Annotated in this window: 49 protein-coding genes (2 of these 49 cut by a window edge); 27 read left to right on the top strand and 22 right to left on the bottom strand. The window is 39.2% G+C overall.

The features are described from left to right. The 4 genes from GVK91_RS10385 to GVK91_RS10370 form a co-directional block, all read left to right on the top strand. A protein-coding gene (locus GVK91_RS10385) for a beta-ketoacyl synthase (protein ID WP_159728556.1) crosses the window boundary here: on the top strand, window positions 1–1,192 show its 3' portion. 80 nt of this gene lie to the left of the window's left edge; the window shows 1,192 of its 1,272 coding nt (coding positions 81–1,272); its start codon lies off the left edge, out of view; its stop codon occupies window positions 1,190–1,192. A gap of 4 nt (window positions 1,193–1,196) precedes the next feature. Then, window positions 1,197–1,451 (top strand): acyl carrier protein, encoded by a 255-nt coding sequence (locus tag GVK91_RS10380; RefSeq protein WP_075992081.1) that lies wholly within the window; start codon window positions 1,197–1,199, stop codon window positions 1,449–1,451. Then, the gene (locus tag GVK91_RS10375; protein WP_159728554.1) at window positions 1,448–1,948 is read left to right on the top strand and encodes a 4'-phosphopantetheinyl transferase superfamily protein; all 501 of its coding nucleotides are present in this window, start codon (window positions 1,448–1,450) and stop codon (window positions 1,946–1,948) included. The genes GVK91_RS10380 and GVK91_RS10375 overlap by 4 nt, the downstream gene beginning before the upstream one ends. Window positions 1,949–2,139: 191 nt before the next feature. Next, complete coding sequence (locus tag GVK91_RS10370) at window positions 2,140–2,529, top strand: DUF2255 family protein (RefSeq protein WP_159728552.1); 390 nt, start codon at window positions 2,140–2,142, stop codon at window positions 2,527–2,529. Between the two features lie 135 nt (window positions 2,530–2,664). Here the strand turns inward: GVK91_RS10370 and GVK91_RS10365 are convergent, their stop codons facing one another. From GVK91_RS10365 to GVK91_RS10350, 4 genes are all read right to left on the bottom strand, one after another. Next, on the bottom strand, window positions 2,665–3,723 hold the full coding sequence (locus tag GVK91_RS10365) for an alpha/beta hydrolase (protein ID WP_159728550.1): 1,059 nt from the start codon (window positions 3,721–3,723) through the stop codon (window positions 2,665–2,667). A gap of 182 nt (window positions 3,724–3,905) precedes the next feature. Further along, a complete protein-coding gene (locus GVK91_RS10360; RefSeq protein WP_159728548.1) occupies window positions 3,906–5,129 on the bottom strand; it encodes a hypothetical protein in 1,224 nt (407 codons plus the stop codon). A gap of 207 nt (window positions 5,130–5,336) precedes the next feature. Beyond that, window positions 5,337–6,641 (bottom strand): serine hydrolase, encoded by a 1,305-nt coding sequence (locus GVK91_RS10355; protein WP_159728546.1) that lies wholly within the window; start codon window positions 6,639–6,641, stop codon window positions 5,337–5,339. 74 nt (window positions 6,642–6,715) lie between these two features. After that, complete coding sequence (locus GVK91_RS10350) at window positions 6,716–7,540, bottom strand: AraC family transcriptional regulator (protein WP_159728544.1); 825 nt, start codon at window positions 7,538–7,540, stop codon at window positions 6,716–6,718. A 213-nt stretch (window positions 7,541–7,753) separates the two neighbouring features. Between GVK91_RS10350 and GVK91_RS10345 the strand changes: the two genes are divergently transcribed. Next, entirely contained in the window at window positions 7,754–8,566 is an 813-nt protein-coding gene (locus GVK91_RS10345) for a class I SAM-dependent methyltransferase (protein WP_235032877.1), read from the top strand. Between the two features lie 27 nt (window positions 8,567–8,593). Here the strand turns inward: GVK91_RS10345 and GVK91_RS10340 are convergent, their stop codons facing one another. Further along, window positions 8,594–9,010, bottom strand: a complete 417-nt coding sequence (locus tag GVK91_RS10340; protein WP_075992087.1) for a DUF1801 domain-containing protein — start codon at window positions 9,008–9,010, stop codon at window positions 8,594–8,596. Window positions 9,011–9,305: 295 nt separating this feature from the next. Between GVK91_RS10340 and GVK91_RS10335 the strand changes: the two genes are divergently transcribed. The 7 genes from GVK91_RS10335 (at window position 9,306) to GVK91_RS10305 (ending at window position 21,594) form a co-directional block, all read left to right on the top strand. Further along, window positions 9,306–9,857, top strand: a complete 552-nt coding sequence (locus tag GVK91_RS10335) for an RNA polymerase sigma factor (RefSeq protein WP_159728542.1) — start codon at window positions 9,306–9,308, stop codon at window positions 9,855–9,857. Window positions 9,858–9,923: 66 nt separating this feature from the next. Next, window positions 9,924–11,051, top strand: a complete 1,128-nt coding sequence (locus tag GVK91_RS10330; protein WP_159728540.1) for a FecR family protein — start codon at window positions 9,924–9,926, stop codon at window positions 11,049–11,051. Window positions 11,052–11,128: 77 nt separating this feature from the next. Next, window positions 11,129–14,479, top strand: a complete 3,351-nt coding sequence (locus GVK91_RS10325; protein WP_200845589.1) for a SusC/RagA family TonB-linked outer membrane protein — start codon at window positions 11,129–11,131, stop codon at window positions 14,477–14,479. Between the two features lie 14 nt (window positions 14,480–14,493). Further along, a complete protein-coding gene (locus GVK91_RS10320; RefSeq protein ID WP_159728538.1) occupies window positions 14,494–16,371 on the top strand; it encodes a RagB/SusD family nutrient uptake outer membrane protein in 1,878 nt (625 codons plus the stop codon). A 267-nt stretch (window positions 16,372–16,638) separates the two neighbouring features. Then, window positions 16,639–18,726, top strand: a complete 2,088-nt coding sequence (locus GVK91_RS10315) for a DNRLRE domain-containing protein (RefSeq protein WP_159728536.1) — start codon at window positions 16,639–16,641, stop codon at window positions 18,724–18,726. 273 nt (window positions 18,727–18,999) lie between these two features. Further along, complete coding sequence (locus GVK91_RS10310; RefSeq protein ID WP_159728534.1) at window positions 19,000–20,121, top strand: VWA domain-containing protein; 1,122 nt, start codon at window positions 19,000–19,002, stop codon at window positions 20,119–20,121. A 6-nt stretch (window positions 20,122–20,127) separates the two neighbouring features. Next, window positions 20,128–21,594 carry a sigma 54-interacting transcriptional regulator gene (locus GVK91_RS10305; RefSeq protein WP_159728532.1) on the top strand — a complete coding sequence of 489 codons (1,467 nt, stop codon included), beginning with the start codon at window positions 20,128–20,130 and terminating at the stop codon, window positions 21,592–21,594. 90 nt (window positions 21,595–21,684) lie between these two features. Here GVK91_RS10305 and GVK91_RS10300 read toward each other — a convergent pair whose 3' ends face one another. Beyond that, window positions 21,685–22,407 (bottom strand): DUF3667 domain-containing protein, encoded by a 723-nt coding sequence (locus tag GVK91_RS10300; RefSeq protein WP_159728530.1) that lies wholly within the window; start codon window positions 22,405–22,407, stop codon window positions 21,685–21,687. Between the two features lie 311 nt (window positions 22,408–22,718). Between GVK91_RS10300 and GVK91_RS10295 the strand changes: the two genes are divergently transcribed. The 3 genes from GVK91_RS10295 to GVK91_RS10285 are packed head-to-tail and all read left to right on the top strand — an operon-like array spanning window position 22,719 to window position 23,924. Then, a complete protein-coding gene (locus GVK91_RS10295) occupies window positions 22,719–23,135 on the top strand; it encodes a MarR family winged helix-turn-helix transcriptional regulator (protein ID WP_159728528.1) in 417 nt (138 codons plus the stop codon). Window positions 23,136–23,152: 17 nt separating this feature from the next. Continuing rightward, window positions 23,153–23,497 (top strand): GIY-YIG nuclease family protein, encoded by a 345-nt coding sequence (locus GVK91_RS10290; protein WP_159728526.1) that lies wholly within the window; start codon window positions 23,153–23,155, stop codon window positions 23,495–23,497. 1 nt (window position 23,498) lies between these two features. Beyond that, window positions 23,499–23,924 (top strand): DUF1330 domain-containing protein, encoded by a 426-nt coding sequence (locus GVK91_RS10285; RefSeq protein ID WP_159728524.1) that lies wholly within the window; start codon window positions 23,499–23,501, stop codon window positions 23,922–23,924. Between the two features lie 10 nt (window positions 23,925–23,934). On the opposite strand, the gene GVK91_RS10280 is transcribed toward GVK91_RS10285, so the two are convergent. Then, window positions 23,935–24,135: a hypothetical protein gene (locus tag GVK91_RS10280; RefSeq protein WP_159728522.1), complete on the bottom strand. Its 201-nt coding sequence runs from the start codon at window positions 24,133–24,135 to the stop codon at window positions 23,935–23,937. A gap of 958 nt (window positions 24,136–25,093) precedes the next feature. Between GVK91_RS10280 and GVK91_RS10275 the strand changes: the two genes are divergently transcribed. The 3 genes from GVK91_RS10275 to GVK91_RS10265 all read left to right on the top strand — a co-directional run bounded on the left by GVK91_RS10275 (window position 25,094) and on the right by GVK91_RS10265 (window position 29,908). Continuing rightward, window positions 25,094–26,974, top strand: a complete 1,881-nt coding sequence (locus GVK91_RS10275) for a hypothetical protein (RefSeq protein ID WP_159728520.1) — start codon at window positions 25,094–25,096, stop codon at window positions 26,972–26,974. 223 nt (window positions 26,975–27,197) lie between these two features. Next, window positions 27,198–29,405 (top strand): S41 family peptidase, encoded by a 2,208-nt coding sequence (locus GVK91_RS10270; RefSeq protein ID WP_159728518.1) that lies wholly within the window; start codon window positions 27,198–27,200, stop codon window positions 29,403–29,405. 116 nt (window positions 29,406–29,521) lie between these two features. Continuing rightward, window positions 29,522–29,908, top strand: coding sequence for a YtxH domain-containing protein (locus GVK91_RS10265; protein ID WP_200845588.1), 387 nt, complete (start codon window positions 29,522–29,524; stop codon window positions 29,906–29,908). A 154-nt stretch (window positions 29,909–30,062) separates the two neighbouring features. Here GVK91_RS10265 and GVK91_RS10260 read toward each other — a convergent pair whose 3' ends face one another. The 5 genes from GVK91_RS10260 to GVK91_RS10240 all read right to left on the bottom strand — a co-directional run bounded on the left by GVK91_RS10260 (window position 30,063) and on the right by GVK91_RS10240 (window position 36,462). After that, complete coding sequence (locus GVK91_RS10260) at window positions 30,063–30,986, bottom strand: AraC family transcriptional regulator (RefSeq protein WP_159728515.1); 924 nt, start codon at window positions 30,984–30,986, stop codon at window positions 30,063–30,065. Window positions 30,987–30,995: 9 nt separating this feature from the next. Next, on the bottom strand, window positions 30,996–31,892 hold the full coding sequence (locus GVK91_RS10255) for an SDR family oxidoreductase (RefSeq protein WP_159728513.1): 897 nt from the start codon (window positions 31,890–31,892) through the stop codon (window positions 30,996–30,998). A gap of 176 nt (window positions 31,893–32,068) precedes the next feature. Beyond that, on the bottom strand, window positions 32,069–33,874 hold the full coding sequence (locus tag GVK91_RS10250; RefSeq protein WP_159728511.1) for an ABC transporter ATP-binding protein: 1,806 nt from the start codon (window positions 33,872–33,874) through the stop codon (window positions 32,069–32,071). Beyond that, window positions 33,874–35,616: an ABC transporter ATP-binding protein gene (locus tag GVK91_RS10245; protein WP_159728508.1), complete on the bottom strand. Its 1,743-nt coding sequence runs from the start codon at window positions 35,614–35,616 to the stop codon at window positions 33,874–33,876. Before GVK91_RS10245 ends, GVK91_RS10250 begins: the two co-directional genes overlap by 1 nt. Before the next feature lie 24 nt (window positions 35,617–35,640). Further along, window positions 35,641–36,462, bottom strand: a complete 822-nt coding sequence (locus GVK91_RS10240; RefSeq protein WP_159728506.1) for an ATP/GTP-binding protein — start codon at window positions 36,460–36,462, stop codon at window positions 35,641–35,643. 487 nt (window positions 36,463–36,949) lie between these two features. Between GVK91_RS10240 and GVK91_RS10235 the strand changes: the two genes are divergently transcribed. Together GVK91_RS10235 and GVK91_RS10230 are read left to right on the top strand one after the other, a co-directional pair. Beyond that, entirely contained in the window at window positions 36,950–38,239 is a 1,290-nt protein-coding gene (locus GVK91_RS10235; RefSeq protein ID WP_159728504.1) for a glycoside hydrolase family 71/99-like protein, read from the top strand. 342 nt (window positions 38,240–38,581) lie between these two features. Continuing rightward, window positions 38,582–39,154, top strand: coding sequence for a glutathione peroxidase (locus GVK91_RS10230; protein ID WP_159728502.1), 573 nt, complete (start codon window positions 38,582–38,584; stop codon window positions 39,152–39,154). Between the two features lie 11 nt (window positions 39,155–39,165). Here GVK91_RS10230 and GVK91_RS10225 read toward each other — a convergent pair whose 3' ends face one another. Together GVK91_RS10225 and GVK91_RS10220 are read right to left on the bottom strand one after the other, a co-directional pair. Further along, entirely contained in the window at window positions 39,166–39,708 is a 543-nt protein-coding gene (locus GVK91_RS10225; protein ID WP_159728500.1) for an SMI1/KNR4 family protein, read from the bottom strand. Between the two features lie 73 nt (window positions 39,709–39,781). After that, a complete protein-coding gene (locus tag GVK91_RS10220) occupies window positions 39,782–42,454 on the bottom strand; it encodes a DEAD/DEAH box helicase family protein (RefSeq protein ID WP_159728498.1) in 2,673 nt (890 codons plus the stop codon). Between the two features lie 527 nt (window positions 42,455–42,981). Between GVK91_RS10220 and GVK91_RS10215 the strand changes: the two genes are divergently transcribed. Further along, complete coding sequence (locus tag GVK91_RS10215) at window positions 42,982–43,440, top strand: hypothetical protein (RefSeq protein WP_159728496.1); 459 nt, start codon at window positions 42,982–42,984, stop codon at window positions 43,438–43,440. A gap of 42 nt (window positions 43,441–43,482) precedes the next feature. Here GVK91_RS10215 and GVK91_RS10210 read toward each other — a convergent pair whose 3' ends face one another. The 4 genes from GVK91_RS10210 to GVK91_RS10195 all read right to left on the bottom strand — a co-directional run bounded on the left by GVK91_RS10210 (window position 43,483) and on the right by GVK91_RS10195 (window position 46,543). Beyond that, a complete protein-coding gene (locus GVK91_RS10210; RefSeq protein WP_159728494.1) occupies window positions 43,483–44,070 on the bottom strand; it encodes a hypothetical protein in 588 nt (195 codons plus the stop codon). Between the two features lie 144 nt (window positions 44,071–44,214). Then, window positions 44,215–44,613 (bottom strand): STAS/SEC14 domain-containing protein, encoded by a 399-nt coding sequence (locus tag GVK91_RS10205; RefSeq protein WP_159728492.1) that lies wholly within the window; start codon window positions 44,611–44,613, stop codon window positions 44,215–44,217. Between the two features lie 126 nt (window positions 44,614–44,739). After that, complete coding sequence (locus GVK91_RS10200; RefSeq protein WP_159728490.1) at window positions 44,740–45,336, bottom strand: DNA-3-methyladenine glycosylase; 597 nt, start codon at window positions 45,334–45,336, stop codon at window positions 44,740–44,742. A gap of 388 nt (window positions 45,337–45,724) precedes the next feature. Then, a complete protein-coding gene (locus GVK91_RS10195; protein WP_235032870.1) occupies window positions 45,725–46,543 on the bottom strand; it encodes an alpha/beta fold hydrolase in 819 nt (272 codons plus the stop codon). A 337-nt stretch (window positions 46,544–46,880) separates the two neighbouring features. Between GVK91_RS10195 and GVK91_RS10190 the strand changes: the two genes are divergently transcribed. From GVK91_RS10190 to GVK91_RS10175, 4 genes are all read left to right on the top strand, one after another. Further along, window positions 46,881–47,813, top strand: a complete 933-nt coding sequence (locus GVK91_RS10190; protein ID WP_075992121.1) for an SPFH domain-containing protein — start codon at window positions 46,881–46,883, stop codon at window positions 47,811–47,813. Between the two features lie 1,088 nt (window positions 47,814–48,901). Then, window positions 48,902–49,216, top strand: a complete 315-nt coding sequence (locus GVK91_RS10185; protein WP_159728486.1) for a hypothetical protein — start codon at window positions 48,902–48,904, stop codon at window positions 49,214–49,216. Window positions 49,217–49,283: 67 nt separating this feature from the next. Continuing rightward, a complete protein-coding gene (locus GVK91_RS10180; protein ID WP_159728484.1) occupies window positions 49,284–50,060 on the top strand; it encodes a GLPGLI family protein in 777 nt (258 codons plus the stop codon). Further along, window positions 50,041–52,731 (top strand): hypothetical protein, encoded by a 2,691-nt coding sequence (locus GVK91_RS10175; RefSeq protein WP_159728482.1) that lies wholly within the window; start codon window positions 50,041–50,043, stop codon window positions 52,729–52,731. Before GVK91_RS10180 ends, GVK91_RS10175 begins: the two co-directional genes overlap by 20 nt. 105 nt (window positions 52,732–52,836) lie before the next feature. Here the strand turns inward: GVK91_RS10175 and GVK91_RS10170 are convergent, their stop codons facing one another. Beyond that, window positions 52,837–53,724 (bottom strand): alpha/beta fold hydrolase, encoded by an 888-nt coding sequence (locus tag GVK91_RS10170; protein ID WP_159728481.1) that lies wholly within the window; start codon window positions 53,722–53,724, stop codon window positions 52,837–52,839. Window positions 53,725–53,847: 123 nt separating this feature from the next. Between GVK91_RS10170 and GVK91_RS10165 the strand changes: the two genes are divergently transcribed. After that, window positions 53,848–54,216, top strand: coding sequence for a MerR family DNA-binding protein (locus GVK91_RS10165; protein WP_075992126.1), 369 nt, complete (start codon window positions 53,848–53,850; stop codon window positions 54,214–54,216). Window positions 54,217–54,263: 47 nt separating this feature from the next. Further along, window positions 54,264–54,755, top strand: coding sequence for a hypothetical protein (locus tag GVK91_RS10160; RefSeq protein ID WP_159728479.1), 492 nt, complete (start codon window positions 54,264–54,266; stop codon window positions 54,753–54,755). Between the two features lie 38 nt (window positions 54,756–54,793). Here the strand turns inward: GVK91_RS10160 and GVK91_RS10155 are convergent, their stop codons facing one another. From GVK91_RS10155 to GVK91_RS10145, 3 genes are all read right to left on the bottom strand, one after another. Continuing rightward, on the bottom strand, window positions 54,794–56,335 hold the full coding sequence (locus GVK91_RS10155; RefSeq protein ID WP_159728477.1) for a YdiU family protein: 1,542 nt from the start codon (window positions 56,333–56,335) through the stop codon (window positions 54,794–54,796). A 170-nt stretch (window positions 56,336–56,505) separates the two neighbouring features. Next, window positions 56,506–56,868, bottom strand: a complete 363-nt coding sequence (locus GVK91_RS10150) for a luciferase family protein (protein ID WP_235032868.1) — start codon at window positions 56,866–56,868, stop codon at window positions 56,506–56,508. A gap of 78 nt (window positions 56,869–56,946) precedes the next feature. Next, window positions 56,947–57,671, bottom strand: the 3' portion of a protein-coding gene (locus tag GVK91_RS10145) for a hypothetical protein (RefSeq protein ID WP_159728473.1). Its footprint extends 202 nt past the window's final position; the window shows 725 of its 927 coding nt (coding positions 203–927); its start codon lies beyond the right edge, outside the window; it ends in the stop codon at window positions 56,947–56,949.

Here is a 57,671-nt window from a genome sequence, read left to right as displayed (position 1 = left end):
GGAGGGTGTCTCCGGTGTTAGACATGATGTGCAGTTGGAAAAATTGCAGTTTTCCTGTCAGATTGCTGGAATGCCACAAGTATCGGATGATCTCAAAAGGCAATATTTCACGGAACTTGAGCTCAGGGGTTTTAACAGTACAGGCATATTATACGGTGTCATAGCTGGAATGGAGGCTTGGACAAATGCAGGTTTTCCTATTGCCTTAAATTCGGTCCCCGATTGGGATAGCGGAACGGTCTTTGGTTCAGGTACCTCAGGTATCGATAAGTTTCGGGAGAGTATTTATAAAATTGATGAGCTGCAAACACGTAGGCTAGGCAGTACAGTCGTCGCCCAAACGATGAACAGTGGTGTCAGTGCATATTTAGGTGGGAAATTAGGGCTCGGAAATCAGGTGACCACCAATTCCTCTGCCTGTGCTACTGGGACAGAAGCAATTCTAATGGCATATGACCGGATTAGGTCCGGAAGAGCAAAGCGCATGCTAGCAGGTAGTACTGGAGATAGTGGACCTTATATTTGGGGCGGTTTTGATGCACTGCGTGTCTGTAGTTCGCAATATAATGACCGCCCTGCGGAAGGTTCTCGCCCAATGAGTGCAACAGCCGCAGGATTCGTCCCGGGTAGTGGAGCTGGGGCCCTCCTGCTGGAGGATTTGGAAAGTGCCTTAGAACGCAAGGCTGTGATATATGGCGAGTTATTGGGCGGTCAAGTAAATTCTGGAGGGCAACGGGGAACGGGCAGTATGACAGCTCCAAATGCTGAAGCTGTACGCCGATGCATTGCGGAAGCCTTAAAAAATTCGAGTGTCTCCGGGTGGGATGTTGATGCCATAAACGGTCATTTAACGGCAACGGCCAAAGATGCTTTTGAAATAGAAAACTGGACTGAGGCCCTTGGGCGTAAAGGGAAAGATTTTCCATTGATAAACTCGCTAAAAGGAATGACTGGGCATTGTCTCAGCGCGGCAGGTAGCATAGAATGCGTGGCTACAGTTTTGCAGTTATATCATGGATTTGTATTTGGAAACAGTAATTGTACTGATTTACATCCTGAGATTGCAGCAATGATAGATCCATCAAGAGTACCATTACATCAAGTTGATGTCAAACCTCATATTATAGCCAAAGCGAGTTTCGGATTTGGGGATGTAAATGCCTGTTTAATCTTTAAAAAATTTGATAACTAAACCTATGAACAGAGAAGAATTGATCGGTGCTTTAAAACCAATTATAGCACCTTACACAACAAACGAAGAAGCATTTGGAAAGCTTACTGAAAAGACTGATTTTATGCGTGATCTACAAATCAATTCAGCCAATTTGGTTGATATTGTCCTGGATATCGAAGATCAATTTGGGATCGTTATTGAAAATTCCGATATGGAGCGTATGCTTAATGTCGGAGCTGCAGTCGAAATAATCGAAAGCAAGTTACAAGAAAAATGATTGGTAATGACATTGTCGACTTGGTTCAGTCCAGAAAAGATAGTAATTGGAGACGTAGAGGCTTTGTTTCAAAGCTATTTAATGAGCATGAACAACTGTTGATTGGGAACAGTCCAGATCCCGAAATTGTTGTTTGGCTCTTATGGAGCATGAAAGAGGCTGCCTATAAAATATGGAATAGACAGACAGGAATTCGGAAATATATGCCTAAAGGATTGCTATGTTCAGTTATTGAACGGTCTTCTTGCAACGCAACGGGAGAAGTCATCTGCGAAGGGAAGAGGTATTACACTAAGACCATTGTTTGCCCTGATTTTATACATACCATTGCCGTTGACGAATTAGTTCATTTAGGCAGTATTGTAGAAATCGAAAAAGGTGAAATTGTTAAAGATGCTCAGGGGATACCAAGCATCATTCTGAAAGATAGCGGCACACACTTACCAGTTTCTGTAAGTAACCATGGCCGTTTTGAGAGAATAGTTGCGATTGCATGAAAAAGTCAGTATCGTTAACCTTCCTGTTTTATGTAACTATATGCCGGTATATAGTTGTACTATTTCAATTTATATTTTTAATAAATAGTGGTGTTAAATGTGATTTTTCTTAAATTGAATTGTGCTAAAACGGCAAGTTTGGCAAACACATTTTTTTAGTTTGCATTAAAAGTCTAATCAAAAAAAGAAGTATGAATGGTAAAAAAAAGTTTCCTGTAGAATTCTATAAATATTTAGAAGAAAATACTTTAGTGGAAATCAAAAGTGGAGAAAATAGAACTAAATTTACAGAAATCTGGATGGTTATCGTAGATGAAAGGGTTTTTGCCAGAAGTTGGAATAAAAACCAAAGTGGCTGGATGAATGAATTTTTAGCTAATAAAGTTGGAATGATAAAATTTGGTGCGGAAATAATTGATGTGACGGTAAGTAAGCTTGGGGATAATCATCCTATTCATCAAAAAATTAATCAGGCTTATTTGGAGAAATATACACAGGATTATAATCTTGAATATGCTAAAGAGATTTCACTTCCGGAATATGCGCATTATACGATTGAGTTTTTTCCTTCTGCCCCCTAGTTGTATTGCATAACTAGGAGAGCCTGATGACAGCAGCTACTTTTCAATTCATAAGATAGCTAGCTGTAGAAGATCTAAACGAAAAATTCCAAGAACCACGTATAGCTTATCAACTTAGTCAGACGAGCAAACACCTTATTGCACTTGGATTGATTCTTCCCGAAGCATCTGTTTGAATTTGGGATCTCGTATATAACGACTAAAATCATGGCTTGACATTCCTGTGAAATCAGTCATAGAAAAGATGCTGTAATTTTTCTTAAGGGCGTTATAACTTTCCTCTTTGTATCCGAGATCAGTTGGATTAAGTTTGTTCGATAAGAATCCAAAAAACTTCTTCAACATCTTGTCAGTCCCGTTGATAGTGATGTGTATTTTCTTGACTTGTGAGCTGAGATTCACAAATTTTTTTGTGTTACTTGCCGTATCCGTATATTGAAACTCGGAAAGTCCTATCGCTGGAGCCAGCATAACGCAGGTAATTCTATTTTTGTTTTCTAACAATGGCTTTGCCCGCTCGATATCAACATTGTGAACGTCTTTTGCTTGAGCTGAAAATGAGCTATTGTATTCAGGATTTGAAATAGCGCTCATAACCACAGATGCTCCACGACTATGTGATATGATGAAGACATCCTTTTCGGCCATATTGTTCAGTATACGTCTTAATCCAAATTCACCGGCCATCTGGCTAAAAGAGGCCGCTGAAAACCAGTTTTTGGCGGAACGAAAAGGGGAGGTAGATCGTAGACCATCCCAATAAAATCGAATGATTTCATCGTTTTTAGGGTTTGTAATGATATGATCGGAAATATATTTATATTGTTTTACAACAGATTCTTCATCAGCATTGAAGCCATGGACTAAAATGAACACACGTTTTTTGGGGGCAATACGTTTAGACAAACGCAGCATGTTACCGCGTTCAAAAGCGAGTAATTGTTCGCGGTCACCTCTGTCGGTGGCAATTTTCATAAGCGAATAAGGATCTCGAGCAGCTTTATTGGAAGGAATGCCATAATTTTTCTTCCAATTGTCGGGGTAGAAATTACCATTTTGATCCACAAATGAGTACCATAGGTTAGGATCTACACCGGTATTGGGGGTAGCCGAATCGGGAAGATTATGGATAAGGCCACACGAAGTGAACAGGCTGATAACGATGATAATATAGAAAAAATACCTTTTGTTCATATGATTTATTTCCTACTATTCCAGAATTTAATTTTTAACTAGGATCCAATGGCTACTAAATTGGATATATTTTCACAAAAAAAGCGATTTGTTGTAATATAGTCATTATTTTGGACAGCGAAAAGTAGTTTGTATTTTGAACACTTCATATTTGCTGAAATTTAGCAGGACCAAGCTACAAATCACTTCTTTGTGATTAAATAAAGTTTGTTGCGTTGGTTGGTGAAAAGTTGATAATTTAAAGCTGGATTTGCATAAAAGCCATATGCATTAAATTGGTCGGTATTCTCAAAGGTTAGTGTGCCGATGTTTTTATTGTTGATATCGACTTGAGACCAATGCCATTTTTCGTCCAGATATAAGCTGTCTTTAAATCTTAAGGTGTCATTTTCGACAATAAGCTGTGAGAATAGGCAGCCTTGCCAAAGGTCTCCTTTTTCATATTTCCCCGTTTTGACGTCATGTCTATTGCGAACACGTTTGATTTTCTGATAATAAACTGATCTAATGTTAGGGGGAGTAGTATTCGTTACCCATTCATTCTTATCCCAGTGACCGAAAAGATCATTTACGGTATGGCCCTTAGATGAGCTTTGTGGGTCTAAATTATTATCATCCGATATGTTTTCGTTGAATATATACCATTTATCGTCCATAAAATAAGTTCGCTTTGTATAGCTTTTCGAATTGCTTTGATCGAAATGATAGATTTTCTCTGACAGCAGATAGGTGGCTTTACTTTTAATATCATTTAGTTTTTGGTCCTGTTTATCTGTGGACCAATTTAGATTTGCGTTGAATACTTCAATTGTTTTTTTTGTAGTATCTCCATTCAATGGCCAGCTGCGAAAGTAATGTTTGGAAACGTTGATCAAGTACCCCTCAAATAAAACTTCTGAATCCTCATCCTTGTCCTGTTTAAAGGAGTATTCATCAACCTGCTTACCATCTTTATCCAGTCTATAGAATGTATGAATAACTGTTGATGGACTATCAGTGTCGGTTGCACCGGTTAAACAATGAATGATTAATTCATTGTTTTTAGTCAAAAACTGATCTATAGGGTTGTCACTTGCCTTGAAGAGTATGATTTCATGTTTCCCAAACTGGTTTTTTAGCTTGTTAATGTCATCATATTTGCTGTATTCATTTGGCAGTTTTGAGGAGTGGAAAAAGTTTTGAAGCCTAATATCTATATCAAAAATACCATTTGTATAAATAATAGTGCATGCGATCAGGGCACATCCCAGTAAGTAGTACTTCAAATTGCGTGTATCCTTTACCAGCAAAAAGAAATGGAAAAATATCCAGCTCAGTACGCAAACAAGAGGTGAAAAAATAATATAACTCAACTTTTCATTGCTGCTTAGATCAAAAACGAAAAAACTGATGAGATATGCCGTCATAAAGATTAGGCATAATATAAAAGACTTCAATAACAGTTTCTTTTTGGCTTTCTTCGGTTCCTGATCTATCTGTTGCAATATCTTATAATTTAGTATAGGCTATATCCGATCTAACGCTGGACCGATATAGGTGTAATTTAAACTTTTTCTTTAAGGTTTCAAATAATAGATTAAAATCGTTATTCTAGCAGCATGCATAGCGTTGTATTAATTTCTATTGGATCTTGGGAAGACTTCCTTAACTCCACCTTTTGTTAAAATAATGGAATTGTAGCCATCTGTTTTGTCGTCAACAAACTCGATCGTTCTATCGTTGTCGTCTGCTCTGAAAAATTTTGTTTTAGACTCGGGAATGAGTTCAATATCCGCATCATTATAATAGAGTTTGCCACCAATTTTTAATATCCGTATTTTTCCATACTCACCCACATAGTTATTGTATATGGTCGTATCTATTTTGGCACGATGATGTTTGTAGGGCATTTCTACTTCTTTGCCAAAGGCAATTGCAGAAAGTCCGTAACCTATGATATGGGAGGGGGAGCTGTTGTTAAAAAGGACAGTGACAAAGAGTTTGTCGTCAGTAAATCGATTAAAAGAAGTCATTGTCCCAAAGAATCCACCGTCATGTGCAATCAAATAATGTCCGTGATTATAAAATGGATTGATGATGAATCCATAGCCCCAATTTTCGGAGTTATATGGTGTAAACATTTTTTCCTTCATCGCTGCCGATAGGATCGTTGTTCCATAAAGTGCTTGGTCCCAAATGGCTAGATCTTCCACGGTTGAATAAATACCGTCGTGACCTAGGTTGATCTCCCAGTTGATATAGGGGTTATGGATAAAACCTTCGTCATTATGATAATATACTTTTGCTTTTTTTGTCACGATGGATTCATTGTTACTAACTCCGGTGTTATTCATCCCAGCTTTATCAAATATATTTTTCTTTAAAAAAGTAGCGTAATGCTCACCGGAGACTTTTTCAATAATCTTTGCTAACAAATAATAACCGATATTACTATAGGCGCTCTTTGTTCCGGGTGAGAATTCGAAAGGAATTTTCTTGATGGCGGCATAAGCGGAATCGCGATTTATACTGCTTAACGCGATTTCTTTAAAACCCATAGCAAGTCCGGAGGTGTGTGACAGCAACATGTGGATGCTGATACTATCGGCTTTTGGATAATCGGGGAAAAATTTACTGAGTTTATCATTTAGGGATAATCGCCCGCTGTCGACGAGCTGTAAAATAGCGGCTGCGGTAAATTGTTTTGTGACCGATGCCAACTGGAATTTAGTGTCTAACGTGTTTTTTATATTCCATTCATAATCTGCTAAACCGTAGGCTTTTTTTAATAAAATTGCGCCATTTTTCATGACAAGAACTGTTCCACTAAAATTATTCACATCAGCTTGTGCCTGCATGTAGGCTGCAAGTTTGGCTGATGTTTTTTCTTGGGCCACAAGAAAAACTGGACAAAGCATAAGTAGGATTAGAAGCTTCATAATGTATTGTATAAATAATTATGGAGCAATGTTACTGTTTAATAACATAGTGTGATTGTATTTTTGTAAACCTGCTAAATAAAAATCCACTTTATCTGGCTCCGTTCAAGATTAGCTATTTTGGAAAAGAAAATTTTTGGCGTAAATCCTGTTAATTTTTTAAAATCTCTAATCATGTGGGACTGATCGAAATAATCCAGGTTATAAGACAGACCTATTTTGTTTCTATCTTCGAGGTGGCTTTGAATTGCAGCTCGAAATCTGATGATTTTTTTGAATTGGGAGGGTGTTTTACAGATATGTTGATCAAATTGCTTATTTATGGTTGTTCTCGATCTTCCTGTTTTTAGCGAAAATTCTGATATCGATTGATTGAGGTTGCTTTTATCCTGCATTTCGGTAATTATGTTTTCGAGCAACACATTTTCAAATGGCCAAAATTTTGATATCCAATAGTGTTCTAATGCCTTGATTCGCTCGTCTTGGTCGTCTATGGAAAGGATGGATCTCATAGCATCTTTATAATACAGATGCGGGTTAAAATCGGGAAATGTTCCGCTGTTATAATAGCTTAAATCATTGGGTATAAAAGCATTTATCCCAAGAGGTTTGAAGTAAGTGGTAATTTCATTTATTTTCCCCTCGTAACTCACTAAAACAGGTTCATTAAAATTGCATACAAGGTTTGTTTCTATCGAATTGGATGGACAATGCTTTGTAATGACCTTATTTGGGCTGACCATAGTTTTGGTCTGCTCACTTATCGTCACAATGGTGTAAATACTCGGAAATGTAAAATATGCCGTCGCTTTTTCTTCGTCAGTTTTCTCAAGTATATAGAAGCATTCAATATATTTTTTTAGGAGTAAGCTCTCTGGTCTATATATTTTTATCGTCATCTCTTTTCTTCATATAAATAGGCGTTGTTCTTGCCTCATCCTTTTAAACTTGGAAGTATTTGATAATCGATTTAAATATAGACAACCTTTATGATAATTTCCACCAAGCTTTATTTCTTAAAATACTTATTTTTAGATTGAGGAAACGATGAATCCGATAGAAATTAATTTTTATTGTAATTTAGTAGCTAATTAACCGTTTAATTAAAAAAAATGAACGATTTGAACCCGGAAGAGAATTACATCGCAATAAACAAACACTCGTGGAATAACAGAACGGATACGCATTTAAAATCAGATTTTTACAATCTAACAGGATTTTTAAAAGGGGAGACTTCGCTGAATTCAATTGAATTAGCATTATTGGGTGATATCAGCGGGAAAAAAATATTACACTTACAATGTCATTTCGGACAGGATACAATTTCTTTGAGTAGACTTGGCGCAAAAGTTACTGGTGTTGACCTATCTGACAAGGCTATAGAAAGTGCCCGCGAAATTGCGAAAGATACGCATGCTGATGTGCAGTTTATCTGTTGTGATCTATATGAGCTTGAGAATCATCTTGATGAACAATTTGATCTAGTCTTTACAAGTTACGGAACGATTACTTGGTTACCTGATTTAGATAAATGGGCGAAAATAATTTCACGTTTCTTGAAACCTGAAGGGAAGTTTATCTTTGTCGAGTTTCATCCAGTTGTTTGGATGTTCGATGACAATTTTGATAAAATTGGCTATAATTATTTCAATATTGCTCCAATTGTTGAAACAGAGGAGGGAACCTATGCCGATAAAGATGCCGCTATTTCGCAGTCCTATGTCACTTGGAATCATAGTATGAGTGAGGTCGTTGGTGCTTTACTTCATAATGGGCTGAACATTCAAGACCTGAACGAATTTGACTATTCACCTTATCCCATTTTTAAAAACATGACAGAGTTGGATCCTAAAAAATTCAGAATAGCCCATTTAGGAAATAAGATTCCTATGGTCTATGCTATTGTTGCGCGTAAAAGTGAATAAATAAAATTCTGGGAATCGACCAGGTACTTATTTCTTTTTCAAATAACGATTTATCATGGGGCTAAAATCTATTTTGGATGAAACCTGAATATGTTCTGCCAATACTGAGGCGGGAAATTCATCCAAAGTTTTGAAATTAATACAGCCTTTTTGAAACTTGGCCTTTGGTATTTTTAATTTTAGTTCTTCCATTAATTCGGGGTTAGTATAGATGACCAAGGAATGGAATGAAATATAATTCTTCGCGACTGTTAACCCGTATTTAAATACGCCTTGTTCATTAAAGCTGATTGCATTAGGGTTTGACATGAATTTTCCAAAGCTTTCCGAAACGGTATTGTCATTTTCTGATATTGCTTTCCGAAATTGACGAATTATTTGTTGCTCAGTGTCTGAAAGCGTATCAATATATTGATCTATTTCCATTAATTTTTTATTGTCCATAAAGGCTGTAGTTGTTCGCTAAAAATATTAAATTTTCTTTTATATCGATGTAGGCCGGCATAAAAAAGATTATACGGCTTATGGCTAAGGATTGCTTAAAAGAAATTATTCAGGATTTTCTCCCGGTGGAATAATTCTGTTGGCTACCCTAATAGCATGTTGTGAACATATTTTGTGTCGATTCGGATTTATTGTTGTACTATGACACTTATAGGAAGTTCCGTTTAGATTTTATATATTGCATCTATCAATTTTAAACCAACATTTAATTTCTCAACAATATAAATCTTCAGTTATGTGCAATAGTAGTCTTGAGGATCTTTTTCTTTTGGTGAAAGAGTCGAATGAAGATGCATTTGACGAACTTTATCATCGAACTTGGAAAAAATTGTATGAAATTGCTCTCAGACGCCTGCAACATGAAAATACAGCAAAAGAAGTTATTCAGGATCTTTACATTGATTTATGGGAGAAGCGGCATCGCAAAACAATTCAAGATGTCGATCATTACCTTTGCCAAGCCGTCCGTTTTAAAGTGATTGACAGGTTTCGAAAGGAAAAGAGGTATTTTGAAGAATTAGAAACAATGGTTGAAGAGCTAAGCGATGGATCAACCGCCGATGGCAACTATATTCAAACTGAATTGGAATCTATGCTGCATAACTGGATTGCACGTATGCCACAAAAACGCAGAGAAATATTCTTGCTTCGCTACAATGAGGATAAAACTGTTAAGGAAATTGCGAAATTATTGGGCCTGTCGACGAAAACTGTTCACAATCAATTGCTTAATACAACAAATGCACTTAAACTTCTAATCCAAAAAATTCTTTTTATGTTTTTTTAATTTTTTTTGGGAATTATCATTAGTCACAACGACATATAAGAAAGGAACCAATATAAACCATCTTATATGTCTGAAAGGAAACGTCATGTTCGCACAGTTTTAAAAGATCTTCTCGATCGGTATATTTCGGGAGATACCAATCCTGAAGAACGACAATTTGTTGAATACCTGTACGACGCAATGGACAGGGAGGGAGAGGTGCAAAATGATATGGATCGCGTCGGAGAGGAGATTAAAGAAAAGGTTCATCATCGTATTAAAAAGCGTACTTTAAGTTTTCATATACCCAAAATAGGGTATGCTGCAGCAAGCATTATGATCCTTTTTGGGATATTTATATCCTATAGGCTCATCGATAATTCAAAAACAAGCGAAAAAGTTCTTCATGTCACTAATCATAATCCGTCGTTAATAATCGGGAAAGAAAAACGGTTTGATTTGTTAGATACCTTGCCACAAGGAGCTCATTACACAACCATCAACGATGAAAAAGTACTAGCATTAAGTACGGTTGCCAATGGGACAGATTTAGGGAAACTGCGCATAGAAAATCCTTCGAGAAATGTATTTTCTGTTTTACTGAACGATAGCACACAAGTGTGGCTTAATTACTTGGCAACAATTGAACTTGAACCTGATTTTAATAAGAATAACCGTTCTGTCCATATTACTGGGGAGGTTTATTTTGATGTTCATAAACAATATTCTGCAGGTAAAAGGATTCCGTTTTCAGTCCACTCTGCCTTGCAGACCATTGAGGTATTGGGAACAAAATTCAATGTAAATACATCGGGCAATTCCGAAGAAAATGTATTGCTTACAGAAGGGAGTATTCGTCTTACGCATAATCGCTATGGAACACAGGTGCTTATTAAGCCGGGACAGCAGGCTTTTTTGGAAAAAGATAAACCTAAAATCTTACTTATTCAATCTGAAAATATCGAAAAAGCAAATGCCTGGCGTAAAGGTTTGTTTTATTTTGATAATGAGAAGCTCGCTGAAGTTGCTCTCGAATTTGAACAATGGTACGGAATTCCAATTGTTATAGATTCAAAAATTGCAGGACTTCCCATTACAGGAATGATCAGCAGATATGAAAATATCAGCGAGGTTTTGGCGATCATTAAGATGACCAATAATATAAACTATATAGAAAGGAAAGGAACAATATATGTAACAGAAGCAAATCCATAAAAAATTAGGAATGCTGCTACATTCCTAATCGCGCCTTAACGGCTTTTGGTAATGATCAATTATTAATCAATTTTCAAATGTATAAATTACTTATGACATCCCGCAAACAAAATAAGTTTGCACGCAATTTTTTGTGCCTTTTTTTTGGCAGCCTTGTCTGGTTATTTAGTTCGGCCAAGCCAATCTTTGATGTACAGAAAAACATAACAATCGATTTTAATAATATTCCGGTTAAGCAGGTCTTTAAAGAGTTAAATAGTAAAACCGGTTTAAAATTTATTTATTCCCCAAATGACATCGACGACTCGAAGCGTATATCCATGACATTTAGAGAGCAGCCGATAAAGACTGTTCTAGATAAGATCTTTTCAAGTTTAAAGATTTCTTACACGTTAAATGACAATACAATTATTGTGAAGCGTGGCCTTCAACAAGCTTCAATACAAGAAGGCCGCGTCATTGCGGGTCGGGTTCTTAATAAGCGACAGACGGCCCTGGCAAATGCTACTGTCGCGACAGGCCTTGGCAAGAATAGCACATCGACAGATGACCAAGGTCAGTTTACACTCAAGCTAGACCCGCAGGACAGTTATTTCATGGTTAGTCTTGTCGGTTATGTAAGTCAGCGTGTACCACTCAAAACAAACGGAGAGTATACGGTGATATTAGCTGATAGTATCAGCGCACTGGACGAGGTCGTTGTTGTCGGTTTTGGTACCCAAAGGCGTGCCTCTGTAGTAGGTGCGATCACGACGATAGAACCCAAACGCTTGCAAATAGGAACATCTCGTTCTATGAGTAACAATCTTGCGGGACAGCTTGCAGGTATTATTGCCGTACAGCGATCTGGAGAACCGGGGTACGATAATTCAAACTTTTGGATACGTGGTATCAGTACTTTCGGTGGAAGCAGAAGCCCATTGATTCTTGTGGACGGTGTAGAGCGGTCTTTGGATAATATGGATCCCGAAGAAATCGAGTCGTTTTCGATATTGAAGGACGCGGCAGCGAGTGCAGTTTATGGCGTAAGAGGGGCAAATGGAGTGATTTTGATCAATACAAAGAGAGGAAAAGTGGGTAAGCCCAATGTTTCTGCTCGTTTTGAGCAGGGGATCACATCACCAGTACAGCTGCCTAAATTTGTTGGTGCAGCTGATTATTTGGAGGTAATGAATAGTATTCGGGAGGAACGTGGGGAGCAAGGCTTATATTCGAAAGAGCGGATCGAAAACATCCGTAACCATACGGATCCAGACCTTTATCCTGATGTCAATTGGTTAGATGCAGTACTTCGGGACCAAGCTGGAAATTCACGGGCGAATGTTAGTGTCAATGGAGGATCTGATATTTTGCGTTATTCCTTAGTAACTTCATATTATCGGGAAGGTGGGTTGATTGAACGCGATGAAAAACAGGCTTGGAATTCATCTTCACGGTTAAACCGTTATAATGTGCGTTCCAATGTAGATATCAATGTTAGTCCAACCACTCTCTTCCGATTGAATATTGGCGGATATCTCCAGGATAGAACAAGAGCTCCCCAAAGTGTTGATGAACTATTTCAGGAGGCTTTCACTATTCCTCCCTATGTACATCCTACCATCTATTCCTCTGGTGAAATACCTAGGACACCCCAGCGGACAAACCCCTGGGCATTGGCGACTCAACGCGGGTATGAACGTATTAGCGCGAGTAAAATCGAATCTTTATTTGCGGTAGAACAGGACTTATCGTTTTGGTTGAAGGGATTAAAGGCTCGGGGGCTTTTTTCCTTTGATAGATACTCTAATACGTCGGTCGTTAGGAGTAAAAGCCCCGATTACTATAATCCAGCTATCGGAAGGGACGAAAATGGGAAATTAAAGTTAGTCATTGATAGTTATGGACAGGAATTTTTAGGCTATGAAAAAAATTCAGACTGGGGCGATAAAAGCATGTATCTTGAGGGAGCTATTAATTATGTTCAATCTTTTGGTGGCCATAACGTAGAGGGAATGTTTTTATACAATCAGCGAAATTACGATAATGGGGATCTTTTGCCTTATCGGAATCAAGGAATCGCAGGTAGATTTTCATACAATTATAGCAACAGATATATTGGGGAATTTAATTTTGGTTATAATGGATCCGAAAACTTTGCTCCAGGAAAACGTTATGGGTTCTTTCCTTCCTTTGCATTAGGCTGGTATATTTCTGAAGAGCCTTTTATGGAACATCTAAAAAGTACATTTTCCAAAATCAAACTGCGCGGATCTTATGGATTGGTGGGGAACGATAAGTTAGATGGTCGTCGGTTTGCCTATATCACAACCATTAATGAGACCGGTGGGTATTCATGGGGTCTAAATAACGATTTTAAACGTAGTGGTCGTATGGAAGGTGATCAAGGTAACAGTGGACTTACTTGGGAAACAGTTGCTAAATCCAATATCGGTTTCGAACTAGGCTTATGGAAAACGCTGGAATTTCAGCTTGACCTGTTTAATGAGGAGCGGAAAAATATATTTATGCAACGTCGTTCTATACCCGGTTCGAGTGGTTTTACCAATGCGCCCTGGGCAAATTTTGGACGCGTAAACAATAAAGGCATCGATATGTCGCTTGAATTGAACCGGCAATTAAATCCAAACCTATTCCTTTCTGTCCGTAGCACATTTACTTATGCCCTAAACAAGATTTTAGAACAGGACGAACCCAGCGCAGTGATCGGTACCTCAAGATCTTCTACCGGAAAGCCGATCGGCCAACTGTTCGGCTTTATTGACGAAGGCCTATTTACGGATGCAGATTTTTCAGATATTGCTAATGGTACTCTTCGATCAGATATACCAAGACATACTTTTGGCCCGGTGCGTCCCGGTGATATCAGATATCGGGATTTGAATGGTGATGGTGTGGTAGATGCCCTCGATAGAACTGCTATCGGTGGAACGGAGGATCCACAGATTGTATTTGGCTTCGGATCCAACTTAAGGTACAAAGCTGTTGATTTCGGTTTCTTTTTTCAGGGTGTCTCTCGCACCTACAGGATCATTGGTGGTTCAAATTTTATTCCCGGAAGTGCCAATGGAGCAATGGGAAATATTTTCGACAATGTTTCCGATAGATGGACCTTGGATAATCCTAGACAGGACGTTTTCTATCCACGGCTTTCTGACTATCAAAGCGCGAATAATAATTTGGCCTCCACTTGGTGGCTTAGGGACATGAGTTTTATAAGACTACGTAATATTGAAGTGGGCTATAGCTTACCATCAAAAATTCTTGATCATCTCGCTATCCGTAATTTTAGAATATTTCTGCGTGGTAATAACTTGCTGACAGTGAGTGAATTTAAGCTTTGGGATCCAGAGCTTGGGGTTAATAATGGTATGCGCTATCCGATCATGAAATCTGTTTCTATGGGATTGGAATTGAATTTTAAATAGAAATAACCTATACAATGAAGACTATAAAATATAATGTTACCCGTATATTACTACTTGTAGCGCTGGGTTTTACAGCGACCTCTTGTTCGAAATATTTGGACAAGAGCCCTGATGATCAGCTTACTTTAGATATGATTTTTAAAGATAAAACCAGAACAGAGGACTGGCTGGCAGGAATATACAGCAATGTACCAGATCCATATTGGGGAAATACGCGAACACTTGGCTGGGATCCACTTTCGGATGATATGGCACCGTCTACGGGTTGGGAGCAATTTGGTTGGTCAGTTATAGGGATGCAGACCGGCAATTGGAATCCCAGTACTTCATGGGATCCTAATTATTGGGTAGAACTTCCCAAACGTATTCGTTCAGCTTATATTTTTCTAGACAATGTAAAACCAAATCCTGCGCAGTTGGTGACCGAAGAGGAAGTAAATCTCATGAAAGCTGAGGCTCGCTTTATGATCGCTTATTATTACACACTTCTGCTAGAAACCTATGGTGCTATACCGTTCCATCTTGGATTGACCGATCCGAATGCATCGGCCGAAGAATTGATGATTGGACAGACACCATTTGATCAGGTCGTGCAATGGGCAGAAAAGGAGCTATTGGATTTGTCTGCTATTTTACCTGCTAAATATAGTGCCGCTCAGAAATATGGTCGCGCGACGTCTATTATGTGCTTGGCAGTCAGAGCTCGTCTTCTACTATTTGCTGCAAGCCCATTAGTCAATGGTAACACCGCATACACCGGTTTTGTAAATAATAAGGGAGAAACCATATTCAATGGAAACTATAGTGTAGATAAATGGAAAACTGCAGCAGCGGCCTCAAAATTACTATTGGAAAAAGCAGAATCAGCTGGTCATAAATTATATATTGAGTATAATGCTGATGGGTCTATAGATCCGTTTCTCTCTTATCAAAATATGTTGTTTAGACGGCCTCAAGATGGGAATGATGAGATTCTTTTTGCTCGCCCTGATTGCAATATCTGGGAATATGATAGACACGCACAACCAAGAGGTACTGGAGGAAACGGAGGACTGGGAATTACACAATCCTTAGTGGATGCTTTTTTCATGGAGAATGGTCGGAAGATTGATGACCCGTTATCTGGATACCAGGAAAAAGGATTCTCAAAGACCGCAGAAGTGCGAAATACACGCTGGGCTGAATCTCAGGGAAATGGAAAGGTGACTTTGGAAGGTACTTATAATATGTATACCCATCGTGAACCACGATTTTATATTTCGGTCTTGTATAATGGTGCTTGGTATAGACGAGAAAATCGGAGAACCGAATTTTATAGTGGTAACTGGGATGGGGGACCTACACATGACGCCCCGCAAAATGGGTATCTTGTACGTAAGAAAGTCCATCCAGATCACGACCCCCGCAATGGAACAAATCCCTATAGACCGGGAATACTTTATCGGCTTGGCGAAGTTTATCTGAACTACGCCGAAGCATTAAATGAGTCCGACGCTAATCATCCTGATATATTAAAGTATGTCAATTTGATAAGGGTACGCGCAGGTGTACCACAATATGGCGCGGGAAAAAATGCTTTACCTGCACCATCTTCGCAGGAGGGGCTGCGCAAAGTAATCCGAGACGAGCGTCGGGTAGAACTAAATAACGAGGGCATCCGGTACCGTGATGTGCGACGCTGGAAAATTGGAGAAGCTGTGTTAAATGGAAATTTCTATGGAATGAATTTTTCTGGTACAGAAAAGGATGACAATGAATCTAATCCCAAAGCATTTTTCAAACGCTCAGTTTATCAAAAGCGCATATTTACAGCAAAGAATTATTGGTTCCCAATTCCACAAACGGAGATAGATAAGAATCCAAATTTGGTTCAAAATCCAGACTGGAAATAAGTATTAAAAATCAATCCAGTTTCAATACTTATTGAATATGCTGCTTAGCTTTTTGCTATGCAGCATATTCTTTTATAAAGAATATGTTGAATCTCTATTTCAGGTTCTAATTTAAAATTTTACCCCTCTTTATTTGTGATTTTACCCCCTTTAGTTGATAAGTTATTTATAATTTAATGTTATTAATCAAATTATAAAATTCGTATTCGTCGGAATTAGAATACGTCTGTAAAAATTATAACAAATTATAAAACTAAAAACAACATTATGAGAAAATTTATGATGGTGATTTCTATTGGAGTCATTGGGCTACTGAGCTGCCAAAAATCCGTTCAACTAGATTCTCCGACATCGCTAAAAACAAAAGCGAAGGCGAATCTGGCAAGTGTGGGCAATACTTACTACATAGATCCCAGCGGAAACGATGATAGCACAGGAATGAGCACAACTACAGCATGGAGAACGTTGGCCAAAATTAATACATCGGTTTTTGGCCCCGGCGACCGTATCTTATTCAAGAGCGGAGGCGTATGGAATGACACTTTGCATATGAAAAATTCGGGAACGGCTGAAGCTCCCATTATCATAGATAAATATGGCGGTGATGTTCGTCCGATTATCAACGGCGGTGGAAAGAGGAATGGATCAAATGCGCTATACCTTAATAAAGTATCTTATTTTGAGGTAAATAACCTCGAACTGACGAATACAATCCCAAGCGGGACAAGTTATGCTGCCACGGGGATCCGCGTGATTGGAGGCAGTTCTGCAGGAACAGCAATCAGCAATGTCTCCATTAGAAATTGTTATGTCCATGACGTCAATGGTGCTATCGATGGACAGACCAATTATAACAAAAGCTCTGGCGGGATTATCTTAGACGGTAAAATATACGGGGCTTTGGTACAAAGTTGTCATGTCGCCAACTGTTCCGTTGAAGGGATAAGGACCACTGGCGATAGGGCTATGGCAGCAAGATCAAAAGATATTATTATCGATAACAATTTGATTGAATATATCTACGGCGACGGCATCGTTATGTCTGGCGTGACGGGAGGAAGTAAAATTACCCACAATACCGTCTATAAGGCATGTATGAACACAGGCTCTGAAAATTATGCGGGTATTTGGACAATTGGCAGCTTGAATACGCTGGTGGCATATAATGAGGTTTATGGTATGACAGGCGGAGGGGCCAACGATGGAGTCGCGTTCGATGCCGATGGTTATGATACCAATTCAGTAACCGATGGAGATATCTTCGAATACAATTATTCGCATGATAATAACGGCGGATTTATGCTTTTTATGAACCAGTCTAAGAATATTAAAGTCCGCTACAACGTTTCTGTCAACGATATCGGTACAACAAGGTTAAAGAAGCTCTTTTTGATCGAAAAAACAACATACGATTCTCGTGAGATTTATAATAATGTATTCTATATCAAAAATCCAACCGCCAGCCTGTTTAACGTCATGAATGGCGTGAGTTCAGGAAAGCCTTATGCAACATTTTCAAATAATATTTTTTACACGACCTCGACCATTAGTAGTCTGTCTACTCAGGCCGATAACGGACTAAAGTTTAACAATAATTGTTTATTTCCGTCAAGTACATTTACGTCATTGAACTGGGGAACTACCGTGCGGAACAACAATTTCTATGAAGATCCGGTATTTGTCAATCCAATTGGTGGAAACGGCCTTGACGCTGCAAAAGGTTATGATGTCGGTTCCGGTTCGGCTGCCCTTAATGCTGGTGTATTTATAAGTAACAATGGGGGCGAGGATTTCGCTGGAAATGCGCTGCCATTGGGTAATCCAGATGTTGGAGCGTTTCAGCATGCTGTTGTAGCCAATGCCGGAAGTTCTCTTGCCGATGCCTATGTCCGCAACGGTACCTATGCGAGTACAAATTATGGAACTACAGCTGATCTTGTCATCAAATCCGACGCTACATCTTACGCGCGTAAAGCATACGCTAAATTTGATATTGCGATGATTACTACACCTAAAGTGAGTTCGGCAAAATTAAAAATGTATGTTGCAGGAGTGAATACAGCACCACAACGGACTATTAATATTTATACAACCTCCACGACATCTTGGTTGGAAAATAGCATTAATTGGAACAATGCACCAATGGATACTGTACTTGTCGGTAAGATTTCTGTTTCAGGGATAGGTTTACAGACCGTCGACGTCACCTCGGCTATTAACAGATTGCTTACCGGTACTGATCGTAAAGTATCCTTTCTACTTTTAAATACAGCTGCGGCTTCTTCTACAAATGATATGTCTTTTAGTAGCAGGGAAGCAACCGCCAATAAGCCAACGTTGGAACTGCTTTATTAACCGGTACTTATTTCAGGGTAATTATCTTGTATTTAGAATAACCGAATCAAAAAGCCGCAAGGAATAACAATTCTTTGCGGCTTTTGACTGGGAGAGCGTAAAAGCCTGAAACTAATTCCTAATTGGAAGTTGTCGCTCGTGCGTCATACTATAGCCAGTTTTTAAAGTTAAATGGACATACGGTGCTCACAAAAATTATTATTTCGTAAATTCATACTATGAAGTATCCGATACACTATTTGGATAGCTTCCTCATACTAATAAAAGGAATGCATGAAAAGCACGAAACGAAGTAAAGGTTTTCTCTTCAAACAATATGAAGAGCCGTTTCAAACGCCTTTTGATAAATTATTTGACATTTTCAAAGAACTGATTACCCATACCTCTGGTGATTTTGATGAAGCCATTGACTGGCTTAGGCAATTGGATAAAGAGTTCAAACTGACGACTCCAGCCTATACGATAGACGATTTCATTGCGGACCTGAAGGAAAAAGGTTATATCAGAGAAAAAGTGGAGTTTGGTAGTGAAGGTAGCGTAGATATTACCTCAAAGCTGGAGAAAGCCTTGCGTCAGCATGCCTTGGACCAGATTTTTGGGAAAATGAGGAAAGGGAAATCAGGCAATCATAAAACCAATCACCAGGGACGGAGTGACGAAAATATGGGCGATTTCAGAAACTATCAGTACGGAGATGGCTTGGAGAAAATAGTTTTGACAGAGAGCTTGAAAAACGCGCAGATCAATCATGGGATAGGCGAGTTTGCCTTATCAGAAAATGATCTCGTCGTAGAAGATACACAGTTTAAGTCGCAGATGAGTACAGTGTTGATGATCGATATCAGCCACAGTATGATTTTATACGGCGAGGATCGGATCACTCCTGCAAAAAAAGTAGCAATGGCTTTATCAGAACTTATTTTGACCCGATATCCGAAAGACTCACTTGACGTCATTGTTTTCGGAAACGATGCATGGCCTATCGCGATAAAAGACTTGCCTTATTTGCAAGTTGGACCATTTCATACCAATACGGTCGCAGGCTTAAAGCTAGCGATGGACTTGTTAAGGCGAAAACGGCATGCGAATAAGCAAATATTTATGATAACCGATGGAAAACCGAGCTGTTTAAATATGCCAGACGGTACTTATTATAAAAATCCTATGGGTTTGGATCCTTTTATCACTAGCAAGTGCTATAGTATGGCTGCGCAAGCCCGAAAGCTGGGAATACCAATTACAACTTTTATGATTGCTTCGGATCCTTATCTACAGCAATTTGTCGACGAGTTTACAGCTTCAAATCAAGGGAAGGCTTATTACACGGGACTTGGGGATCTAGGTGAAATGATTTTTGAGGATTACGAAGAAAACCGAAAAAAAAGAATACGATAAGAATATATGGATTACACGAAGATTACAACATTTGGTGCATTAAAAACTTCGGGTTATAAACCTAAAACAATAAAAGAAGAATTGCGTCAGAATCTGATTACAAAAATAAAGGCGGGTGAAACCGTATTTAATGGAGTACATGGTTATGAAGATACCGTTATTCCAGAACTTGAAAGAGCAATTCTTTCCAAACACAACATTAATTTCTTGGGCCTTCGCGGTCAGGCGAAAACACGTCTAGCTAGGCTCATGGTCAACTTATTGGATGAATATGTGCCTATGGTTCAAGGTTCAGAGATTAATGATGATCCGTTTAACCCTATATCGCGTTATGCGCTAGAACTTCTGCAGGAGAAAGGCGATGATACACCGATAAGTTGGCTTGGTAGAGGTGATCGTTTTGCAGAGAAACTGGCTACGCCAGATGTGACGGTCGCTGATTTGATTGGTGATGTAGATCCCATCAAAGCCGCAAATTTAAAACTGAGCTATGCAGACGATCGCGTGATTCACTTTGGTATGATTCCTCGGGCAAACCGTTCTATATTTGTCATTAATGAGCTGCCTGATCTTCAAGCTAGAATCCAGGTAGCCCTCTTCAATATATTGCAGGAGGGAGATATTCAGATCCGTGGTTTTAAGTTACGCTTACCGTTAGATGTACAATTTATATTTACTGCAAATCCGGAGGATTATACCAATAGAGGAAGTATTGTGACGCCACTGAAAGATCGCATAGGATCGCAGATACTCACACATTACCCTGCATCGGTAGAGATAGCAAAGGCAATTACAGCGCAGGAGGCAAACTTGGAAGCGGCCCAGAAGGAGCAGATATACGTCCCTGAGCTGGCTAGGGAATTAATTGAGCAGATAAGCTTTGAAGCACGAAATAGTGAATATGTTGATGAAAAGAGTGGCGTGAGTGCGCGTATGAGCATTACAGCATTTCAAAACTTATTGAGCACCGCTGAATTGCGCATGCTCAGAAGCGGGGCGCAAGCAACTGCAGTACGGCTGAGTGATTTTATGGGTATTGTGCCTGCGATAACCGGTAAAGTTGAGCTCGTTTATGAAGGCGAACAGGAAGGAGCGGGTATCGTCGCATTGCAGCTGATAGAAAACGCGATTAAAAATCTTTTTCCGATTTTATTCCCAAAAATTGAGAAACTGGAAAGAGAAAACGAGCGTTATCCCTACGACGATATTGTTCGTTGGTTTTCAGAATCAGAGGGGATCGAATTATCTGATGAACTCAACGATTCAACGTATCAGCAGGTTTTGGATCAAGTGAAGCCTATACATGCTTTAATTCAGCAATACCAGCCGGAAACGAAGCCCGAAGATCTCCATTTTCTGACCGAATTTGTATTATGGGGACTTACGCTCAACAATAAATTAAGTAAATATAGGTTGGGGACTGGCCTTCAGTTTCAAGATAACTTTCAGGGATATCTGAGAAATAATCTGTAACAGGCAACTAGTAACATGATGGGTAAGTGTACAGCGTAAACTTACCCATCTGGTTTTTAATTAGGTCTCACAAGGAAAAAGAGCGGATAACTATCTTTTCATTAAAATTAAGTCTATCGATAGGCCAATAATAACGACGACGACAGTAAATGACAGATACCCTAAAATATAAACTGCGAGCGCTTTTAAATAACTGGGTATTTTGTAGGGATCGAAAAATTGTCCAATAGCCCAGACACTATATAGCATAGCGACGATGCTAGCTTGCACCATAACGCTTGTATGTGTTACACCTTCTACTAATGCAAAAATAGTATAGATCAACATCGTCATTCCTAAAATAAAACACAGCAGGATGACAATTTCAAAAAGATTAAAACCGTATTTTTTAAAAAATAATTTAGCCCAGAAAGCGATAAACAATCCTATTATGATATTGGCGTAACCATAGTGGTCCTGGATCCAGAGGTATATCGACCCCGTGGTAGAATGCTGGGATTCGTAATAACTCACATATTTGTCGTTTACATGAAAAAAATGGCTTACTATAGAGTATATCAGTGAGGTGATGATGATAAAAATAATGGGTTTTACCAGGCGGCTTCGGTTCTCGGCAATATATTTTTTTACATTTTTTCCTGGTGTGGTAATAAGTTCACGAATCGTGTACAAGATTCCACGCTCGAAATGAAGGACATGTTCAATTTCGTGGACGATATAATGCGCATCAATTCTTTTAAGTACCGCTGGCTGTCCACATTTCGGACAGAAATTCAGTGTTATATCAGTCCCACAGTTTTTGCAATTTGTCATGTTTATACTATGCTATAGGTAATAAATTTGTTAATATTTGAGGATTCTATCCTTATCCTGTTATGTAGATCGTTGGCCATTGCTTCTTATCGATTAGAATTTGTCCAAAAATATTATAGATTATGTCAATCAATGCTACACCTCAGTGTAGTTTTATACAAACCTCCTTCTCCCGCGAAGAAAATAGAATTAATGAGCTTTAGTGTAATCACCCCGTTCGCAGAATCTTTTGTTTATTTTGTTCAACCATTTAAGTAAAACTATTATATTTGCAAAATACTTGAGTAGTCAAGTATTTTGCAAATAATAATATGACCGCAATTAATACGATTTTGAACATTATAAAAGTTCAATCTGTCATCACCAAAAAGTTTGATGGGTTGAGCTTGCATGGACTAAGTCTGACAGACTTTATGATCCTACATATTTTAAGTCAGGCTTCCGGGAACCGGTTACGGCGAATTGATCTGGCTGAAAGTACCGGTTTAACGGCCTCAGGGATTACACGGATTATTTCACCTATGGAAAAGATGGGGCTTGTTGTAAAAGCACACAATGATCGAGATGCCCGGGTCAGCTATGTGAAGCTTACCGCGGCTGGTGATCGAATTTTTAAAGAGGCTACTGTTACCGCTGAGCATATCGCCAATAAGCTATTGGACGGAATGGCCGTAACAGATCTCCTTATTTTTGCTGCGCAATTGAAATCATTGGGTGGTGATTTATAACTTTAATTTAAAAGCACATGAACAAAATAGATAAAAAACAATTGAAAGCCGAATTCCTGGAAAGTAAACCATTGATGGGAGTTTTAACAATTTACAATAGCGCCGAAAATAAAACATATATCGCAGATAGCCTGAATTTAACCGCTCTTTCCAACAGAATCAGATTTATGTTAAACATGGGGCAATTTGACAACAAAAACTTGCAGGCGGATTGGAACCGAATAGGTGAGGGAAATTTCCTGTTTGAAAATGCAGTTATTATTCCATTTGAAAACGACAAAATCATTGATTATAAAAAAGTCGTACTTCACGCCGCAACTGAGTTGAAGAGTAAAGTGAAAGAAACAACAAGTATCTATTGATATGAAAAGAAAGACGTATTTGTATCCCGGTTATGAAGCCGGAAGGAATCTGGCATTGAAAAATATCCAAGGCCCCATTGTAAATCTCAATTTAATTCAGTTGAGGAAAATCGCGGACTATACTAATTTTACGGAGATCGCGCCAATCAAAGAAATTTCTGGATACGATGCTTTCATGAATTATATAGAGCTAGCCAAACCTTTTGTGGAAGAAAGCGGCGGTGAGCTACTTTTTGTTGGGCATGGTGACCGGTTTCTGATAGGGCCCGATCAGGAACAGTGGGATATCTGTATGCTGATTAAACAGAAAAGTGTGTCCGATTTTTTTTCATTTGAACAAAATCCAGCTTATATGAAGATTATAGGGCATCGGATTGCAGCTATCTCGGATTCAAGACTTTTACCCTTGGAAAATGTCCCGTTTTAAACGATACTTATCATAAAAAAGCATCGCTAGTCGCTACAGATGGATCTAGATTAGCGATTGCACTATCAATTTGGCCATTAATAATTTTTTCAATAAATGCTTTAGCGAAGATATCAACCTTCTTGGCATCATCCGGGATACTGGACTCTACCGTTGAGTTACAACTCAGCAATCCGATGAGAATGGTAAACAAAAAATATATTTTTTTCATAATTTATTTTGGTTATTAGAATAGGTTACACACCTATAAATATAATTAAATTGTCTATTTGCATGTTTATCCACAAGGATTTTTTTGTTAAAACACGTAAAAAAGATTATTTATTCCGCGAGGTGTCGCTCGGAAGTAGATGCTATCATTGACAGGACCATGAAGCCAAAGCGATTACAGGTGTCAAAATGCATATTGTCTATTTTATAAAGCTAAAGCGGTAGCGGTAGCGGTAGAAGCTTAGGTGAAGACCAGTTTAATAGATTAAAAATGTGGAACGACAGCATCGTTCCACAAAATGTTTTTCAGTGTAGTATTGTAGGATTCTTTTTACAGTATTCTTATCGAATCAATTCAGAAATTTAAAATGATGAGATAGGCATCTCCATTCATTTCAGCAATTACTTCTCTTGAGTCAAGTTTACTTATGAGACAAATGTAACTTAGAATAGCAGTAGAAAGAATATGAAAAAGATACTTTTTTATGTGAAAATGGGAATATTTGGTTTTTTGCAAAAAAAATATCATCCTCTTTCATAATATTTTAGGATCAAGCCTGGAATATCGAAAAATTTATCCAGGAAAAATCTTACCATTGTCAAATTAATAGATCTGAGTATGACCAAAAACAATGAACTTCAGGTCGCAATAAAGCATATTGCTACCTAGTTTGAAAGATAAAGTATGAGCTCAAATTGGTACAATATGATACATTGTATCAATTTTACGCCGATTTGTTCCACCATGCTGAATTGTCATAAAAATTCTGTTGATTAGGCCTTTGTTTGTTATAGCTTTGGATTAGATCTTGTGTTTAACTTCATCAAGAATTGCCCTGTAGAAAATTACTGCGATGAAAGCCGATCAATCTCCTGTTGATTCCTTCGGATGGACGTTAATGCTAATTTTTTAAGTTATAGCAGATCAATTATAAATTCGTTCTATTCCATATAACCACATGAAAAGACAACATCGCTCCGTTTTTCTAAAATCTATTGTTTTAAGCAGCACAGCCTTTTTGGTTCTAGGTGTTCTTTTTTCCTGTTCGAGTAATCGAGGATTTTCGGGTAAGCAGGAGTGGATATATCGCCGTGAACTTGATCGTTTAAAAGAAGTGGCAAAAAATAACCTAACAGACAATATAAAGGAGTTCAATGCTTACGAGCACCGGCCAAAATCGGACGGTGCTTTTGACGAATCCAACAACAAAGAATTCTTGGTCAATAACATTCCGTATTTTGAGAGTTCCAACGATACCCTAAGTCGCGTGTATAATTATCGTTGGTGGATGATCAGCAAGCATCTTCGGGATTATTACGATCCACATGATTCAAAGAAATATTGGGTTATAACAGAATTTTTCGGGTATCCCGCCTGGGGATCCCTGAGTGGAGCGATTACCTGCCCAACAGCGCATCAGTTTTACGATGTACGTTGGCTTCGTGATCCAAAATACCTTCGATCTTATGCCGAATATTTTATGCTTGGATCAGCTTCCAAAATAAATCAACGCGAAAATGGTAATTTTTTAACCCATTTGAGCCGGCCCGAAAGTGTTCATTTTTCCAGCTGGATGGTCGATGGTATTGAATCATTTTTAAAAATTCATCCCGATCAGGCCTGGACGCAAAAGATGCTTCCCGCAATGGAGACCCATCAGCATCTTTTGGATAGCCTATTCACTGTAAAAAATCCAAATGCGAAGACCGACGGCATGTACAAAATTCTGGATCTGTACGATGGGATGGAGTTCAGCCTTTCGGCGGTACTTGGCTTAATTGAAAGTAAAGGACCTTATGCTATTTATACCGATAGTACCTTGAGAGACCTTTATTTAGGTTGGGGGACGACAGGCAAGGTAGCAAATACGACTGCAGCGAAGAACTTTCCATTAGCCTTTACCAAAGGTTATCCTGATTTTTATTTGGTGCGCCCATCCGTTGGAAGTTATTCCTTTGGAAATAACAACGCATTGTACAATCTTTATAGACTGGAACAGCAACAACATCCTTCGATTACGAATAAGGCGAAAGCAGATTACTATAAGGTCAGAAGCCAGGAAATACGCCGAAAATTTCTCCAGACGCTTTGGAATTCAGATGATGGATTTTTTAATACCTTAACAGCTGGTGACAACGCCTATGGCGTTCGGGATTACGAAGCGCGGGTGCGGGAATCCGTTGGTTATACCCCTTGGTATTTCAATATGATACCGCCTGCGGATAGTAAAAAGTATGAGGCAGCCTGGACGATGTTTACTTCTGAAAAAGGTTTCAATAACCATAAAGGAATGACCACGGCCGAAAGACAACATCCCTATTACAATGAGCAGGCTTATGCCTGGAACGGTAGAGGATGGCCTTTTCAAAACTCGGTCGTCTATAAGGCATACAGCAACTATTTAAGAAATTATAAAAATCAAATCACTGCGCAGGACAAAGAGACCCTGTACGAACAAATTATGAAGCTTACCCGACTTCACGGTTATACCCACCCAAATATCGGTGAATGGTATATACCAAGTGATGGCGAGCAATTTGGTGGACAGAATGATTATTTTCATTCAACCTATCCTGACATGATCATAGCAGATCTCATTGGCTTTAAGGCGACCCATCACAACAGCTTTCAGCTTCAGCCGCTGATACCTGCGGGCAAAATGGATTATTTTTACCTCGGAAACTTAGACTATCATGGGAAAACGATCGACATTGTCTGGAAAGAAGACTGGGATCAAAACAAACCAGGAAAACAGCCTATGTTATGCATTTGGGTAGATCATGTTTTAAAGGCAAGCTGCAAGAATCTTGGTGTCAAAATAGACGTAAATTTAGACTAATCAAGACATTGCGAGCTTACAATAAGAGGAGCAGTGTTCTGTTCGCGCTCAAATTACCCCATTTAATTATTGAAATGTGTTGACCGTATAGTAATGAATTTATTAAAAGTGTATTTATGTAGATCGATGTTGTAGTTAAATTGTGTGTAGTTAGAAATTAATGTTATTTAACAATTGGTTAATAATATATTGTATATATTGTTGTTGCTAATAAACCCTTGTTATGAAGAAAATAACGTTACTTTTCCTATTACTTTTTGTAAGATATGTGCTTTTTGCTCAAGGAGAGCAAGTCCAATCTTATAATGTTGACCAACAACGTATTGACAATGGACTTCCTGTAAATTGGTTCTTAGCAGAATCAAAGGGATATACGTTCACTATGGAAAAGCATAGTACGTACGCCGACAAAAAACAGCTAAGAATTAGCAGCATGCCTGATGGCAATGGCTATTCAGGCGTCATGATGTTGAATATCCCTGAAAATCTAGAAGGAAAAGAAATTATTTTTGAAGGGAAAATTAAGACAGAAAACATAGCTGAGGATGGATTTGCTGGATTGTTTCTTCAGTTAAAACCCAAAGTGGATATCGAGAATATGGAGGCTACAAAACTAAATGGAACACATGACTGGCAGACTTTCGGCGTTAGACTCAAGTTGAAACCGAAGGAAACGCACAGTATCGCCATCGCAACCTATCTTATCGGAAAGGGGACTGCTTGGTTTGCTGATTTAACCCTTAAAATAGATGGCAAGGATTATACACGGGCCTTGAAATATCCCAGTGTAAACAAGGCTGACACCTTGTACAACTTTAATTCACAGTTGAACGAATTCCCCCTTACACCTGTCAATATCGAAAAACTGGCACATGTAGCCCAGATCTGGGGGCTATTGAAGTATTTCCATCCGGCTGTTACCTCAGGTAAATGGGATATGGATACCGAGCTTTTTAAATTTCTTCCAACCCTGTTAGCGAGTCCGGATCATCATACTTCGGAGCGGATGCTTGCGGCCTGGATTGGACATTTCGGTTCTTTCCACTCTAAAACAGCGCAGCCAGCAGATACCGAAGCGGAAATTGCAACGGAGGCGGATGATCAATGGATCGACAAATTGCCTTATTCCGACAAGCTGAAGGATACCCTAAAAAGTTTGTGTCATGTTATGCCGGTAGTTCCAAACCGATACATAAGTTATCTTAAAGGAGTAGGAAACCCTGTGTTTGATGAATACAACTACAAAACAGTTCCTCTCTCCGATGTAGGTTTTAGGCTGTTGGGATTGTTTCGGTATTGGAATGCAATTCACTATTTTAACCCCAATCAAAAACTTATGGCACAACCATGGGATAAAGTCTTGTCAGATTTTATTCCAGTATTTGTAAGGGCAACTTCCAAAGCATCATTGGACGCTGCTTATCTTCAACTTTTTTCTAAAATTAATGATACACATGCTTTTGCCTCGCTTTCGGATTTTTATTATAGGGGTGTGTTTGGAAGCCGTGGCGTAGCCTTTAAAACGTGTTTTAACCAAGATCAGTTGGTGGTTACGCAGCTAGGAGATGATCAATTTAAGGCCGGGCAAGAATTGCAGATTGGGGATGTCATTCAGGAGATCTCGGGCAAGCCCATTTCTAGTATATGTGACTCATTGAGGCAGTACGTTGCGGCTTCTAATGAAAGCGCACGTAAAAGGGATCTTCCAAGGTGGATGTTGCGAACAGAAGATTCTTTAATGCTTCTAAAAGCTAGTCGGGAGGATAAGGAATTCGCAATTTATGTACCCACTCGTAAGATTAATATTATAAAAAACTTTTCAGAGGAGGCCAAACCTGCCATTCGTAAAATGAAAGGTGGTATTGTGGTTGTCGATATTGGTACTTTTAGGGATTCAGATACTAAACGGTTAAAAGATAGTCTTCAGAATCAGAAAGGGCTTATTCTGGATTATCGGAATTACCCTTCCGCGAGCGTACATTATGAATTAAGTGATATGGTTTTTCCGTCGCAACAGGAGTTTGTAATTTTGTCGATGAACTTTGGCTTGCGTCCAGGGCGTTTTCTATACAGAAGTTCGGATAAAGTTGGAGCACAAAATCCCAATGCCTTCAAAGGCAAAATCGTCATGTTGGTAAATGAGACTACTCAAAGTGCCTCCGAATTTCAGGTGATGGCATTTCGCACCATACCGGGATCTCTAGTTGTTGGCTCTCAAACCGCTGGAGCAGATGGTAATGTAAGCAGTGTGCCATTACCATTGGGTTATTCAACATTTTTTTCGGGGTTAGGAGTTTATTATCCTGATAAAACTGAAACACAAGGGGTCGGTATTGTGCCTGATAGAATTGTATATCCCAGTATTTATGGTATTCGGGAAAAGCAGGATGAGTTGCTTCAAGCTGGCATTGATGCTATCTTAAAGCCATAATTATCTTGGCCCGCAACATCGAATCATTAACGCATTATTTAAAATATGACAAACTAATCTTTTGCTTTTATTGTTAGAATTTGTAAGAGTTTAACAACATAATCATTTTGAAATATATGCTTAATTACGATTGTTTAAAGAAATTAAAGATGTGTGGCGGAAAAAATAATTCAACCGGATTACTTCTGGCAATGGTGGCGGGAGCGGCACTTGGTACATTGGTAGGTGTATTGGTGGCACCAAATAGTGGAAGAAAAACGCGAAAGAAAATCAAGGAAAAAACAAGGGATCTCAAAGAGCAGGCAAAACATAAATACGAAGAAGTAGCCGATAAAGTGAAAGAAGAGTATGATCATGTGTCATCCTCAATTAGCGAGACAGCAGGCCATGTGGCTGATAAGGTCTCTGATGAATTTGATAAGTATAAAGATCAAATAAGTGCTAAGACTGCCGAAGAGACAAAAGCGATTAAGGATGCAGTTAAAGATCAAAAAGAAAAATAACTTTTGATTCAAACAGCAGAACTGGCAATAGACATTGTGCGGTCTGCTGTTTCTTTTTTGATCTTCACCTCTTAAATTATAATGTCCATACCCAGATGGATCATTTCTCCCATATCCAATGGTAATCCGATGGTTTTCGTTAGCTTTCAGTATCTTAGTGAAATCCGGCTCGAAATTCCAGGGGCGAAAGTTTGGTTTTTGTTTTAAACAATTTGCTGAATGACTGTGAATGTTCAAAGCCTAATTCATAGGCGATTTGACTAACAGAAAGTGCCGTTGTTGACAATTTCTCCTTTGCTTTTTCAATCAGTTTTTCGTGAATATGCTGTTGGGTGCTTTGCCCCGTTAGTACTTTAAGCAAACTGCTGAGATATTTAGAGGAAATATTTAAGCTATCTGCGATATATTGAACGGATGGAAGACCCTTTGAGATCAAACCATCTGTAGAAAAATAAGCATTCAGCAGTTCTTCCAGGCGATTTAAAACCTGATGATTGGCTTTCTCTCGCGTCAGGAATTGTCGGTTGTAAAAACGCTCCGAATAATTCAGTAATGTTTCGAGGTTTGATACAATAATGTTCTTGCTGAATTTGTCCATATTTGCTCGATATTCCCGTTGGATATTTTCAATAATATCGTTTAGTGTTTTCTCTTCACTTTCTGAAAGAAATAAAGCTTCATTTGCCGAATAATCGAAGAATTCATGCTCTTTAATGGTTTTCGCCAATGTGGTATTCCATAAAAAGTCCGGATGAATAAGCAACATCCATCCGCTTCGGTTTACGTTTGCAACAGCATCATTTTCTTCCAGTTTCAGCAATTGATTGGGCGACATAAAGCCGAGTACACCATTGTCAAAATCAAAGAGCTGCTGCCCATAGCGCATTTTGCCTGTGACGCCTCTTTTATTGGAAATGACATAAAAATCAAACAATAAGGCCGAAGCATCATCCAAAGGAGAACGTTTCATCTTTGAATAGTCCACAATACTCAGCAATGGATGCTCAGGCTGTGGTAAGCCTCTTAATTGATGAAATTCACTGATCGTTTTTATATGCTGTGTTCGACTTTGTGGCATATAACAAATTTATAAATAATTCTGATGAACATCTTCCAATAAACCGATATGCGTAGGCGACCAATCTAATTGCTGCTGTGTCTCAAAACTTGTCGCCGGGCTATCGAAGGTGATGAAATGGCTCAGCCATTGGAAATGTTTGACAATATCTTCACCCCGTAATGAAGTAACAGGCAAATGTAATTTCGTGCCGATCAGTTCAGCAATTGCACTGATTTTAATGCCAGTTTCGCCAATAGCGTTGTACAATGCCCCAATTTCGGCTTTCTCGGCCGCCTTGCAGAAAACTTTTGCAGCGTCTAAGCGATGAACTGCTGGCCAACGGTTGTCCCCATTTAAGGGATAGGTCGAAACACCATGATTGCGCGCAAATTGGATTAGACTTGATGTGAAGCCTGCCATAAAGCCAAGATCACTGCTGCCGTGAACAGAGGGTGGTAAGCGAACCACTGAAGCATGGACACCTTTTGCTGCCAGGGCCATTGCCGAAGGTTCTGAACCTCTTGGTGAATTTAGGAGTGTACTTTCCTCCGTGACGAACCCGTTGATAAGTGGTAGACCCAAGGTTCCAGCTGTAACGACAAGCCGTTTTTGTGTACCGAGCAGCACTTCGCCCATGGCATTGATCGCATTGATATCAATTTCGGCAGCTTTTGCATATTCATTTGCAAACATGAGATCGTGGGAAAACCCCGTATGGATGACGGCGTCGGCGTTTGAAGCGGCTTGTTTTAATATATCCAAGTGTTGAAGATCGCCACGGATTACCTCAGCACCCAAATTGGCGATTATCTCTGCTGATTTTTCTGAGCGTGCTAAACCAGTTACTTGATGTCCCGCATCGATCATTTCTTGAACGACTGCTGAACCTATGAAGCCCGAAGCTCCAGTTATAAATACTTTCATAATCTTTTTTTTCTTGAGACAAAGTTCTGTGTAAAGTTGCCCGCAGATGTATCCAAATGTCAGAATGTTGTAGCCATCTTTCAGAAAATCGATGAACTTGTATTTCGTAAGCTGCAGTATTTTTCAAAACAAGGCTTCTTTCATGAAAGGAGTATCGTATTAAAACCTCGAAATGATCAGTCAAACTGTCCCATATACAAACGATAATATTTACCTTTTTGCTTTAAGAGTTCTGCATGCGAACCGAACTCGGCGATTCTCCCTTTTTCGATCAGACAGATTACGTCGGCATTCCTTATGGTCGAGAGTCTATGGGCAATGACGAAGCTTGTTTTGTCTTGCATTAACCGGTCAATACCTTCCTGAATAGCAATTTCAGTGCGTGTATCGATTGAGCTGGTCGCCTCATCCAATATTAAGATTGGCGTGTTGGCCACAGTTGCCCGGGCGATGTTAATTAACTGCCGCTGTCCCTGACTCAGATTGGCCCCGTCATTGGTCAATTCGGTTTTATACCCTTGTGGCAGTTGCATGATAAAGCTATCTGCGGCAGCAAGCTTTGCTGCCGCTATCACTTCATCATCCGTTGCGGTGAGCCTGCCATAACGGATGTTTTCCATGACCGTATCGGTAAACAAATGGGTGTCCTGAAATACGATAGACAGTTTTTTACGCAGTTCATTGCGATCCAACTTAAAAATCGATGTCTTGTCTAAAAGAATATCCCCGGATAGCAAAGGGTAAAAGCGAGGTAGCAAATTGATAATTGTCGACTTGCCGGCGCCAGTCTCACCCACGAAAGCGATCTTTTGTCCTGGTTTTACGTCGATGTCAATATCAAATAAAACCTGTTTTTCGGGTACATAGCCAAAATTTACATGCGATAGTGTCACTTGGCCCTGAATCGGGACCGGCATTGGCAATGGATCTATCGTTTCACTTTCAGGAGCAGTGTCAATAACAGCAAAAATACGTTCTGCGCCCGCAAGAGCTGCCTGTAAGCTGTTGTATTGGCTGGAAATCTCGTTTACAGGCCGTCCAAATTGCCGTGCATACTGTAAAAATGCAGTTAATCCCCCTAAATCAAATCCACGTGTGATCACTAGAATACCACCTGCGATGGTAGTCAGCGCGTAATTAATGGTGCTCATATTCGCCATCAAAGGCATCATCATTCCAGAATAAAACTGGGCCTTTGTTGCTTTTTCTCGCAGTACCTGATTAAGCTGCTCAAATTGTTCGATGGCGGCGTTTTCGTGGCCAAAAACCTTCACTACCTTTTGTCCGCTGATCATTTCCTCCACATAGCCATTGGCATTGCCGAGCGCAGCTTGGTTGGCGGCAAAAAAACTCTTGCTTTTGTTGATGATCAGTTTCGCCAGATATAACATCAGCGGAATCATGATTAATGCAATAATCGATAGGATAGGGCTGATATACAGCATGAGGGCGAGTGTCCCCAACAAAGTAATTGAGCTGATTAAAAGCTGTGTGATACTATTATTCAGGGCATCGCTTACTGTATCCATGTCATTGGTGAAGCGACTCATCAGATCACCATGCTGATGGGTATCGTAAAATTGCAAAGGGAGGTACTGCATGCGGTCGAACAGATCATTTCGGAGGTTAGAAATCGTTTTCTGTGCCACTTTTATGGTCAGTCGGTATTGCAACATGTTGAAAATTCCTGTAGCGATATAAATTCCGATCATGACCAGGGCAATATGTCCTAGACCAACAATATCTTTTTTGAGGACATAATTGTTGATCGCAGGCCGTAAAAGGTAGTTGCCTGCCAGTGTCCCCGCAGTTCCCAGCAAAAGTGAAATTAAAATCAGCAGGAGCATCAGCCGTTGCGAAGAAAGGTAGCGCATCAATCGCCATAAAGCTTTAAATCCCTGTTGAGGCTTTTCATTTTTAATGCGTCTTGAACTACCGGGGCCAGGTAAACTCACGGGAATGGATTTGTTTGAGGTACTCATTAGGCATCTTCTTTTTGCAGGTGTTGTGACTGATAAATTTCCTGATAGCTGGTATTTGTTTGCAGAAGTACATCGTGTGATCCAGAACCGACAATGCGGCCTTCTTCCATGACCAATATTTGGTCGGCATGCATGACGCTCGAAATACGCTGCGCGATAATCAATAGTGTGGTGTTCTGCAGATAATTTTTTAAACCTTCACGTATTTTTCGATCGGTATCGATGTCCACAGCACTTGTACTGTCGTCCATAATCAAGATTTTAGGTTTCTTCAATAAAGCCCTAGCAATACATATGCGTTGTTTTTGTCCTCCCGAAACATTGACGCCTCCTTGTCCCAGTAGTGTCTGATAGCCGCTGGGAAAGGAGCGTATAAAATCGTCTGCACAGGCAATCCCGGCAGCGGCATAAATATCCTCTTCTGTTGCCTGCTCATTTCCCCATTTGAGATTTTCTAAAATAGTTCCTGAAAAAAGTTGGTTCTGCTGCAACACAATCGCAATCTGGCTGCGCAGTTCCTGTAGTTGGTAATTTCTGACATCGATGCCATCTACTAAAACGGCACCTTCAGACACATCATATAGTCGTGGAATTAATTGTACCAAAGTGCTCTTTCCCGAACCTGTGCCACCTATGATTGCTAGGGTAGTCGCAGGCTTTACTTCGAAGCTAATATTGTCAAGGTTGGGTTTTTCACTTTGTGTGTTGTAACGGAAAGTGACTTGCTTAAATGCGATCCGTCCCGTTGTAATGGCGTATCTATTTTGAAGGCCTTCCGCAGTATCCGTTAAGGAGGGTTGTTTCTCTAAAACTTCTTCAATTCTATCGCCAGAAGCGATTGCCCTTGAAATCATCATGAAAGTCAATGAAAGCAGCATCAAAGAAATAAGGATTTGCGTGATATAACTTAGAAATGACATCAATCCACCCAGCGCAAGCGTTCCGGTCATTACTTTCTGTCCGCCAAACCAAGTCACGGCAACAAGCGACAAACCCATCACCAATTGCATGACAGGCATGATAAGGACAACGATGCTCGAAGCTTTGGTGGCAACATCCATCAGATCGAAATTCACTTTGTCGAATTTCTTTTTCTCAAAATCCTGTCGTACAAAAGCTTTTACCACCCGCACATTGAGCAGATTTTCCTGCACAACACTATTGACACGGTCAACTGCCTGCTGCATCTTGATAAAAAAGGGGAGTCCTTTGCGTAATAAAATAAAAATACTTAAGGCCAATATAGGCAATGCAATGGCCATCACGATGGACAGATCCTTATTAATAGAAACTGCAAAGATAATGGCAAAAACCATCATAAGGGGTGCTCTTAGAAGCATACGCAAGCACATCATCATGACTTGCTGCATCATATTGGTGTCGTTGGTGAGCCGTGTTGTAAGCGAGGCCGAACTGAAATAATCGGTATCCGCAAAAGCAAAGGATTGTATTTTTCGAAACAAGGCCGTCCGGAGATTCGTCGCAAAACCCACCGACGCGTGTGCAGAGTAATAGATGTTGCATAAATTGGCAACGATAGCAACGATGGCTAATCCGATCATGGCCAGTCCAATTTTCAAAATGTAGTTGATATCTTTATGCAAGATTCCGTCGTCGACAATGATAGACATCAGACGGGGTTGTACAATCTCGCAAAATACATCGATCACAACGAAAAAAGGAATAATCAAAAAAGCCTTTCTAAATGACTTGGTATAAGGGGTAAACGTGGAAAGCTTCATCTGCCTGTATATCCATTAAATCATCTAGTCCAGTTTGTAAGCCTGAACGCTGTTACTCCTAACGGTAGGCACATACAGCATACCTGAAGATTTGTCGTATCCGATATCGGCAGCGTTTATCTTTTTGTCACGTGTGTCAAGTAATACAGCATTGGAGCCGTCAGGTTTGACATGGTAGATCAGTCCTTGCCAGCCAGAAACTACAAATTCGTTGGGTTTAATTTGTACGACACCGTCCAATCCGCCTTCCATACCTTTCGATATTACGGTAGTTTTTTTATCCTGATCTATCTTAACAAGCGCGCCATCCGATAGCACATACAAGTCTTTGCCGACAGCCAGCAACCCATTTGCACCTTTTAGGTTTTCGGCATACAGCATAGGAGAGTCGTTTTCAATGCGATAGATTTTTCCAAGTCGCGTATCACTTACATAGACGATACCCTTTGAGTCAACAGTAATGTCATTGAGCAGCTCAGCACCATCGATGGTAATTCTTTTGACGATGCTTGCTTTATCTATATCGATGACGGCAATGGATTTAGAGAATGCTTCAGCCGCATAGAGCCGGTTTTTGTGGATTCCTATACCCAAAACAGCATTGAGTCCTGTAACCCAATCTCTTTTGATAAATTTTCCGTCCATATCCAGTTTACTGATGAATGCTGTAGTATTAGGTTCGAAGGCGATCGTATTTGAAACATAGAGTACTTTGTTTTTGGCATCTACCCAAACGGACTCTGGAGATCTTAGGGTGGTGTCCGATTGCCATTGAGGCGTTAAAGACTTCTGTCCAAATAGGACTTGTACAAACATGATAAGGGTTAATGTTAACGTAATTTTCATAGAAAATCGGATTGAGATTTATATTAGTTTAATTTATTCGAATTAAATAACGATTACCCAAGGGAACTTTGGTCTTCCGCTAAAGAAGAAATAGTTGTAGTCAAGAAAAAAATCGACCATTGAGTTCATTTAATATACAGAATTTAGATCGTATTGTTTTCTTTTTTCGAAAGAAAACCTCATCGGATCGCTCAGATCAATTACTTCTTTATAAATAAACTGGTGCAGCATTTATTTTCAATATACAGCAAAATTACTGTACGCCCATTAAACGTATTTATAAATAATTTTTCGTTTTATACAGATTTATGGAAGCTGTTAATTTCTTGTTAATAGTTCATTAATGGTACATAATAACTTTGATTTCAAGAATAACCCCAGTAAAACTTTAGTCTTCCGGAACAGCGGGGCAGTATGGGGACTAGCATTGAAATAAACCAATATGTATAAACCAGTCTTCAACCATTTATAAAAAAATCACTTAATTATGAGTATTAAACAGCAAACAAAAGTATGTATAATCTTCTTGTTGATCGCTTTGATGATGTCCTGTTTGAAGAGCGAAAAGAAGATTGAAGAATCTATCCCGAAAGAGGAGGCCAAAAAAGCGAATGGCAACAATGGGCTTTCCGCGACAGGCGATGTCGTTGGGCAGATTACCGTGGGATACCAGGGCTGGTTTTCCTGTGCGGGTGACAATTCACCCATGGGAACACATTGGTGGCACTGGACTGAGGCTTGGCAGCAGACCCCGAGCCAGGGTAATTTCCATATTCCTTCTTGGCCTGACAACAGCGAATACAAAAAAAAATACAATACCAATTTACCGGCATTGGGCAATGGCTCGCCTGCATCTCTGTTTTCTTCATTTGACGATCAGACAGTCAATGTCCAATTTAAATGGATGAAGGATTACGGTATCCACACGGCGGCATTGCAGCGATTTAATCCCACAGGGATAGAAGGTCCCATTCGTAATGCGATTACGGCTAAAGTTAAAACTGCCGCCGAGCAACATGGTATCAAATTCTATATCATGTATGATGTGTCGGCCTGGGTTAATATGCAGGCTGAGATAAAAAATGATTGGCTAAATCTGATGAAACAATATACCCAGTCTACTGCCTATGCCAAACAGAACGGCAAGCCTGTGGTCGGTATGTGGGGATTCGGTTTTAATGACAACAACCATCCCTGGTCGGCAGCCGTCTGTCTGGAGGTTATTCAGTGGTTTCGCGATCAAGGCTGTTATGTCATGGGCGGTACGCCAACACACTGGAGGTTGCCACAAACAGGAGGAGATTCGAGACAAGGCTATATCGATGTCTACAAATCATTTGATATGTTGTCACCTTGGATGGTAGGCCGCATCGGAACCATTGCAGACGTGGATCATTATGCGCAGCATATCCAAAATGCTGATCTACAGTTTTGCAATTTAAATAACATAGACTATCAGCCCTGTGTATTGCCGGGGTCACTGCAGGAGGGCCAACGAAAACATGGTGATTTTATGTGGCGACAATTCTATAATTTGACCGCGCTTGGTGCCAAGAGTATTTATGTGTCCATGTTTGATGAGTACAACGAATCCAATCAGATAGCGAAGACAGCTGCAACTCAACAGGATGTTCCTGTTGGGCTGGGGATTAAATCTATGGATGAAGATGGGACTGTTTGTTCTTCAGATTATTATCTCCGGATTACAATGGATGGTGGAAAGATGCTAAAGGGACAGATAGGGCTAAGCCCAAATAGACCAACATCCCCTCAATAAGTCAACTTTAACGTACACAATTGGTTTATATAGTTTAATTAGTGTAGCCGAATCTTTGTCATGAAGATTCGGTTTTTTATATTGTTTTATTATCCGATCAGAAAAGCATTTTTCATTTCCAATTCAGACTTTCTTTAGTAACTTTAATCCATTGTAAACGCTGAACTCATCGTTTACAAGGCTTTGCAGAATACGTTTTGCCTTGTACAACGTTGATCGGCAAGGTTCTTATGTATCGTCCTTGGTCGCAAGTCCAAGGGTGTTCATCGACCTAAGTAAAGACGATTCTGAGATGGTTTCGTGCTTATATCGATTGTCATGTTTCAAAAAAAAATAAAAAAAATGCTCTTTATAATTTTATTCATTGTGGCGGTAGTCGCCGCAGGTGTGGCCTATTATTTATTCACCAATGGTAACGTTAAAGTAGATATGGCTTTGAAATCAGCTACGCTATATGGATTTAAAGTTAAGGGGCTGGACGGCTCGTCCATCGATTTCGCGCAATTTAAAGGTAAAAAGATACTCGTTGTAAACACCGCTTCTAAATGTGGGTTTACACCTCAGTACGAGGGTCTTGAACGCTTATATAAAAGATTTAGTGATAAGTTGGTTATTATAGGTTTTCCTTCAAATGATTTTTTAGACCAAGAACCTGGTAAGGATGCCGAAATAGCTGCTTTTTGTCAACGGAATTACGGCGTAACTTTTCCGATGGCAGCAAAGATTGATGTTAAAGGAAAGCGGCAGGCGCCTATTTATCAGTGGTTGACCAACAAAAGCTTGAACGGCGTAGAAAGTTCTGCTGTCTTGTGGAATTTTCAGAAATATCTAATCCATGAAAATGGCAGGCTTATGAAGCATTTTCCTCCAAAAATAGATCCCGAGGATCCTGCAATTGTGGCGTTGCTCGAGTAGTTAGATAGCGCTCATTCAACTTTCTTTAAACATTTGAAAGTCCGCGGTAGTGGATGGCTGCAGAATGGGAGAAATTTTTTAATAGAACCGCCAGTCAAATTACTAATGAGTTCATCGATTGATTTGCCAGCTTTTCTAAATCCTGTACCCTTAAAATCTGTTATATAAATATCCAGTTCGCCTGCTGCATCAATTTCATAGTCCCAAAAGAGATAGTAGCCATTGTCGCTGGAAGCGAAGGGAAACAATCGCTTTACGATTGGCAGCGAGCAGTCAGGACCTATTTCAAACCAGATATCATCATTTTTAACATCATCAATATAGGTACTTCTAATTTCATCGGATCTAACAGTTAATGAATCTCCATAGTTGCCCATCGGAATATAAATATGAAATTCACCTAATACTAACCCGTATCCATAGTTTTTTACAAAGGATTTGTATGATTTAGGAAAAGCTTTTCCATTTGGGAATCTAAAATTCTCGAGAATTGACTGATCCCCAAATTCAGAAGGTGTACCTTCTATTTGCAGATCAAAGGTATTATTTAGCATAACATTTTTATAAAAATTCGCATATTAAGATTCAAAATTTCCTGCCTATTGTTGATTTTTTTGACTTATTTCTTTACCGCCACTTACTTACCTGCAGTACGTTTTCATCCAGTTGTGCCGCTAATGATTTCGCCCGTGCTTTTAAGATCAATTTTCTGCCAGTAATTGTTCGGGTAAAGATTAAATCACAATTCCCTACGTGTGCTTCCCACTGATTGCTAAAATATTCGGCGAACTTTTTTTTGCGAGCCAACAGTTCCGGAACAGCATGATAATCTTCCTGCTTGACAAAAAAAGCAAATTTGTTTTTCCTGACAATCACATAACGCGGATTATTGATCGGCGCTATAATCTCTTGTAATGCATTGATGAATATTGATTTGTCGTATGTTGTGCCCCCTTCTAAATGGCAGTAAACGGAACCCGAGCGATCAACTTGCGTTTCTACGCGTACTTCGTTTCGATCAGTCCGTATGATATGAGCTTTTAGCAAGCCATTTAAGAGTGCATAACTCACTTGGTTGAGATCTTTGGAAATATCTCGGTATTTCAAATATAGTCCGAGTGACCTGACGGTATTTCTACCGAAAAGCAGCATTCCGACCGCACCCAAGCTGGCAATGTAAATATAAAAATCTTTTAGGCTTTGCATATTTTTTAATGCTCTAAAAAATCCCTGTAAATTGTCAAGTCCAAAACTAAGCCAGGCAGCGCCCACTGTCGCGAGTACATTTCTAATTGTTTTGTTGAGATACAATGATTTTACACGTTGGTAATCTTGTTCTTCCGTAAAAGGTATCTTGATCTCCTCGACGAGATTCACTCCTTTTGAAAGCGCGTCATTCCACCGCTGTCTGAGGTTCTCTCGGTCGGCTGCAAATAGCAACATTTCCGCATTTTTCCGTAAAATTTCCCCAACGTTGTTTATGTTTTCGGGTAGATCAAAACGGCCTATACCATTTTCAATTTCAGGTTCTTGTCGCAGCGAGACGCCGACAAAACTTTTGAACCGTCGCTTTAATAATTTAAGGTCATCACCGCCCGTTGCGGAAGTGGAGTCTGCACATACCAAATGCCAGATATTTGCCGTTTTGTCCTTATTGCCCTGTTGTGCTCTGATAGCCCGACCCCGCATCTGATTGGAAAGTACAAATGAGCCGACAAAGCTCGCTAAAATCAGGGCATTGATTGCCGGAGCGTCCCAGCCTTCACCTAACAATGACTTGGTCCCCAGTAGGACTTCAATTTCTCCAGTCTGGAATAGCTGTGTGACGATGTGAACGATATCGTGTTTAAGTCCCTCTGTTTGGTTTATTAAAAGGTAATTTGTATCAAAAGGAACAGGGCTCGCAGCGTTGTCATAAATATCATACTTAGCAGCAGTGGTTTGAAATGCAGCGTAAGTGCTAGCCGGAATAATGATCAAGGATCCTGTAAGCACAGCGATTTTCTTATTATTCTTATTTTCCCGTCTCAATTTTTCGAAAATAGGTATAACACCTATTTTGTTCAATTCAAGCGTATTATGGTCGGTGCTTACATAGAATTCTTTTCGGATAAAATCCGAAAGGACTACCAACCGTAGGTTTTTACCCAATTTTTCATATTCAAAATCCACAATCGCTGTAATAGCGTCCATTTTACTGATACTGGATGTCAAATATTGTCGGACACGGCTATTTTGGGAAAAGTTCACCCGTTTTCTTTCCGTGGCACCATGCCTTTGTAATCTATTTTCCAGCATGTTGCGGTGTTCTGCAAACGGATTGAAATGTACCTTTTCCTGGTACAGATAAAATTCAAGTAGAATTTCGAGCCATTCATAATCCAGGTGAGGTATTTTAAAATCTTTGCCACCGATGATCTCCATATGGAGCTCGGGAATTGGAATTTGGTTGGCATGGAGAAAAATTAAGCATGCTGAGTAATATTTCAGGTTATTATAGACCCAGTCGAGATCATCCATCGGGTTTAACCATATAGGATGATTTTGGACCGCCTGAAGTACGATTTTGTCGCTGCTTACTTCCTTAAACAGTTTAAGCATGCTATCCCTATAATCGGCAATAAACTGTCTTTCCTTCTGGCTAGGATTGGTGAAATAGATATAATCCTGATGCGGACATAGATCACCCTCAATGACAAGTTCGGGGACGGAAATTTCTGCATCTATGGGACCATTTAGATCCATGTAGCGCTGCCATTCTGTTGGAGTGACATCGTAAGGTGGAGTTGCTGTTAGACCAACAACCGTCGGCTTCAGCTTTTTCTTTATATGGGTTAATGTATGCCACCATTCATTTTTAAGATGGTGTGCTTCGTCGACGACAATCGTGCCAATTTTTTGCGATTTCAATCCCTTTAGGATAAGCTCAAGGTTTGACCCGAGCTCCGGTGCATCCTGATCATTGCAGGCAGCATGCAGCCCCTGATAGGTTACTACGGTGAAAAATTTCGGATTCCGGATATCCCTGGAGATCCAGTCCGGCACGGTGTCCGTTTGAAGAAAAAGTTCACTGAACCGTTGTATCCATTGGTTACGGATTGCACGTGTCGGTGCGAGAATTAGTGTTGGTTTATTGATGCGTATAGCGACTTCAAGCCCCAAAACCGTCTTACCTGAACCAGGCGGTGCCACCACATGTAAATGACCATCTTTAAGATGCTCTTGTAATTCTTCAAGTACCCGTAGTTGGTACTTGCGCCACGAATATTTGAATTTAATTGCTTTAGGGTATTCAGTCAATAGATCCGGATAATTTAAAATTTACACTATATTGTAGTGCAATATACCAATTTTGGTTGCAAATACGATTTGCCGTAGAAGACTTGTATAGTTCCTTCTATTGACCTCTAATATAAGCGGTACATTAAGATTATATTTCTTTTAAGTTAAATTTTAAGTGTGCTTTCCGAAGGAAAAAAAATAGCCGTTTTATCCAACACGGAGGTGCCTCTTAAGTACGTTTAAAGCATTTTCAAAGCACTAGTCCCTTGTGCCTGATCAGTGCTTGATCAGTACATCCTCCAAAAACGGGCTAGTTTCAAGCGATTAATTTTAGCAGTTGGTTATTTTTTGATTAATTCTGGGCGAGCTGGATTTGGCATCGTTTCATCCTCCGTTAGGCTTATTGGACAGCGGAACAATTATTATTCGCGTCGACAGAATTTATATTCGTACATCACTCCCGGAAAATAACTTGATATCTTTGTAAGCGTACTTGAAAGTGGTATCGATGAATAGACAACAGTAATTATAAAAATACGGGTAATATGGGAAAAATTATATTCAGATTTTGGTTGGTTAATGTACTGATAAGTGTCGCGCTATTTATCCTATACCGACTTGTTATCGCAGAGACGAATACGGCTGCTACAGGATTTCTGGAGACGATTATAGTTATACTGGACATTGTTGTCAATTTAGGTTTTTCAACAATTTATCTTTTCGTAGTGATTTTATGTTCTTTACTATTTTTTCTAAATCACATCGAAAAAATTCGCCGAAATAAAGTATTATCGTTTCTGACATTTTCGGGAATACCTGCTGTTTGTCTGGTCTTACTGATTATTTATATTTTGGTTGGAGTTTATAAATACAATATAGTTCTCGACCCGTTAAAAATGCTGCTCCTGTTTTCTGTTGTTTATCTAGCCAGCACCGTCTTAGAATTTGTCCTGTTCAGAAAAATAATCGAAAAACAGCAGGCTGCTCCGAAAGTTAAGCAATAAAACTGCATCATTGTCGTCTGTCTGACTATTTGTTTAATCAAATTAATCAAAATTGGCTGAGTTCAGATACCCCGATGATCTTAATGTTTCTAAGATGTAATTCGCTTCAGCTTGATCCATATCATTCGCGAATTTTATTGTTTTAAAACCATATTCAAATCGAATAGTCCCTCTATTTTTAAACAACGACAGATCATTCCTGCGGCCCCAAAAAACGAATTCAAAGGGCTCCTCTTCGATATGAAAATTCTTTACTTCCCGTAGATCAAATATCTTATTTCTGAAGAATATATCATTTTTTCTGGCGATGCTGATCTGCTCACGATCTATCACGATGATTTCTTTTCCAATTAAGTACCACGATAATGTTTTAATCACAAGTAAGCCCCCCAGAGTCCAGCCAATCAACCAGATTACTTGAAACAACCGATCAAATTCTAACCCGCTATTTCCGTTATTAAAAAAGTCCTTTACGAACGAGCCTCCAACAAAATTTAATCCAATAAACCAAGCGACCAGCCACAAACTAAGGAATGCTATGACAGGCATATGTTTTTTTGCTGGGATGGTAATTTGGTATCCATTTGACGTTTGGTCAATATTTGCAATACCATCATAAGGTCTTTCCATGGTGATAATTTGTTACTCGTTCAAAATTGGTTAATTTAACAGGGACTAATATGCGAAAAGTCAAACAATAAAAAACTATTTTTTATCATTAAATTATATTAATTTTTTCAGGATAAGCCATTTGATTTATGCGTAATTCGCAGATCAAATTTTTTTATTGTTGTTCTCGATGAATTCTAATGCTTCCTCTAACTGATTTTCATCAAAATATCGCTCTTCTAAAGCCGAGTTAAATAAATGGAGCATCTTGTTTTCAATATTGACTATTGACTTCATGAAATCAGAATGGGATACAACCGCACAGCGTCCGATTTTTCCGAAATGTTTAATTCCCCATAATTCCCCTTCAAAAAATGCTTTTAATTTCATGTCTTTCATCATAGACATGTCTTTAACCTTAATCAATATGTTGACATGCGCATAACCTTCATTCAATTTTTCTTCGAAAAGTTGTTCTATCAAAAGCGCATCAATTTCTGTAAATGATCCTATTAATTCCAACGCAAGTGCATTGCCTTTAAATTTTTTTATTTGATTGATCATGATGGTTTGTTGGTTTTATTGTTTTGCATGTCATCTATATCGTAAAGTTAAAAAATATGGAACGTAATTGAAATTCAGTTATTCACATGAATTAAAACCCAATTGCGGGGGCTGACGAATGAATGGTCACTTTCTGGCATATTTACTTTCCTTTACAAAAAAACGTAGGGGTAGAGCCGCGTGTTCCTGAGCATAAGCAATACCGATTCGTGCTGCTTTTCCGATTTGTGCGGGATTGTATTTTAATCCCTGATCTTCAATCCAAATGCGGTCGTCGGTCAATAGCGCATCATTAAATGACGCGTCAATTCCCAAAGCTTTGGCCGCAGAACCCGGTCCATTGGAAAATGAGGGTTTTTCTGGCAGCACGTGTCTCCGTAAAGCCATCATGTCAATGCCAACGAGCGGTTCAATACTTCTTATTAAAACGCATTGGGGATCCGCTGCACCGGACGTAACAATATTCAACAGATGGTGAATTCCATAACATAGGTATACATAGGCCACACCACCTTCACGATACATTGGCTCAGTCCTGGAGGTTCTCTTTCCGTTAAATGCATGAGATGCTTTATCCATAACGCCAAAGTAAGCTTCAGTTTCGACAATTCTACCCGCTGTTAGCATGCCGTCTTTTTGCGTATAGAGTACCTTTCCTAACAGATCTTCTGCTAGGAATAAAGTATCGGTATTGTTATAATAAGATTTAGGCAGTTTACTCACTTTTTATACAAAAAATTGACTTATTTATCATTCGTATGTTACTCGTATCAGTAGAGGTATTCAATCCTTCTCTAAGCGCAATTTTGTTTACCGCTATTTCCCAGTTCTTTTTCTCGCAGGTTACATCACATGTGTTCTCCAAGATTAGCCAATCCAAATTTGAAAGCAATATCATGCTATAACTGGCAACAACAGTAACCTTATCCATCATCATCTATAAATCAAATTGTCAACGATTATGTCCATCGTTTAACGGTGATTAAATATAGGGAAAATCATCATTTTATTGCTAACGAATAGTAGTTGAGCAAATGATTTTCAAACTCACCTGATAGGGGCGATAAAAAGTCCACTTATGTTAATTTTCGTGTGGGCCTAATAGCTGACTTTATTTTAAAAATCCATTCAGGAAATCTAAAATGATACTTGTTTGGCTCATCAGGCTGACATGGCCCTGTCCTGGGATTATGGCTAATTGGGATTTCGGCATTTGTCCAAAGTCACCGACTACCGCACCACCCAATAACTGATATGTTTTTGCAAGCTCGATCTTATCCAGACCATCGTTGTCTCCGGCAATTATTAATACAGGTGAAGATATTTTGGCAATATTAGCATCCCCCAGATCAAATGGATGTTGCGCCAAAGAGATCATCTGTTCTAAAAATTTCGTCCACTTTGTTTTGTCTGGAGCAACTGCGTCATAGGCTTGCTGCATCGGACTATTTTCAAACATTGCTGGTTTCATGTTCTTGAAGGCGTTGTTAATTTCCGGCATCCATCCATTGCTTTTATAGGTGGCAGAAATAATGGCCAATCCATTTAATCGCTTCGGATACTGAATGGCAAATTGATAAGCCACGGCACCTCCAAAGCTATAGCCGAGCACTGCAGCATGTTCAATTCTCAGATAATCCATCAGTCCGGCAACATCATCTGCCAGTATTGCATGATCGAATTTTCTATCGGAATAGGGAGAATGACCATGTCCTTGCAATTCAATAGCGATGACTTTTCTGGTTTTTGCCAATTCAGGAATTAGCTGGGTCCAGTTGGAGTTGATCGTCATAAAAGCGCCATGTAATAGGATAATTGGCTTTCCAGTGCCATAAATTTCATAATAGACCTTGCTGTCCTTAAGGGATACCAAGCCTTGGGCCGAAGGTTTAACCTGTTGGCCATGTGATTGCATAACAGTAGTTATCATAATAATACAGAGTAATGATTTAAAAATAATATTGGTTTTAATAAGTGTGTTCATAACAGATTGATATCAAATGTACATAACAAATATCAGAACGATTCCGCAGGAAGAAACTGTAGAAATACGACAAATAAAGGGGCGATTGCGTCAAAATGGGACAGATCTTGTAGAGCCCCCATAAAATACTTCGGTGCGTTGCGAAGGGATACGTTACGTTTCACTGGCTGACTGCGGTTTAAAGAAAGAAGTAACTGATTTTCATTGAAAAATGAAGGAATTGATATAAGAATGACAATGTAAAGATGTAAGTTTGTATATCACCAATATTAAATTTAAGGTTATGCTATATTTAGGAATTCTGGTCTTTTTTGGACTTATTACATTATTTGCTTCATTTTATACGGTAAAACAAGAATCTGCAGCTGTGATAGAAAGGCTGGGTAAATTTTTAAAAGTGAGTCATGCTGGTTTGCATTTAAAAATTCCGTTTTTGGATCAAATATCTAAACGTCTGAATCTTAGAATAAAGCAATTGGATGTCATAATTGATACCAAAACACTGGATAATGTTTTCATCAAGATGAAAGTTTCTGTCCAGTATCAGGTAATCAGAGACAACGTAAAAGATGCTTATTATCGTTTGGAGAATCCCGAAAATCAGATCACATCGTATGTTTTTGATGTTGTGCGTGCTGAAGTTCCAAAAACAAAATTAGATGACGTTTTCGTAAGAAAAGATGATATTGCCATTGCCGTAAAAAGTGAATTGCAGGATGCGATGCAAAGCTACGGTTACGATATTATTAAAGCATTAGTGACAGATATTGATCCTGATGAACAGGTCAAACATGCCATGAACAGAATCAACGCTGCTGAACGCGAAAAAACAGCCGCAGAATATGAGTCTGAGGCTCAGAGAATACGAATTGTTGCTGTAGCAAAAGCTGAGGCAGAATCTAAAAAACTACAGGGACAGGGTATCGCAGATCAGCGAAGAGAGATTGCGAAGGGACTGGAAGAATCTGTAAAAATGCTGAATGCTGCCAATATCAATGCACAGGAAGCGTCTGCGTTAATCGTGGTTACGCAACATTATGATACACTGAATGCTATCGGCGCCAATAGCAGAAGTAATTTGGTTTTGCTTCCTAACTCGCCGACAGCAGCAAGCTCTATGCTGAATGATTTGGTTGTTTCAATTGCAGCGGCACAGAAGATTGATGGACATAATAGTGCGCAATTGCCTGATCTTCCTAAAGATGGCGGTCTTTAGGGATAGAAATCCAAAGAAGCTCTTCCATAGACGTATTATCTAAATGTTGATGTAACTGAATTCCTCAAAAGCAGGATATGGGATAAGATTACCAAGGGTACCACCAGGTTGGGCAATAAAGCATATGGAAACTGTAACATAGCAATATTTGGCTGATCATAAGCGATCAATTGTATAGGAATTGGGGATGACAGTATTCCTAGAAGAACAACAATGAGAACTGAGCAAATACCGAATATGTTCCATAATCTGAAAATCTGGAAATTGAAAGTTTTACGAAAGAATATGCCCGTTATCAAAAATATTAAGGCAGTAATTCCGAAAACTATATCATAATTGCAGCCAATAAAAGTCATTTCTCGCGGCAGCATTTTAGCTTTGAATAAAGCATAGAGAATAAATTCTACTGGAATACGCAAGATATGGATCGCCAAAAGCAAATACATATTTATTTTTGTATTAACCAATAGTATCGAACAACAGACGATTGTTATAACTGTACCCAATAGCGTTAAGGCGAAAGATGGGGGAAATTGTATAAAGAACCCTGCAACAGCGGCAAATGATATGAAGAGAGACCAAATGATATAAACTCGCGTAGAAAGTTTGTGGCGTACAGCGAACGAAAATAATACAAAACAACTTATTGTAATAGCTATAAATAGATTCTGCATGATTAAAAAGCATATATCTTATAAAACTAAAGCATAAAAGGCCTAAAATACTTGCCTTAAGGCAAGTATTTTAGTGACAGGAATTCCTCGCTATATGCTTTTGACCAAAATGAGAATATTATAACGACAGATGCTCCAAGCATTGGTCATTATCGAGAAAATTTTATTTAGCTTCCCTCAACAGGTATTTAGGAGAGCTTTTTACTTCGTTATCTCAAAACGATTTGCTCCATAATTCGAGTTATTCAGTGATAAGCCCATTGCGAATAGTAATTAATAAGCTACGAATTCTAAGTGACCATTTACAGATATTTAATCATCATTTAAATAATTAAATGTGTCTTTATTTTTACTGCCATATACAAGGGTATGCCGTCAAAACATACCATGGTTTAACAAGTAAATTTAAAGACAATGAAAAGATTAATGATGAGTTTGGTAGCAATGGTGATGCTATCATCTGTTGCTTCGGCCAAGACAGCCGCAACAACAGTCAACGGAAATGTATCTGTGAAAACAACTTCCCAGCGCCTGGCCAACAATACGGTTAGGGTTACCGAGGCAACCACTGAAACGAATGCGGCATTCGTACGCTGTAATTTTAAAGTAAGTATTTATAGCTGTGATGGTGTTTTATTAGGCAGCGCTGTCTACACAGATTATGCTTCTTCAGCTGGCGGCTGTGCTAATTTCTTTGCAGCAATGCATGACTGGGTTGCAAACAACTAAACTTTTATTCATTCTTACACAAAAACAAAAGCGGGGCTTTGACCCCGTCTTTCTAAACTAAATTATCATGCGTAAATATTATATATTCTTTTTATTTCTATTCCTTTCCAGATTATCTTCTGCACAGCGGCTTCATGCGACATATGAATACATCCCATCAGCCATGGCTACTTTTAAAGAAGATGTCTATTATGATGGAACAGTGAAGATTGCTGTTCGTGATTCGATGCCAATACGCAAGCAGGAGCTCAACAAAGATGGCGATGATGAAGTAGCTTCCTCATTTTCGATAACAATCGGATCTGGCAAGAGGTATAACAGGGTCGTGATCCATCAAAATAAGGCTGACCAACAGCTAGAAACCCGTTCCATTCAAGGTGTTAACTATTTGGTGACGGACAAATTTCCGGCATTGGTCTGGAATACCGATTACACCGATGTGGATACGTTAGGCAAACATGTATGCCACAAAGCAACGGCCTCTTATCGTGGAACTACTTTGGTCGCTTATTATACCAATGATATTCCCGTACCTGTGGGACCATCGAAATTTGGTGGCTTGCCGGGCCTTATTGTGATGCTGTATAACGAAAGTGCCAATCCGAACTATTGGTATCTGAAAGAGGTAAATTATCCCTATGCGGGAAATATTCCCGTAAATGATAAATATATCCAGTCTTTACCCAAATTGAGCCTGGAAGAATTTGTCAAGAAAGACGACCAAATCAATGAAGAACAAATGCGTATTATGTACAGCAAAATGCCAATGATGGAAGGTGTAAGCGTTGATAAACAAAAAGTTAGAGGCAGTGTAGAGCAAGTGTATGAATGGGAACATCAATAAGCGGATAGCGGCCTTATTCAGCTTTTGTCTGTTGTTTATGGTCGTACATGGACAGGTTGCTATCCATGGAAGCGTTAGTACTGAGGGAAAAGCGTTAGGAGGGGTACGTATTGATTTACGGCGTGATGGCGATAACAAAATGTTGGCTTATACGTTTAGCGACGGCCAAGGCAAATATCATGTGCAAACGGCCCAAAGTGGACCATTTACGTTGCTATTCAAGGCGCTGAGCTTTAAGCCAGCTTCCCTTTCGATTACGCCTACGCAGGCCGACACGCTGATTGATGTACAGTTATTAGCTGGAGGGGTGGAGCAATTGCAGGAAGTGATTGTCCATTCCAAAGGCCCCTACCGCCGGGGCAGAGATACCATTGAGCTTGCTGTGAAATCCTTTTTGCAGGGTGATGAGCGTACGGTAGAGGATCTTCTTCGAAAGATTCCCGGCATTCAGGTGGGGACCGATGGGAGTATCAAAATAGGCAATAAAGAAGTAGAAAAAGTGATGGTGGAAGGGGACGATTTTTTTGAAAAGGGCTATCGCCTGCTGACACAAAGTATGTCCGTTCGTCCCTTGGAAAAAATTCAGATATTGCAGCGGTATTCTAATAATAAACAGCTGAAAGGTATCGAAAATTCGGACAAAATTGCACTAAATCTGCAACTTAAGGAGGAAAGCAGGGCACAGTGGCTTGGCTCGGTGGATGCGCAGGTGGTTCCCATAGGTCCAAAATATTATCAGGCCAATGCGAACTTGATGAATTTTGGAAAAAAGAACAAATATTACCTATTAGGTGCTGCTAACAATAATGGAGTCGATGCCGTAAGCAGTATTAACCACCTGATCCAGTCTGGTTCTCCTGATGAACCAGGTCAGATTGGTGTCGGAATAACAACACCTACTTTGATAGATAATACGCCAAATTTGCCCGGTTTTGATTATAAAAGAACGAATTTCAATAACGATAAGCTGTTGTCCTTGAATACCATTTTAAATCCGACCCCACAGTTAAAGATCAAATGGCTGGGTTTTGCAAATCCTACTAAAAAATCATTTTATCGAAATACCGCGCAGAACTATCATTTGCAGGATATTCAATTTACCAATACCGAAGATTATCAGTTTACCAGAAACATCGATAACTACTTCACGAAACTGGAACTGCAGTTGGAGCCCAATAAACGTACACTGTTGAGCTATTCAGGTACACTAGGTTCTCTGAGAAAAAATGATTTGGGTGCATTACTGTTTAATGGTGTTCAAAGTGAGGAACTGACCAAAAGTAAAGGATATTTGACCAACCATAATCTGAGTTATAGCTACAAATTTTCGGAGCGGGATGTACTGGTCAGCTCACTACGTTGGATAAAGCAACAGTCGCCATTGGACTACAGTATCAATCAATACTATTATGAAGATTTGTTTGGAGGTAAAGATATCCATGCGGTAAAACAACATATCGAAAATAATCTGCAGTATCTGGGGGCTACTACACACTATGTAAGCCGAAAGAAAAATGGTGATTTTTTTGAGTTGGCCTTCAATATGGCCTACCAGCAGCAACAGCTCAACACTGAATTGAAGTTGTTATCAAATCCAGACGAGTCAGGTGGGACAGCAGTCTCTCCTTCGGGATTTTCCAATGCGATGGACTTAAACGTGTTTCAGACGAACCTTATTTCCAAGTATACCTTTAAACGAAATAAATGGGAATTGACACCCCGCTTGCAGGCAGGTCTTGTACAGAACAGGTTGACAGATTTTGGGAAACCCAAACATAAAAATAACCTGTTGCTTTCTCCAGGACTATCGGGGAAATGGGTTATCCACCCAAAAGGGCGACTTGAAACAGATCTCTATTTTCAGCAACAGAATACCTCACCCACCGAGCTAATTCCCCATTATTATACGACAGGGGTTCGAAACTTTATTCGAGGAACGGATAATCTAGCGACCTTAAGTAGTTCTGGTGGCACGCTGATGTACACCTATGGCAGTATGACAGATCGTTTTTTTGCGAACCTTTCGGCCGGACATCAGATTTTGTTTGATTATGTGGGTACAGAAAGCAGTTTAGACCCCAATTTTAGCCTTGTGCAACAAGTATTGCTTAAAAACAAAAAGAGCAGCAATTACAAGGCAGATCTTAATTATTACCTGAAAGTTGTAGGTGGAAATTTCCGTCTGGACTTAGGTGCAAACACGGCAGATTACGAAACATTGGTGGTGGGCGTGGGCAATCGTCAAATTCATACAGAGACATATGATTATGGACTATCGTTTAGAAGTGCATGGAAATCCAGGTTGAATATTTACACAGGTTATGCCCTGCAGTCGGTTACTTATCGCTCAGATAGCAAAACTACACTCAATAATAGCCGCGGATTTCTGAATGTATTTTTGAATATGGGAAAAAATATACAGTGTAATCTAAAGAATGAATCCTATCGCTTTGGCAGTTTCCTTGGGCAGGATTCCAAGACCTATTATTTTTCGGATTTCTCCTTATCTTATGAATTGCGGCAACATAGGACAAGATTTACCATGACAGCAAAAAATATTTTTAATACTCGCTTTTTCAGAAATGCTGAATTGACAGACCTTTATAATACCAGCACCGAATATAAACTTTTGCCGGGTTATATCAGTTTTGGGGTAGATTATAGCTTTTAAGTTTTTATCTTGAAACCAGGACAGAACATATCCTCGAAGATGAAAAATTCTTTCAGGATAGGCCTGCAACCGTCGCTTTTTATTACAAGTTGATTTCATCCGAAATTAGATTGTCAATAAAAACGCTTTGATCAATTCGGCGGTTTCAATAGGTTTTTCCGCAAGAATAAAATGGCCACAGTTTTCAATTTTTTTAAGTGTTAGATTACTGGTGATTTCCGGTAAAGAATGAAGCAGTAGGTCATAGCCACTTGCACCAATCGCCAGGACTGGCATTTCTAATTTACTGTAGCTCGCGTAATCTTTAATATCCTGTGGAAAGGCTTGATACCATGCATTGGAACAACGAATAGCATCTTTATTGTCATAAGCTTCACTATAAACAGATTTATCAAATTGGCTTATGCTATCTTTATTAATCAGCAGGTTGTCAAATAACCAAGAGATGACGATTGACATGCGTCCCTCAAGTAACCTTTCTGGTAATTCTTTTACTTGATTAAAAGCTAGCCACCATGGATATAGATAAGTTCCCCCCAAAACAGGTAGCATAGGAAGCTGATACATGCTTGGGTCTGGATGTGGTGTATCTAGCAGTATCAATTTACTAGTTGCTTGAGGATAATTACAAGCAAAACTAAAAGCAACATGTGCACCGATATCGTGACCTGCAATAAAAACGCTGTCCAAGCCTAAATGCTTTACTAATTTGTAGATATCCTTGGCGATGTTCTTTTTGTCGTAACCATTTTCCGGTTTATCCGAGCTACCCATTCCTCTAATTTCAACTACAAATACTTGGTTGCTTTCTGCTAATATAGGCATTACATGATGATACGCCCACCATGTTTCTGGATAACCCGGAATAAGAATTATGGGGTCTCCTTTGCCTCCGTGAACATAATGGATTGAAATGTCATTTATTACGATAAAATTGCTTGTGAAGCCGGGTACAAGTTTAATAAGTTCTTTGTCGGAATATGCTGTTTTCATGATAAAAAGATATTTATAGCGACCATTGATTTTCTATAGACAAATTTAAACTGTATTTTTACAACCAACAAGTATGAAGTATACTTTATACTTGTGATATTTTTTTAAACTATTGATTATCAAGTGAAATTAATTAGTCAACTAGCGAGGGAAGCGAACATTCCTATTGGAACTATACGTTTTTATGAAAAGAGTGGACTCATTTCTGGCAAGACAAAAAAGGATATAACTTCCAATAACTACGTTTATTACGATGATGAAGTAACCGAAAAACTGAGGTTCATAAAGATGGCAAAAGCTGTAGGTTTTACGTTAGCTGAAATTAAGCAGGTTATTGATGCATGGTATCAAAAAGAGCTAACTCAGACAAGTAAAATGGAAGTGCTCGATCTTAAATTGGAACAGATAGATGCTAAGATAAGGGAACTTAAAGTAATGAAAAAGCAAATCGAACAATGTAAAAGCAATATCCAAAATGGTTTAAGTCGATAACCTATGTTTCCGGCTTTACCTACTCCTAGCTCATTGAAATGAAAAAGATGAAAGAATACAAAATTGCTATTGGATTGTCAACCGTATTGTGTCTAATTGCCTTTTTTATTAGAGATCGGTTTTTAATGTTTTTTACAACCGAAATTATAGGTGAAAGCCCCTTGTTTAAGGATAGCTGGCGTCTACCTGGCCAGGTTTTACCAACACTGATTTTTATTTTCTCTTTTGGAATTCTCCCTTTTCTGTATCTGTCAGTCAAAAATTATTGTAAAGTATCTTCGGTAAGAAATCAACGGCTTTCCCTTCTAATTATCAGTACTTCGGGACTTATATTGTGTTGGGTGCGCTTGGTTTATTTAAAATTTAAAGTTGCTCAGATACGAGACCTGTTAAGAAGGGCCGAGTTTACTTCGGATGGTGATATACCCAGCGTTCAGTTTCAAGATATGCATCTAGAGTCTTATCTCTTAGTAGGCTTACTTGTTGGCTGGCTACTAAGTATTATTATTTTTAGAAAATCTACAAATCCTAAACTTTAATTCCCCCCCTGAATGCTTAACGAGAGGGGGATCTCGTACTATGAACTGCATGAGAGTGTAGAACATCCTGCGGTGTTGTCATAGCTAGAAGGACGTTTGACGGAAAATTCCGGAAATAATTCTTGGTATGGATTTTCTAATGCTTGCGTTAGTTTCATTAACATTGCTGTTTTTCCAGCATTAATTTCTTCAATGCATTGGTAAAGCAGATAGTTCCGCAGTATAAATTTGGGGTTTGTTTTTTTCATTAAATCCAGGGACTCAGCTTTTGAAATTGAATTTGAATGCAAGCGGGATTGATACTGTTCCATGAAGTCTTTAAGCCGGCTAAGCTTTTCTTCATTTAACACAGCGTAAGCTACTGGGCTAAAATGTTCATGTAAATCAGTTTCTGGAGTTATTTTTTCCAATTGATTGAAGAATAAGGTATGATCCAATGCGAGTTCTTGCATTAAACTTTGCCAGTTGTTAAAAAACACCTCATCTTCCTTTTTTAGCCCATCAAATCCGAATTTTTTGCAAAGCATTTTGTCATGAGCTTCCCAAAAATAAACGCCAAAATTATTTAGGGTGTTTTCAAGGAATTTTTCATCGTTGATGATAGGTTGGAGGGCATTCGCAAGTTTCCATAAATTCCAGTTTGCAATCTGTGCCTGCTTTCCAAATGCATATCTCCTTCCTGGTAGATCCGTCGTATTGGGCGTGAAATTTAAATTATATTCATCCATCATTGAATAGGGACCATAATCGATCGTTAGGCCTAAGATCGACATATTGTCTGTATTCATTACCCCATGCACAAAACCTACTCTAAACCATTCTACCATTAAGTCTGCCGTGCGGTTACATACATTTTCAAAAAAATCTTTATATTTCTGCTGATCGGATGAAACAATTTCAGGGAAGTAATTTTCAATCGTAAAATCAAGCAGATCCTGTAATAAGCTGTGCTCCCCCTGAGCAAACATCAGTTCAAAATGTCCAAAGCGAAGGAAGCTTTCGGCGGTTCTGATTACCACGGCTCCTTTTTCGTATTGTGGGTTGCCGTTGTACATGATATCCCGAAGAACATCTTCTCCCGAAAAGGCCAGGCTTAAGGCCCTGGTAGTAGGTATGCCCAAGTGATACATGGCTTCACTCATCAGGTATTCACGTACAGAAGACCGCAATACTGCTCTTCCGTCTGCACGTCTTGAATAGGGCGTTGCTCCGGCTCCTTTCCATTGAATTTCGGTCTTCTTACCTTCGGCATTGGTAATTTCGCCTGCAAGAATAGCCCTACCATCGCCCAGTTGTCCGGCCCAGTTACCAAATTGATGTCCCGCATAAGCTGTAGCGTAGGTCTGAATATTGTTAGGTAGGTGAGATCCTACCAAAAAGTTAAGATCCTTTTCTTCAAATTTACCCAGCCCTATTTCCTCAGAAAGAGCCTCGTTGAAAGCAATCAGTTGAGGCTGTTCAAACCCAGCAGGTTCGATCGTAGCAAATAACACTTTTGGCGTGCCTCGCTGTGTAGGATTATTGGAAAAATCTCCAGGGAATTTTTTGAGGAAAGGTTGTTTGATCTGTTCAATATTCATACGGCAAAGATATTAATTATAAAAGATAAAGACTTTCTAAATTATGGAAAGGTCCTACATATGGTCAAAGCGTTTTCGGAATGACCATGTTGATGGAAAAATCAGTTGCTGTCTAACTAGGTTCGCTAATTATTGCAGCGACTGAACAATTCATGAAGATCAAAGCCTGTCTAACAGAATACAGAATTCTGTTTTTCTCTAGCACGGTCGTAAGCCTTTTGCAAGAGGTAACAGGCATAGGCAACATCTTGCTTATTGTAAAGGTAAAAACTGATCCATCCTGAATTTTTAAATAGATGATGGTCCTTGATTTTTCCGTCCATCATTAATGATTTTTTTAGCTCTTTATTTAATAAAATGTCCACTAAACCATTGCTATGTACATGTGCGAATTCCTTTCCCGAATAATTGAACGCAGTCCCGCCATATTTATGGATCCCAACCGTCGTCCCGGGCATACGTTCGACATTTTCTTCCAGGTCATCGATCCAATGTAGCAGTTCGGGCTTCGCAATGAACATCCAAAGTCTCATAAGACTATCAAATAGAATGGCTAATAAAGGGATATCCTTTAAAAAGCCAAGTCTTCTTACCACAAAAGAAAACATAGGTTATCGCTCACTTAATAGTTTAATATGCTCCATTACTCGGAAATGGACATTCCTAGTGATACTTTCTGCCCAAAGGTCATAATACCAAGTAGGGAAGACATGGAGATTATACCAACTGTTCCCGATAAGGGTAGTGGTTCCATTTCCATTGTCTTTCAATATAAATTGACCTCTTTTGATATCTATATGTCCCATAATTTCAGGGTCTTTGGGTTGATCAATGATATCAAAAACTAAGTTTTCATTGACGTCAAATTTTACAATCTTCTCATCGAAAATATATCCGTTGCTGAAAATGCATTTTCGGTTTGCGCCCAGTTTATGCTCACTTACCGTTGTGGCCATTGGGCTCGGCATTCCTATATTAAAGAGCCAATAGTTTTCTTTCTGAGATATCGGATCGAAGGCGACCACGTGTTGCCATACTTGTGCTGGACTCGCATGAATTAAGATCTCATCGGAGACCATATTTTCGTGATGATGATCACTCAGGGAGTCAACAATAAAAATTCCAAGTAACAGGCTAACAATGCTTATATTCAATTTTTGATTGCTCTTTTTAAACATTGACCTTCCAATAAAGGCGCCTGCGATAACAAAACCAAAAATAAGAGGGGAAACAATTAAGAGGCAAATAATGCCTTCACCTAAGAATATAAAGCTTAGTAAGATAGCCATGAGACTGCCCAAGATAGAGCATGCCGTTATTAGAGTTCCTCTCATGC

It is taken from the genome of Sphingobacterium sp. 18053, from assembly GCF_902706145.1.
GTDB lineage: Bacteria > Bacteroidota > Bacteroidia > Sphingobacteriales > Sphingobacteriaceae > Sphingobacterium > Sphingobacterium paramultivorum.
The sequence above is the reverse complement of the archived record's forward strand: the minus strand, read 5'-3'. Positions and strand labels throughout refer to the sequence as shown.

Coding starts and splice junctions, on each gene's coding strand:
- GVK91_RS10235 (WP_159728504.1), top strand. CDS start 36,950: ATGAGTATTAAACAGCAAACAAAAGTATGTATAATCTTCTTGTTGATC.
- GVK91_RS10340 (WP_075992087.1), bottom strand. CDS start 9,010: ATGGACAATAAAAAATTAATGGAAATAGATCAATATATTGATACGCTT.
- GVK91_RS10160 (WP_159728479.1), top strand. CDS start 54,264: ATGAAAGAATACAAAATTGCTATTGGATTGTCAACCGTATTGTGTCTA.
- GVK91_RS10260 (WP_159728515.1), bottom strand. CDS start 30,986: ATGCCACAAAGTCGAACACAGCATATAAAAACGATCAGTGAATTTCAT.
- GVK91_RS10180 (WP_159728484.1), top strand. CDS start 49,284: ATGCGTAAATATTATATATTCTTTTTATTTCTATTCCTTTCCAGATTA.
- GVK91_RS10205 (WP_159728492.1), bottom strand. CDS start 44,613: ATGATCAATCAAATAAAAAAATTTAAAGGCAATGCACTTGCGTTGGAA.
- GVK91_RS10265 (WP_200845588.1), top strand. CDS start 29,522: ATGCTTAATTACGATTGTTTAAAGAAATTAAAGATGTGTGGCGGAAAA.
- GVK91_RS10240 (WP_159728506.1), bottom strand. CDS start 36,462: ATGAAAATTACGTTAACATTAACCCTTATCATGTTTGTACAAGTCCTA.
- GVK91_RS10225 (WP_159728500.1), bottom strand. CDS start 39,708: ATGCTAAATAATACCTTTGATCTGCAAATAGAAGGTACACCTTCTGAA.
- GVK91_RS10275 (WP_159728520.1), top strand. CDS start 25,094: ATGAAAAGACAACATCGCTCCGTTTTTCTAAAATCTATTGTTTTAAGC.
- GVK91_RS10175 (WP_159728482.1), top strand. CDS start 50,041: ATGAATGGGAACATCAATAAGCGGATAGCGGCCTTATTCAGCTTTTGT.
- GVK91_RS10290 (WP_159728526.1), top strand. CDS start 23,153: ATGAACAAAATAGATAAAAAACAATTGAAAGCCGAATTCCTGGAAAGT.
- GVK91_RS10295 (WP_159728528.1), top strand. CDS start 22,719: ATGACCGCAATTAATACGATTTTGAACATTATAAAAGTTCAATCTGTC.
- GVK91_RS10170 (WP_159728481.1), bottom strand. CDS start 53,724: ATGAAAACAGCATATTCCGACAAAGAACTTATTAAACTTGTACCCGGC.
- GVK91_RS10285 (WP_159728524.1), top strand. CDS start 23,499: ATGAAAAGAAAGACGTATTTGTATCCCGGTTATGAAGCCGGAAGGAAT.
- GVK91_RS10215 (WP_159728496.1), top strand. CDS start 42,982: ATGGGAAAAATTATATTCAGATTTTGGTTGGTTAATGTACTGATAAGT.
- GVK91_RS10370 (WP_159728552.1), top strand. CDS start 2,140: ATGAATGGTAAAAAAAAGTTTCCTGTAGAATTCTATAAATATTTAGAA.
- GVK91_RS10300 (WP_159728530.1), bottom strand. CDS start 22,407: ATGACAAATTGCAAAAACTGTGGGACTGATATAACACTGAATTTCTGT.
- GVK91_RS10270 (WP_159728518.1), top strand. CDS start 27,198: ATGAAGAAAATAACGTTACTTTTCCTATTACTTTTTGTAAGATATGTG.
- GVK91_RS10305 (WP_159728532.1), top strand. CDS start 20,128: ATGGATTACACGAAGATTACAACATTTGGTGCATTAAAAACTTCGGGT.
- GVK91_RS10375 (WP_159728554.1), top strand. CDS start 1,448: ATGATTGGTAATGACATTGTCGACTTGGTTCAGTCCAGAAAAGATAGT.
- GVK91_RS10365 (WP_159728550.1), bottom strand. CDS start 3,723: ATGAACAAAAGGTATTTTTTCTATATTATCATCGTTATCAGCCTGTTC.
- GVK91_RS10255 (WP_159728513.1), bottom strand. CDS start 31,892: ATGAAAGTATTTATAACTGGAGCTTCGGGCTTCATAGGTTCAGCAGTC.
- GVK91_RS10185 (WP_159728486.1), top strand. CDS start 48,902: ATGAAAAGATTAATGATGAGTTTGGTAGCAATGGTGATGCTATCATCT.
- GVK91_RS10335 (WP_159728542.1), top strand. CDS start 9,306: ATGTGCAATAGTAGTCTTGAGGATCTTTTTCTTTTGGTGAAAGAGTCG.
- GVK91_RS10360 (WP_159728548.1), bottom strand. CDS start 5,129: ATGACGGCATATCTCATCAGTTTTTTCGTTTTTGATCTAAGCAGCAAT.
- GVK91_RS10310 (WP_159728534.1), top strand. CDS start 19,000: ATGAAAAGCACGAAACGAAGTAAAGGTTTTCTCTTCAAACAATATGAA.
- GVK91_RS10230 (WP_159728502.1), top strand. CDS start 38,582: ATGCTCTTTATAATTTTATTCATTGTGGCGGTAGTCGCCGCAGGTGTG.
- GVK91_RS10345 (WP_235032877.1), top strand. CDS start 7,754: ATGAACGATTTGAACCCGGAAGAGAATTACATCGCAATAAACAAACAC.
- GVK91_RS10315 (WP_159728536.1), top strand. CDS start 16,639: ATGAGAAAATTTATGATGGTGATTTCTATTGGAGTCATTGGGCTACTG.
- GVK91_RS10355 (WP_159728546.1), bottom strand. CDS start 6,641: ATGAAGCTTCTAATCCTACTTATGCTTTGTCCAGTTTTTCTTGTGGCC.
- GVK91_RS10190 (WP_075992121.1), top strand. CDS start 46,881: ATGCTATATTTAGGAATTCTGGTCTTTTTTGGACTTATTACATTATTT.
- GVK91_RS10150 (WP_235032868.1), bottom strand. CDS start 56,868: ATGAGACTTTGGATGTTCATTGCGAAGCCCGAACTGCTACATTGGATC.
- GVK91_RS10245 (WP_159728508.1), bottom strand. CDS start 35,616: ATGAAGCTTTCCACGTTTACCCCTTATACCAAGTCATTTAGAAAGGCT.
- GVK91_RS10380 (WP_075992081.1), top strand. CDS start 1,197: ATGAACAGAGAAGAATTGATCGGTGCTTTAAAACCAATTATAGCACCT.
- GVK91_RS10320 (WP_159728538.1), top strand. CDS start 14,494: ATGAAGACTATAAAATATAATGTTACCCGTATATTACTACTTGTAGCG.
- GVK91_RS10155 (WP_159728477.1), bottom strand. CDS start 56,335: ATGAATATTGAACAGATCAAACAACCTTTCCTCAAAAAATTCCCTGGA.
- GVK91_RS10195 (WP_235032870.1), bottom strand. CDS start 46,543: ATGATAACTACTGTTATGCAATCACATGGCCAACAGGTTAAACCTTCG.
- GVK91_RS10330 (WP_159728540.1), top strand. CDS start 9,924: ATGTCTGAAAGGAAACGTCATGTTCGCACAGTTTTAAAAGATCTTCTC.
- GVK91_RS10250 (WP_159728511.1), bottom strand. CDS start 33,874: ATGAGTACCTCAAACAAATCCATTCCCGTGAGTTTACCTGGCCCCGGT.
- GVK91_RS10280 (WP_159728522.1), bottom strand. CDS start 24,135: ATGAAAAAAATATATTTTTTGTTTACCATTCTCATCGGATTGCTGAGT.
- GVK91_RS10210 (WP_159728494.1), bottom strand. CDS start 44,070: ATGGAAAGACCTTATGATGGTATTGCAAATATTGACCAAACGTCAAAT.
- GVK91_RS10350 (WP_159728544.1), bottom strand. CDS start 7,540: ATGACGATAAAAATATATAGACCAGAGAGCTTACTCCTAAAAAAATAT.
- GVK91_RS10325 (WP_200845589.1), top strand. CDS start 11,129: ATGTATAAATTACTTATGACATCCCGCAAACAAAATAAGTTTGCACGC.